This is a genomic window from Tannerella forsythia (assembly GCF_001006485.1).
Taxonomy (GTDB): Bacteria; Bacteroidota; Bacteroidia; order Bacteroidales; family Tannerellaceae; genus Tannerella; species Tannerella forsythia.
In genome coordinates this window covers 173015-214847 of record NZ_JUET01000076.1, presented here as the reverse complement: position 1 = coordinate 214847, position 41833 = coordinate 173015, and the positions used below count along the sequence as shown (strand labels likewise).

The window sequence follows — 41833 nt, the reverse complement described above, 5'->3', positions numbered from 1 at the left end:
GGAACAAACAACTCCTACTTGGTCGCGATATGCCTTAAACTTTTGCTTGCAGCTTTCTTCGTCTGGAAAGTGAGATAAAAAATCGATCAGTGTCATTGCCTTATTTTTTTTGCAAAGATAATTATTTCTGGGCAAATATACGGATATTCATTAAAACTTTTTATCGTAATATCATGTTTTAATCACTAACTGTGCCAATGAAATTGAAGATTTTTATATTACGACACGAAATAAATAACATAAAAAACAAAGAAAAATGAAACGAATGGTTTTGATTTTGAGTGTATTTATAGGCATAATGGCATGTCAGCAAGAAGATGGTTCTAAAATCAGCGACAAGTATCAGGAGCTGTTTAAGCTCTCTAAGGAAACAGAAGATGAGATTACATCATCTGACGAGTGCAAATCGTTGAAGAAGAGTTTATCCGGATTTGCTCAGTATAAGGAGTATTATGCAGCACATGGCAAAGCATATCAAAAAGGTTACTCTTCGACGGTTGATAAAGAAGCGGATCGAATGGCTTGTGTTGAATACCTGATGGGGCAAACGGCGTTTTTATCGGGATTACACTCCAGTCAGCGGAAAGAGCTTCTATATTTGTCGCTGGATAAGCAGAAAATCAAATTTGAGGACAAGGATAGCGCTCCATTTATAACGAGGCAGACGGGACTGCAACTGATTATTCGATTATTATCCATAGAAAAAGAAGATGCCATATTAAAAGCCCTATCCGACTATTGCGGCACACACGAATTCCGGTACGGGATCTATAACGACGAAGCGTTCAATGATTTTTTAATCAGCCAAATCTCAAAGAATTGCAAGAAATAGGCCCGTTTATTGACTGAATGTTGCCAAGGCATACGATATACATCATAAATTTTATATCCGATGAAAACTTTTGCTTTTAAGTTGTTTGTTACAATGTGGGTTTGCTTGCTTCCGTTTATTTCCGGATGCAAAAAAGACAATGAATCTTCCCTCGATAAGTTAAATGTTTCAGTATGTGGAGCTAAAAAACCGCAGTGGTTAGAAAAGGAAATCGCTTCCATTATACTCCGATCTTCAATATACAGGCCGACTCGTATTCTCGTCTATAGAGGTCCGGAAAAGGAAATCATAGCTATCGAAGATTCGACGAATTCGAGTATGGAACAGCAGCTTCGTTTTTTTGACTGTGCCGGAAACAAGGTGGCATTTAAAAGTGCCGAATATAATTCGTGCGTAAAAAAATGGAAGCGTCGCGAGTTTTCGTTATTATGGACGAATTAGGTTGGGTACCTTTTTGGACGCACCCGAATACCGTTTGGAACGTATCGAAATATTCTTCCGAACCCGTTAGAACCTGTTACCGAACGGACTATTTCTTTGCTTTATACTTCATGACAACGAGCACGGGATTCGCTTCTTCGTCCAATTGTGCGACAATGTCCTTGAGTGGGCCTTTCAGCTCATCTTTTTCATACGCTTCAACAAGCTGATCGGCTGTCAGTATATTGAATGCCGCGATTGTGCCGTTTACCGGGTTTGAATTCATATTCACTTCATGCTTGTCGTAATCGGCATTGAATACGGTCGCGCGGTATAGGGCTTTTTCTTCCGTATCATACATCAAATCGGTTCTTGGAAATCCATTTCCGGTCGTGAAATCAAATTCTTTCTTAATCGTTTGCAGAAAATAATAACGGTTGGTCATCGTGCCCATCGTAAGGAGTATCTGAGGATCTTCGGAGGCGGTTTTTACTAAAAACGGACGGATGGTGTTTCCTTCCGACAAATAAACCGTATCGGTCGATGTTTCGATAAGCAGAAACTTGTCGTGCCAAGGCACTATCGATTGGATGGTATTTATAGCAATGCCTTCTTTTTGTATAATAGGCGCTTTGACAATTTCGAAAGGAATCGGAATCTTCCGTGTCACGCTCCCGTCCTGCTTCGAGATAATGGCGTGAGAGGACCGGCCTTCCGAAGGCATTCCTTCCTTATAGTATATGGACATGTCATAGCTAATCAGATGTTCCCTGTCATAATTGAAGAGAACCGAATACGAAGTGCTGTCCGCGTGGTTGAAACTCCGTTTGAAACGACCTTCCAAGTCATACACGAATATTTTCCTCATGGGCATACAATTGACAAACATTTCGTCATTGGCTTCGTCCAGTACGATTCGGTAGATGGATGTATATTCTTCGGCTCCTTGTCCTTTTCTGTTTATTTTTCTGATGCCTTTCCCCGTTTGTCGGTCAAAGAGAAAAATATCGCCGTCGGGTGTTCGGTTTTTGGCTAAAATGTACCGGTCACCGATGTCCAGCACATAGCCTTGGGTGATGAATTCATCGCTCGTTTCGAGCGGAATATATTCCACCTCCAGAATATCCTGAAGCATCAGTTTTTTCTCCGGATAATCGGCATGCACATCGACTGTGATGATCCCGGTTTCTTTTTCTTGATGGCTGTTTCCACATCCGGCACATAAAGCCATTAGAAAGACGGATCCAATGATTTTTTTTCCTTTCATGATATTTCTTGTTTTGATCGTTGTGTGCGCAAAGATAACAAATTTTTGCGGAGTCGGAAGTCTTTGTGAATGCATAAATTCAGATTTTCTCAAGATATTTTGCCCACCTCCCAAAGATGAAGTATAAGGTGGAAATTGAATGAATTACCGGGCATAAGAAGTATTGAGGGGGGAGCGAATTATAGATATGTAAGGAAATGAATTCAGAGAGGAATTTTGGTCGCTTTGCAAGGAACGTTTTTGTCATTTAACAAACACTTGAGAAGAAGTAATAATCACTTAGGCCTAAATGATAGGTTTTAATTAAAAAATCATGTACCTTTGTAGCCAGAACATATATTATTAGTAAGCAATGGGCTTTTTTGAGTTTTTCAGCAAGGAGAAGAAAGAGACATTAGATAAAGGATTATCCAAAACGAAGGAAAGTGTCTTTTCGAAAATCACCAAGGCTATCGTCGGGAAGAGTAAAGTAGATGACTCGGTGTTGGATGAGTTGGAAGAAGTATTGATTACGTCGGACGTAGGAGTCAGCACCACCCTGAAAATCATCGAACGTATCGAGAAACGTGCTGCAAAAGACAAATATATATCTACAAGCGAATTAACGACGATTTTACGCGAGGAAATCGCTACTTTGCTCACGGAGAATAAAACGGAAGATATGGAAGATTTTTTTGTTCCCGAAGGCAAGAAACCTTATGTCATCATGGTGGTTGGTGTCAATGGAGTCGGAAAGACTACGACGATCGGCAAGTTGGCATATCAGTTTAAAAAGCGGGGAAAGAAGGTCTATCTGGGTGCGGCCGACACGTTTCGGGCGGCCGCTGTGGAACAGTTGGTGATCTGGAGTGAGCGCGTAGGCGTGCCAATCGTCAAGCAGAAGATGGGATCCGATCCGGCTTCGGTTGCTTTCGATACGCTTAACTCGGCACAGGCAAACGATGCCGACGTGGTGATCATCGATACGGCCGGCCGTTTGCATAATAAAATCAACCTGATGAACGAGTTGACGAAGATTAAGAACGTCATGAAGAAAGTCGTGCCCGATGCTCCGGACGAAGTACTGCTGGTGCTCGACGGTTCGACGGGACAGAACGCTTTCGAGCAGGCCAAACAGTTTACGGCTGCGACCGAAGTCAATGCGTTGGCCGTCACGAAACTGGATGGAACGGCCAAGGGAGGTGTCGTGATCAGTATTTCCGATCATTTCCAGATTCCCGTCAAATACATCGGTTTAGGCGAAGGCATGGAAGATTTGCAAATATTTAACCGGAAAGCATTTGTAGATTCACTGTTCGGAGAACATGAGAAAAAACAAGGTTGACATCATCACATTGGGTTGTTCGAAGAATCTGGTTGATTCCGAGCGGTTGATGCGTCAGTTTCAGCTGAACGGATATACCGTTACGCACGACGCGGAAAAGGTGAATGGTGAATTTGTCGTTGTCAACACGTGCGCTTTTATCGGCGATGCACAGGAAGAATCCATTAACCTTATCTTGGCCTTAGGCGAAGAAAAAGACAGAGGCCGCATCGGCAAACTTTTTGTGATGGGTTGTCTTTCGGAACGTTTTCTGAAAGAGCTGAAAACAGAACTTCCTTTTGTCGACCGTTTTTACGGAAAGTTCAACTGGAAAGAGCTATTGAACGACATCGGAAAGGCGTATCATCCGGAATCATCGACCGATCGTGTCGTGACCACACCCGGGCATTATGCTTACCTGAAAATTGCCGAAGGGTGTAACCGTACATGCTCTTACTGTTCTATTCCGATTATTACCGGGAAATACCGGTCACGTCCGATGGACGAAATCATCGACGAAGCACGGTTGTTGACACGCAAAGGAGTCAAAGAAATTCAGCTTATTGCGCAAGACTTAACATATTACGGGCTTGATATCTATCATAAAACTGTTCTTCCCGAATTGGTCGAACGCTTGTCGGATATTTCCGGTATCCAATGGATACGGCTTCACTATGGCTATCCGTCACAATTTCCGCATGACTTACTGCGGGTTATACGCGAGCGTGAAAATGTTTGCAAATACCTTGATATAGCTTTGCAACACATCAGTGATCCGATGTTGAAACGGATGCGTCGCCGAATAACCAAGCAGGAAACTTACGAATTAATCGGTCGTATCCGTGAAGAGGTGCCCGGCATTCATCTGCGAACGACTCTCATGGTCGGTTACCCCGGCGAAACGGATGATGACTATGCCGAATTGATGCAGTTTGCCCAAGACGTTCGCTTCGAGCGAATGGGCGCTTTTGCATACAGTCATGAAGTCGGAACGTATTCGTATAAAAATCATCAGGATGATGTAGGAGAAGAAGTGAAACAACAACGTTTGGATACGTTGATGCGGTTGCAGCAGAAAATATCGACCGAAGTGCAGAAAGAGAAAGTGGGAAAGGTCTTTAAAGTCATGCTCGACCGGGAAGAAGACTTTTACATCGGCCGTACGGAGTATGACTCGCCCGAAGTGGACCCCGAAGTACTTGTCAGTAAAGAACAAAAACTGCAACCGGGAAAATTTTATGCTGCGCGGATAGAATCGTCGGAAGCGTTTGAGTTGTATGGGAAGATTGTTGGATAAGATTAGAAATGTTAATTTTTTTATTAAATAATACAGAAACGGTCAATATATAGATGTCTAAAAAATAATAACGGTTGCGTATGAAAAATATAGAATTGATCAGTGAATTATCGAGCCGGCTTCATTGGGAACAGGAAGAGACAGAACGAATGCTGGATGCTTTCTGTGAGGTAATAGGCGATAAACTTGCAAGTAGCGATATCGTCAGTTTGCATGGATTGGGACAGTTCGAAGCAAAGAAAAAAGACGAACGCTTTTTAGCCAATCCAATCAACAACAAACGTTATCTGATCCCTCCTAAACTCGTACCTGTTTTTAAACCGGTTGCAACATTAAAGGCGTATTTAAAAACATTGGACAGCCATGGATGAGAAATTATCGATCTACGATATCGCCGAAATCTTGACGGCGAAGACCGGCAGAGAAAAGGCAGACATTGAGACATTTATTGAAACGTTGATAGCAGTAATCAACGACGTAATTACCCATAACGGGGTCGTAAGAATAAAAGGGATCGGCAGTTTTAAAGTGATTCCGGTAAAAGAACGGGAGAGCGTACATGTCAATACCGGAGAGCGAATTGTCATTCCCGCGCATCACAAGCTGTCTTTCCTTCCCGATAAGATACTCAAAGAAAAGATTAATCGACCGTTTGCTTTTTTCGAAGCCATCGAAGCCAATGAAACGGAGAACAGTGAAACGGCTTCATCCGGTCTTTCTAATGATGACGAAGAAGATGAAAACGATGAACCCATAACCGCAGAAGAACCGGTTCAGAAGCCTGTCAGAGAAGTTACGAAAGCAACAGAAGATATAGCTCCGAAACCCGAAGAAAATCCGGCCCCGCTTTCAGTACTTCCTTCTGAAGATGAGATCAAAGAAGGATATAAGATGACGGATAAAGAAATCGAGAAAGAGCCCGACGATGGACCGTCGGAAGAACGTGCAATCGGGAGTCATCGCGCATCTGCCGCAAATCGGGAAACATTACAAAAAAGTACAATAATACCCATAAAACAAGAAATCATGAGTGAAAATAATGAGCGTAAAGAACAGCATGTGAACGAAACACCGAAATCTCATCCGGTCGCCAAGCCCGTTGTGAAGAAAAAGAAAAAAGAAACGTCGAATACCTCGCTGTATGTTATTCTGGCGTTGTTATTGTTGCTGTTAGGGGTGGGAATATTCTATTATTTCTACTATGATCGTTTATCGTACGAGGAGTTTAACAGCACAACACAGCATACACAGACGACGGATGATTCGTTTCTTTTGCCCGGCGACTCCGCCGCGGTGCAAGAGTCAGAAAAAAGCGAAAACGTCGATACGTCCGGGGTGACTGCTTCCGGAACGAACGAAAGCACCGCAACATCGCCGGTCGCTTCAACTTCGTCTACGCGGAAAGAGCAAACAGCTTCTACAGCATCGACATCATCCAAGAAAACAACTCCTCAACAGACGAAGCCAGCAACAGACACTTCCACCTCGTCGGATCATAACGTTATGGCACGTGTGAAAGTAGCATCGGGTGAGCGGTTAACGTTGCTTGCGCAAAAATATTACGGGAATAAAGTCTTCTGGGTCTATATCTATGATTTCAATAAGGCCAAAATTCCTGACCCCGATCGCGTACCTGCAGGAATGGAAATTCTGATTCCGGCCAAAGAAGTATATGCGATTAATGCCCAAAGCAGTGCCTCCATTGCGCAGGCAAAAGAATTACAGTCGAAGATCATGGCGAACAAGACAAAATAATCTTTTTAAAAATAAACAAATTAGAGCGTGACAGCCCGTTGTGTGATTAGTATTATTTAACGGCAAAACTTTAATATACCAACCTGAATTTTCTATTTTTGTGCGTTCAAAAATGAACATACAGAGATCAGAATTATATAATATATTTAATCTATGGATCAAACAGTAGATATTCGAGAATTGAACGAACGGATTGAAAATAACAGTTCGTTCGTAAACATGATTACTATGGGAATGAATCAGGTCATCGTCGGCCAAAAGCATTTGATCGAATCGTTGCTGATCGGACTCCTTTCCGATGGACACATCTTGCTGGAAGGTGTTCCGGGACTTGCTAAAACACTGGCAATTAAAACACTTTCTTCACTAATCGACGCCAAATACAGTCGTATTCAGTTTACACCGGATTTGTTGCCGGCCGACGTGATCGGGACGATGATATACAGCCAGAAAAGTGAAGAATTTCTCGTCAAGCAAGGACCTGTATTCGCCAACTTCGTATTGGCAGACGAAATCAACCGTGCTCCCGCCAAGGTGCAGAGTGCGTTGCTCGAAGCCATGCAGGAGCGTCAGGTGACTATCGGCGAATCGACCTATACACTTCCGGAACCGTTTCTCGTAATGGCTACGCAAAATCCGATCGAACAGGAAGGTACGTATCCGCTTCCCGAAGCACAAGTCGATCGTTTCATGCTGAAAGTGGTGATCAACTATCCGAAGAAAGAGGAAGAAAAAATGGTGATCCGTCAGAATATCTCGGGTAAAAAGCCGGATATTAAACCGGTGCTCGATACCCGACAGATTATTGAGGCGCGTAACATCGTGCGTGAGGTGTATCTGGACGAAAAGATTGAACGTTATATTGTCGATATTGTTTTCGCAACCCGCTTCCCTGCCGAATATAATCTGGCTAATCTTAAATCAATGATTGCTTTTGCGGCTTCACCCCGTGCTTCGATCAATCTGGCGCTGGCCGCGCGCGCGTATGCCTTTATCAAACGTCGCGGCTATGTGATTCCCGAAGATGTACGCGCCGTATGTCATGATGTGATGCGTCACCGCATCGGTCTCAGCTATGAGGCGGAGGCTAACAACCTCACATCGGAAGAGATTATCAGTGAAATTCTGAATAAAGTCGAAGTGCCCTGATGGTATTTTACCGGGCTTGATGGATATAAATGGAGACAAGCGAACTTTTAAAGAAAGTCAGGCAGATAGAAATTAAGACACGCGGACTGTCGCGTAACATCTTCGCAGGTCAGTATCATTCGGCATTCAAAGGTCGGGGTATGGCTTTCAGTGAAGTACGCGAATATCAGTTCGGTGATGATATTCGTGACATCGACTGGAACGTCACGGCGCGTTATATTCGTCCGTATGTGAAGGTTTTCGAGGAAGAACGCGAATTGACCGTGATGCTATTGATCGATGTGTCCGGCAGCAAGGACTTCGGAACAGTGAGTCGGATGAAGAAAGAGGTTATCACGGAAATTGCTGCTACACTGGCTTTTTCGGCGATTCAAAACAACGATAAAATCGGAGTTATTTTCTTTTCGGATCAGATCGAAAAGTTTATACCGCCTCAAAAAGGGAAGCGGCATATCCTTTATATTATCCGCGAATTGATCGACTTTCAGCCGGATCATAAACAGACGGATCTCGGTCAAGCGCTCAAATACCTCACGAATGCCATCAAGAAGCGGTGTACTGCTTTCTTGATTTCCGATTTCATCGATAAGGGCAACTATCAGGATGCCTTGACAATTGCCAATCGCAAACATGATGTCGTAGCCATTCAGGTGTACGATCATCGTGAGACGGAACTTCCGAATGTCGGACTCATGAAGATCAAGGATGCGGAAACCGGCAAGGAACGGTGGATAGACAGCTCGTCAAAACAGGTGAGAGCACTGTATAAAACATGGTGGGAAGAGCGACAAAGTGATATGAACAAGGTATTTAACAAATGTCGGGTCGATGCCGTATCGATTCGAACGGAAGATGATTATGTCAAAGCTTTAATCGCTCTCTTTGACAAACGAAACTAATCCAGCATGAAACTGAGAAAAAATAAATTCCGGTTATTATTGTTTGCTTTCACCATAGCATCGAGCATCGGGATACAGGCACAACAGACCTTGATTAGTGTCAAACTTGATACGGCCGATATCCTGATAGGAGAGCAAACAACATTGAACCTGACAATTACAACCGATAAAGACAGGCAAGTCATTTGTCCGATTCCGACAGATGTCTTAATGCCCGGAGTGGAAGTTTTATCCACATCGCCGGCAGATTCGACTGTTTTGGATAATCGATTGGTGATTAAGCAAAATATCCTGATTACATCGTTCGATTCGGCATTATATCTGTTACCGCCGTTGATTGTGATTGATCAGGGGGACACGATTTCATCGAATCAGGTTGCGTTAAAAGTATCGACGATACCGGTCGATACGGATAATCCCGAAGAGTTTTACGACATCAAAAACGTATGGAAGCCTCCGTTTGTCTTAGCCGATTATTATCCGTGGATATTCGGTATTCTGTTCGGACTTTTTGCGATTTGTGTTATCGGTTATTTTGTTCAGCGATACAGAAACAGGAAAACGCTGATCCCGTTAAAAAAAGAAGAACCGAAACTCCCGCCGTACGAACAGGCCATTCGGGAATTGAATGAGATTAAAGGACAGAAATTGTGGCAACAAGGACTGAATAAAGAATATCATACTCTCGTGACGGATACCCTGCGTCGTTATATTTCGAGACGTTACCGGGTCAATGCGATGGAAAAAACGTCGGAAGAAATCCTGCATATTATTGAACAGGAGAATGATGCTCATTCTGTTTATGAGACATTGAAACAAATCCTTCATTTGGCTGATTTTGTAAAGTTTGCCAAGTTACATCCGTTGCCGGACGAGAACGACCTAAGTATGATGAATGCATATCTGTTCGTCAATCAGACGAAACCGACCGAAGTACCGAAACCGGAAGAAGAAGAAAAAACATCCGGAGATCGGTCGTCGGACAATGACAGGATAACGTCATCCTTAAAAACGATAGAAGTAACCTCTAACGAAGAAAAGCAATGATATTCGCAAATCCGTCATACATCTATTTATTACTACTGCTGATTCCTTTAATCGGCTGGTATTTTTGGAAGATGCGTAAGAATCAAGCAAGTGTGGAGATGTCTTCTTCACAGGCTTTTGATGCGCCCAAGGCGGTGACAGCCAAAGTATATTTGAGACATGTACCGTTCGTATTACGCATGATAGCCATTGCCCTTGTCATCGTCATCCTGGCGCGTCCGCAGTCGACCAACAGTTGGCAGAATTCGTCGACCGAAGGAATTGATATCATGATGGCCATCGATATTTCGAGCAGTATGCTGGCGCAAGATTTGCGACCGAATCGTCTGGAAGCAGCTAAGAATGTGGCAGCTGCTTTTATCAATGGACGACCGAACGATAACATTGGGCTCGTTGTTTTTTCGGCCGAGAGCTTTACGCAGTGTCCGCTCACTACCGATCATGCTATTTTGTTGAATCTCTTTAAAAATATTCAGAGCGGAATGATCGAGGACGGGACCGCCATTGGCTTGGGCCTGGCTAATGCTGTCAGCCGTATCAAAGATAGTCAGGCCAAATCGAAGGTGATCATTCTGCTAACCGACGGGTCCAATAATCGCGGTGAGATTGCCCCGGTAACGGCTTCCGAGATCGCCAAAACATTTGGCATCCGGGTGTATACCATTGGTGTAGGTACAAAAGGAGAAGCGCCGTACCCGTTCCGCCTGCCGGGAGGAATGATTCAGACACAGATGATCCCGGTGGATATCGATGAACCTACCTTAAAGCAAATTGCAACAACGACCGGCGGACAATATTTCAGAGCTACCGATAATGCCAGTCTGAAGGAGATTTATTCCGAGATCGATCAAATGGAGAAAACCAAAATCAGTGTACGGGAATACAGTAAAAAACAGGAAGAGTATAAAAATATTGCCTTGCTCTTATTGGCTTTGCTGCTCTTGGAACTTCTCCTGAAGCATACATTATTGAAAAAGATACCATAAGGAAGAAAGTTGATTATGTTTCGTTTTGCTCATCCTATTTATCTGTATTTGTTGGCAATACTTCCGGTATTGGCCTTATTCTATCTCTATGTGGTTGTTGCCGGAAAGAAGGCCATCAAGCGCTTCGGCGATCCCATACTCGTTTCACAACTGACCCCGGAAGTCTCGCGCAAACGGGAGAGACTCAAATTCTGGCTGTTATTCACGTCTATAGCCGTGACGGTTTTTATGATTGCCGGCCCACAGTTCGGCTCTAAGCTGGAAACCGTCAAAAGACAAGGTGTGGAAATCATGATATGTCTGGATGTTTCCAATTCGATGATGGCCGAAGATATTCAACCGAACCGGTTGGAAAAAGCCAAACAAATGCTTTCGAGGATGACTGACAGTTTTACCGACGACAAGGTCGGCCTGATTGTCTTCGCCGGCGATGCATTTACGCAGTTACCGATTACCTCAGACTATATCTCGGCCAAGATGTTTATGTCGTCCATTAACCCTTCGATGATTTCTACGCAAGGGACGGCCATCGGCGCCGCAATAAATCTGGCGATGCGTTCGTTCACACCGAACGAAAATTCCGGGAAAACGATCCTATTGATTACGGATGGTGAAAATCATGAAGATGACCCGGTAAAAGCGGCCGCCGCTGCAGCCGAGAAAGGAGTGAACGTGAATATTGTAGGTATCGGGCTTCCCAAAGGTGCACCGATACCTCTTGACAATGGGAATGATTATATGCGAGACGGCAATGGAAATATTGTCATCACGCAATTGAACGAGCAGATGTGTCAGGAAATTGCTGCGGCCGGCAAAGGAATCTATGTTCGTGCAGACAATACCAACTCGGCTCTCCGCGCGTTACAGTCTGAAATTAATAAGATGGATAAAGCTGAGCTGGAAAGTAAAGTGTATTCGGAATATGATGAACAGTTCCAGACATTGGCATGGATTGTTTTGATCTTGTTGATTCTCGAGTATCTGATTCTGGAACGAAAAAATCGGATATTCCGAAAAATAAAATTATTTTCTTAATAAAACAGAAATGAAAGCAATATATCTGATATTCATAAGTGCGATCACCGCTTTCTGCTGTACGAACGGCATGTTTGCACAGAAGGCGGAGCGATCGCATATCCGAAAAGGGAACAAATTGTATAAAGAAGAGAAATATACCGAATCGGAGATTGCTTACCGACAGAGCATTGAAGTGAATCCGCGCTCTGTTGAAGGCTCATACAATCTGGGGAATGCCTTATACAAACAGGAAAAATATCCGGAAGCAGCCGAACAATACCAACAGATCGCCGGTCAGCGAGAGCGTCTGCTGACTGAAAATCCGGCCAATGCCCAACGATTAGCGGAAGTTTTTCACAACCTCGGGAATATTCAGATGAAGAACAAGGATTATGCCAAAAGTATCGAGGCTTATAAACAGTCATTGAGGATGAATCCGAAAGACGAAGAGACACGGTATAACTTAGCTTTGGCTCAAAAGCTATTGAATGATCAGCAGCAACAAAATCAAGACCAGCAGAATCAGAATCAGAATCAGGATCAGCAACAGCAGCAGCAAGAGCAGAAGGAGCAAGAACAAGAGCAGAATCAGGATCAGAATGAGCAGAAAGAAAATAAGACACAAGAACAGAAGCAGGAGAATGAACAAATGAGCAGAGACAATGCACAACAGATTCTCGATGCTTTCCTGCAGGACGAAAAAGATACACAGGAGAAAGTTAAAAAGGCTCAGGCCAAACATCAAGAACGTCGTAAAACAGATAAACAATGGTAAAAATAAGAGCTATGAGAAAATTCATTTTTATCGTTACCGGGCTGTTGTTTTTAGCAGGGACAGGCCTGAAAGCAGACGGAGTGACATTCAAAGCCTCTGCTCCCGACGCCGTGGTGATGGGACAACAATTCCAACTGACGTACACCGTCAATGAGGAAGGTGCCGGCGGACTTCGGACACCGGATTTGGCCGATTTCGAAGTATTGATGGGACCTACTTCGTCTGTCAGCAGAAGCATGCAATATATCAATGGGAAATCAAGCAGCTCCTATTCTCAAACATTTACGTATGTGTTAATGCCTAAAAAAGAAGGTACCTTTAACTTGAGTCCGGCAACGATAAAGATCAAAAATTCGAATTATAGTTCCAACTCATTAGTTATTAAAGTATTGCCTCCGGATAAGGCAGATGAAGCGGCATCTTCAGGCTCGGGGGGCGGTCAAGTGTCTTCCGGTTCTTCCAATATCGGAGGTGATGAGTTATTCGTCCGGATGAATGTCTCGAAGCGTAGCGTCTATGAACAGGAAGGATTTTTAGTGACATTCAAACTCTATTCCCTGTATGATGCGGCATTGAACGACGTAAAATTCCCTGAATTTGAAGGGTTTCTTTCCCAGGATATCGAATTGAACCCGCAATGGACACTCGAAAATTATAATGGGCGTAATTACCGGACAGTCGTTATCAAACAGACTGTCCTTTATCCGCAACGTTCGGGTAAAATTACGATTGAAGGAGGGAAATATGACGCCGTCGTACGTATCCGTTCGAAACAACGCGTGCGCAGTATTTTTGATGACTTCTTCGATACTTACCAAGATGTGAAGAGAGTACTTACGACGCCCCCCGTAACGATTGATGTCAAGCCTCTTCCAAGCGGTAAACCGGCTTCTTTCCGGGGAGCGGTAGGTTCATACACGATGAAAGCAAGCATCAATTCCGATCACATTAAAACGAACGAAGCCGTTACGATCAACATCGTGCTTTCAGGAAATGGCAATATCAAATTAGCTAAAAATCCCGAAATCTCTTTCCCGAATGACTTTGAAGTGTATGATCCGAAAGTAGACAATAATATCAAAACTACTTCTTCGGGTACAAGCGGAACAAAATCGATTGAATACATGGCAATCCCGCGCTATGCAGGCGATTTTGAGATTCCGGCCGTCCAGTTTTCGTATTTTGATCCCAAAGACGGATCGTATAAGACCCTCTCTTCTCAACCGTTCAAACTGCACGTCGAGAAAGGAATCGGAGGAGAGAATAGCTCAAGCCCTGTCATTTCAAATTTCGGTACGCAAGAGCGCGTCAAATATTTGGGGCAAGACATTCGATATATCAAAGTTTCAAAGCCTCACTTTGTCTCAAATAAAGAATTTTTCTTCGGTTCGTTCATGTACATAATGGCGTATGTACTGATTGCCGTTTTATTTATCGTCTTCTTTGCCATCTATCGCAAGCAAGTGAAAGAAAATGCAAACATTGCGCTTGTACGTACGAAAAAAGCGAACAAAATAGCGGTTCGAAGATTGAAAAAAGCGGAGAGATTACTGAAAGAGAGAAAAAAGGAAGAATTTTACGATGAAGTTCTTCGCGCCGTGTGGGGATATTTAAGCGACAAGTTGAATATTCCGCAAGCGAATCTAACCAAAGAGAATGTAGAGGCGGAATTAATGGTGTTTGGAGGAGATAAAGAGGTAAGCGATCGTTTTATCGATATCCTGAATACGTGTGAGTTTGCTCGTTATGCCCCCAGTCAGGCTCCGGAAGCGATGGAGCAGCTCTTTAAACAAACGTTCGACGCCATTGGGAAAATGGAAAACATAACTAAAAAGTCATGATGATGAAAGTAATATATAGAATACTGTGTTGGGGATGGATTCACTTAATGTGCGGCATATCGTTGACGGCGCAGGAGTCTGCGTTTAAAGAAGCCGAAGTAGCATATAAACAGGAGAACTACGCCAGAGCCATTGAATTATATGAAGCATTGCTGAAGAACAGCGGCGACTCGTATGAGATTTACTATAATCTGGGAAATGCCTATTACAAAAAGAATAAGATTGCACCGGCAATCTTGAATTACGAACGTGCTTTATTGCTGAATCCCGGCGATGGAGATATTCGCTTTAATTTAGCAATGTCCAGACTCCGAACAACAGATAAAATAGAACCGGTCGGGGAGTTCTTTTGGGTCAAGTGGTTCCGGACAGTCCGGAATGTATTGAATGTCGACGTATGGGCGAGTGTGGGAATTGTATGTTTCGTCTTGTTTATCGGTTGTTTGACGTTATTCCTCTTTTCCAAATGGATGCGCTTAAAGAAAATCGGATTTTATACCGGAATTTTTTTATTGGTCCTTGTTGTCTTTGCCAATGTCTTTGCATGGAGTCAGAAGAAAGCGTTAATAACACGCGATGTTGCGATTATTTTTGCACCTACGATTACGATTAAGAGTTCTCCGGATGTCAGCGGCACCGATTTGTTTGTTTTGCATGAAGGAACCAAAGTGCAGATTAAAAGTACACTGGGAGAATGGTATGAGATTCGTTTAGAAGACGGAAAAGAAGGATGGATTCCTCAAAAAGAGCTTGAAAGAATATAAATTCTTATGTTAGAAACGATCTTGGAATATGAACGAACTCTTTTCTTGTGGCTCAATGGGGGGCATACGCTTTATTGGGACCATTTCTTTTGGATATATTCCGGAAAGATGGTATGGATACCATTAGCACTTTTTGTTTTATGGGTGATCTGTTATAAAAGGCCATGGAAGGAATCTCTTCTCATCTTACTCTTTATTGCATTGACCCTTACGCTGTGCGATCAATTTGCATCAAGCGTATGTAAACCGTTATTTACGCGTTTACGCCCTACGCGCCATCCGGATTTTATGCATCACGTCCAAACGGTTATCAGCCCATTGACGGGTAGTCCGTACCTTGGCGGACGCTACGGATTTATTTCCAGCCATGCAGCCAATGCCTTCGGATTTGCTACGTTTACGATACTTCTTTTCCGTTACCGCTGGTACACCTATAACATTATCCTATGGGCCATCCTGATGTCGTATACCCGCATTTATTTAGGTGTTCATTTTATTTCCGACATTATTCCGGGAATCCTGTCCGGATGCTTCTTTGGGTGGTTGAGCTTTGAAATTTACAGGGTTATCCGTTCTCGAACCATCAAAGGAGTAGGGGAGTCCTCTCTTCTTTCCTATAAAGTAACTCATGTCCGCGCTATTCTTTACGCTATGTGGGTTACGATTGCTTTTATTCTGGTATATAGCGAATTAGGAGTTCCTGCATGGAAATAAGCGGATAAACATGTTATAAAACATAACCGTCTTGTTTAAAAAAAATCCGAAAAATTTGGGGTACTCAATTTTAGTGGCTACATTAGTGCGCGAATTATCAAATAATATTATTAACCCATAAAAACAGACATGAACCATGACGAAAACAATCACTTTTAACGAACTTCGAGATATCAAAGATCGTTTGCCTGACGGTACGATTCATCGTATTGCTGCAGAATTGGGCCTATCGGTAGAAACGGTCCGGAATTACTTCGGAGGAGAAAATTACAAGGAGGGTAAAAGTTGCGGAGTACATATCGAATCAGGCCCTAACGGAGGCATTGTGGTTTTAAGCGACACGACCATTCTGGATCGGGCGTTAGACATTTTGGGAGCAAATCCTTTATCGGAAGTGTGATTATGGAAAAGCAATTGGTTACCTTGGCTATTCACACGTATGAAAAGGCTCAGATTCTGAAAACACTGCTTGAGTCGGAAGGAATAGCAACCTATATTCATAATGTGAATCAGATTCAGCCGGTCATCTCAGCCGGTGTGCGTATACGCATCAAAGAAAGCGACTTGCCGCGAGCCTTACGGTTGATTGAAGATACTCAATGGCTGAACGAAGATGAAGCAGAAGAGGTACTCGGGAGGGAAAACCTGAAAAAGGTTTTAATCCCTGTCGATTTCTCGGATTATTCGATTAAGGCTTGTGAAATAGGGATAAATCATGCACATCAGATTGGGGCAGAAGTCATGTTGTTACATGCCTATTTCAGTACGTATATCCCTTCTGCACTACCGTTTGCGACCCGTGAACCGGTGGCGGCCGGAATTCCCAATAATGAAAATATCCACTTGGTTTATAAACAAGTACAAAAGGATATTGAAAATATTTGTACGTTGATAAATCGAAAGATGGAATGTGGAGAATGGCCACGCGTCAAATATAACTATATCTTGAGAGAAGGTTTGCCGGAAGAGGAAATTATGGCTTATGCCAAAGAATATCATCCGACCTTGATCGTCATGGGTACACGCGGGAAAAATCAGAAAAATGCAGACCTGATCGGAAGTGTCACAGGCGAAGTCATTGAACAAACAAAAATGCCGCTTTTGGCGATCCCCGAACATGTTCCTTTCAATAATCTGAGTGTCATCCAACGAATTGCTTTCGCAATTTCTTTTAATCAGCGTGATATATTGGCGTTCGATAAGTTTGTCGATTTCTTCAAAGAACATCCGGAAAAAATTCAAATTCAACTATTTAATATTTCGACCAGTCGCAATGAGTGGAATGATATTCGTTTATCGGGACTGAATGAATATTTGAAGAAACAATATCCGGATTTGAAAATAGCACATACCGTATTGAATGACGGAGATTTATTGGACGCTATTGAGACTTTTGTCGAAGAAAAACAGATCGATATGATCGCATTCAGCACATATCGCCGCAGTATGATCACCCGGATATTTAATCCGAGCCTTGCGCGTAAAATGCTTTTCCATAGTAATACACCGCTTTTGGTGATTCCGATTTAACCATAATTACTATTATGTAAAATAGAATGTATCTTTTGATACGAATCATGCATGCAAAAAAAGAGCTGTCCCCGATTTGAGTTCAGCTCTTTTTTATTTTTAAGAATACATTATTTATTCATTTCGGCTTCTATCTCATCGAACTTCTCATTCATATTCAGATTATAATAGATACCTCTCAATCCGATGAGGAATTCTTTTTCGTCGGGTTTAAGTTCACGTGCCTTTTCAAAGAACGGCAACGCTTTTCTGAAGAGTTCTTCAGCCTTTGCTTTCTCTTGTTTGTATTGAGTGGCGTCCGATATCGAATTCGCTTTATCTAAAGTGCTTACTCCTTGGTTGTAATAAATACGTCCCATGCTGAAGTTATTGGCTGCACTGTTGGGATCCAGTTCAACCGCTTTTTTGTATGCTTCTTCGGCCTGAGCATAATCTTTCAAACCGGTTTCGTAGACGCTTCCTTTTGCATAATACAATTGGGCGCTGTTCGCATTTTTCGAAATAGCGGTACTCAATAATTGCAGAGCCTGATCATTTCTTCCGGTATAGATGTACAGATTAATCAGACTATTCAGGAAATAGCTTGAATCGGGAAACAAGGTCATCCCTTCTTCCAATGTTTTTTCGATGTTTACTGTATCTTTTGCCTGCTCGTACTCGTAGCACAACGACTGATATACATCGTATCGTCGGTAATCCGTATCTTTCGCCCGATTCAAATTCTTAATAGCGAGCTCTACATCATCCAGTTGCATCGCGGCAATAGCCGAATAGAACTGTACGATCATATAGTTCGAGTCTCTCTGGGCTACCTTTTCATCTTTCATAAAAGCCAGGTTGGCAATTTCAATGTACTGATCAAAGAAATCGCACGATTTTTTATAATCTTTCTGATCAAAGTAATAAGCCCCACCGTTCAGATAATAAATATGATTGGCATTAAGCGTCCCTTTGATATGTTTGGCATATTTCGGTTTTACCTTTCCTTTTTCATTCGGGAGTTGGTCCAACTCATAGGCTTTTTTAAAGAATGGTAGAATATTTGCCAGAGCTTCATACATCACCGGTTCATTCGGCTGTTGACCTAATATCTGCTTGGTACTCTCCGAACTGAATTGAGCATCTTCGATTTGTCCGGCCACATACCATGTTTTTGCATCATCCTTTGTTTCCGGATTTTCCAAGGCTCCTTTAATTAAGGTACGCGCTTCGTTAAAGTCCGGCTTCGAATCTTTCGCGATACGCTCAGCCTCCGTTACCGCTTTTTTTTGCGCAAATACAGTGATTGCCATCAGGCAGAAACCGATTGTCATTACTACTTGTTTCATGTCATTTAAAATTTTGATGTTAATACTTTATTCTTTTTCCTCTTCAATTATGTTGTTGTTCTCTTCTATGACCTCCGTACTGTTTTCCGGTTTAATTTCGTTCGTACCGTCTTCTGTTTCTCCGTTGCCCATCTTGTTTTCTTCCGATTCCGATACGACTTTGCATACGGATGCGATCTCATCGTTGCGTTTTTCGAGATTAATCAGTCGAACTCCTTGTGTTGCACGGCCGATAATATTCAAATCAGCAACTTTCATACGGATCGTAATACCGGATTTATTGATGATCATCAAGTCGTTTTCTTCCGTTACGTTCTTAATGCCCACCAATTTACCAGTTTTTTCGGTCACATGGATCGTTTTGACTCCTTTCCCTCCCCGGTTGGTAATCCGGTAGTCGTCGATCTTCGAGCGTTTCCCGTAGCCTTGCTCCGAAACAACGAGAATGGTTTCTTTTTCCGTATCTTTGATACAAACCATACCGATTGCTTCGTCGTTTTCGTCATCTAAGGTCATTCCGCGTACGCCGGCAGCCGTACGTCCCATCACGCGCACTTTGCTTTCATGGAAACGGATGGCCCGACCATTCCGATTGGCAATCAACACGTCGTTGTTTCCATTGGTCAGTCGTACCTGGATGACTCCGTCTCCTTCATGCAGCGTGATCGCGTTGACACCATTTTGGCGCGGACGTGAATAAGCTGCCAGGAGCGTCTTTTTTATCACTCCTTTCTTTGTACAGAAAAGCAAATAATGTGAATTTATGAATTCCGTATCGGTTGTTAAGTTCTTGATCCGGATAAATGCGTTTACACTATCGTCCGAATCGATATTTAAGAAGTTCTGGATCGCTCTTCCTTTCGCATTTTTAGCGCCCTCGGGTATCTCAAATACTTTTTTCCAAAAGCACCGTCCTTTAGCCGTAAAAAACAAAATCGTGGCATGCATCGACGCCGGATAAATATATTCGACGAAGTCTTCTTCGCGTGTTTCGGAGCCTTTCGCCCCTACTCCCCCTCGTGCTTGTGCACGGAACTCGCTCAACGGAGTACGTTTAATATATCCCATATGCGAGATGGTAATAATCATCTCATCATCGGCATAAAAATCTTCCGGGTTCAATTCTTCGGAAGCGTAAACGATGTCGGTCTTACGCTCATCTCCATATTTATCCATAATTTCCTGAAATTCGTCCCGAATGACTCCCATCAACATATCTTCATTTTCCAGAATTTCTTTCAATCGTACGATTAATTTCTCGATTTCTTCATATTCCGCGCGCAGCTTTTCCTGTTCAAGTCCTGTTAATTGACGTAACCGCATCTCAACGATCGCCCGGGCTTGTATTTCAGTCAATTCGAAACGTGCCATCAAATGGCTGATCGCTTCCTGAGGATTGCCTGATTTCTTTATAATGGCGATCACTTCGTCGATGTTGTCTGAAGCAATAATCAATCCTTCCAGAATATGAGCGCGTTCTTCGGCTTTTTTCAGATCGTATTTCGTGCGACGTATCACAACATCTCGCCGATGATCGACAAAATTTCCGATCAATTCTTTCAGATTCATCAGTTTCGGTCGCCCATTCACCAATGCGATATTGTTGACGCTGAATGACGACTGCAAAGTCGTCATTTTATACAGCTTATTAAGTACGACATTCGCATTCGCCTCGCGTTTCACATCGACCACGATACGCATGCCACTACGGTCTGATTCGTCATTCACATTGGAGATGCCGTCCATACGTTTTTCGTTTACGAGATCGGCAATCGCTTTGATCAGTTCGGCTTTATTTACAAGGTAGGGAATCTCACTGATGATGATTTTGTCATGCGCCGGTGCACTTTCTATTTCGGCTTTTCCACGCAGTATGATACGTCCGCGTCCCGTCTCAAAGGCATCTTTGACGCCGGCATACCCGTAGATAGTTGCCCCTGTCGGAAAATCAGGTGCTTTTACGTAAGCCATCAGTCCGGGCACATCGATTTCTCCGCGAGCATCGATATAAGCTTGACAAGCCTGAAGCACCTCCTTCATATTGTGCGGAGGCATATTGGTTGCCATTCCTACCGCAATACCCGAGGCTCCGTTGATCAAGAGGTTCGGTATACGTGTGGGAAGCACGATGGGTTCCCGTAAGGTGTCATCAAAATTCAGTTGGAAATCAACCGTATCCTTATCAATGTCGCGTAACATCTCTTCGGCCAGTTTGCTCATACGCGCTTCCGTATAACGCATCGCCGCCGGATTGTCTCCGTCTACAGAACCAAAATTCCCCTGTCCGTCTACTAAGGTATAACGCATCGACCAGTTTTGTGCCAAACGAACCAGTGCGAAATAAACCGAGGAGTCCCCATGCGGATGATACTTACCCAATACTTCTCCGACAATTCTCGCCGATTTTTTGTACGGTTTATCGGAGGTATTCCCCAATTCACTCATACCAAATAAGATGCGTCGATGGACGGGTTTGAATCCATCTCTTACATCCGGAAGCGCACGTGAAACAATGACCGACATCGAATAATCAATGTAGGCCGATTTCATCTCATTATTAATGTCAATCTTAATAATTCTATCTTTTTCAGTCATTTATTATGTTGTTAAGAATTCTTCAACTGTATATTTGAAAAAAACACGCTAATTTACGGGTTTTTCAACAATGGACAAATGTTTTGCTGTGAAAAAATGCAAGAATATGTTCAATATTCTTCAGTACCCCTTAAAAGTGGGCACTGCCTTATTGAAGAATGTGATAATCGGATGATATTCTGTATGATATTGTGGCATGCAGACAAAAAGCATTTTTTTTAATAATCTTAATAAGATTCTTTCGTTATTCAATCAATTATCTTTTAAATTTGCATCGCAAATAGTTTAATCATGCAATAGAGATGAAGGTATATATCGTGAAACCCCTTTTGGTTTGGACAGTAACCGTCAGCCTTTTATCGGCATGCGGTTCGGATGCTAAAAAGGTAAAAGAAAATGATATTCGTTTTGATACGATCGCTGTAAAAGAGAGCTATCATATGAAAAAGATAGAGACGAATCCCGGCTGTTCATTGCAAATAAACTTCCTGTTTCCGGCCGAATATCAAAATCCGCATGTTCTGAAAGCCGTACAACAGCAGTTTATTAAAACTTTTTTAGGCGATGATTATATGCAGTTTTCGCCAAGAGAGGCCGTGAGTCAATATGCTGCGAATTATCTGAATGATTTTAAGAAGCGGGAAACAGACTTTGAATCGGATGTTGAAGAGCATGGTTCGGAGCCCAACGATGAATGGTATTCAAGCTATGAGATTCTCGGCGACAGTATTTACTATAATCAAAATGATTTGTTAAGTATGGTGGTGTCGAAGGAATACGATACGGGAGGGGCGCATGACGCACACTATTATACGAACCGTGTTTTTGACCTGAAGACAGGTGAACGAATAACGGAAGCGGAAATTTTCGTCGAAGATTATCAGGATGATCTTGCTAAAATTATTGTAGACGCCATTGCACTCTGCAATAATGTAGATAAAGCATCAGACCTTGAGAATATCGGTTTTTTCAATATCAATGAGATTTATCCGAACAAGAATTTTTATGTGGATGATATAGGTATTACGTACACGTTTAATGAATATGAGATTGCAGCGTATGTAGTAGGTGCCACCTCCGTCCGGATTCCATACGAAAAGATACGCCATTTGCTGCGTAAAGAGAGTCCGATCGCCCGGATCGCTTTTTGAGCCATGGAGGTTATCGATCGTTATTATCCCAATTTGAGCGAGTTGCAACGCGAGCAATACGCGGCATTGCATGATCTTTATGCAGAATGGAATGCGAAGATCAACGTCATATCCCGGAAAGATATGGACAACTTGTATATTCACCATGTGCTGCATTCGCTAAGCATTGAAAAATTAGTTCGTTTCAAGCCCGGAACGACAGTCATGGATGTCGGTACGGGAGGAGGATTTCCGGGCATCCCGCTGGCCATTCTTTTTCCGGATGTCTCGTTTCATTTGATCGACGGTATCGGAAAGAAAATTAAAGTGGTGCAGGCGGTGGCAGAGGCTCTCGGGCTGAAAAATGTCACGACATGTCATGAACGGGTGGAAAGTGAAAAGGAGCATTTTGACTTTATGGTAAGCCGTGCGGTAATGTCCCTGCAGGAATTAGCCAAGCTGGTTCGTAAAAACGTACGAGACAGGCAGCAGAATGCGCTTCCCAACGGTTTGATATGCCTGAAAGGCGGAGAGCTTCAACACGAGACAGCTCCCTTTCGCAAGCAGGCCGTGTGCTTAAACTTGAATACCTATTACAAAGAACCTTTTTTTGAGACAAAAAAAATAGTATATATCCCATTATGATTAAAATCAAGTGTTTTGAATTCAATCTGTTTTCCGAAAACACGTATGTGCTTTACGACGAAACGAAAGAAGCGGTGATTATCGATTGCGGCTGCATGTCGGCCGATGAAGAGAAACGCTTGTCGGAATTTATTGCGGGTCATGAGCTGGCACCGAAGCTTCTGCTTTGTACACACCTGCATCTTGACCATATCTTAGGCAACGCCTTTGTCCATAGAACGTATGGACTTTTGCCCAAAGCACATCGGCTGGAGGTCGAACAGATTCCTCCTCTCGACGTTCAGATGAAACAGATGGGGCTTCATGCTTCCGTCGATGCCGTTCCGGTAACAAGTTTTCTGAACGAAAACGAACCGATCCGCTTCGGTCATTCGGAGCTTGCCGTATTATTCGTTCCGGGACATTCGCCCGGCAGTCTGGTCTTTTACAGCCCTGCGGATGGCTTCGTCCTCTCCGGAGATACGCTGTTTGCAGGAAGTATCGGACGAACAGACTTGTGGGGAGGAAGTTACGGGAGGCTTGTTTCAGCGATCCGAAACAAAATCCTATCCTTGCCTGACGAAACGCTGGTCTGTCCGGGGCATGGCCCGTCTACGACCGTCATCGAAGAGAAATTACATAATCCTTATTTATAAATTGTATAAAGTAACACATGGAGACCAATAAATTTGCAAATCGCCACATAGGCGTTACAACCGATGAAGACAAAGCCGCGATGCTTAAAGCTGTCGGTGTGAAATCGACAGACGAATTGATTGACCGGATCATTCCTTCGAATATTCGTCTGAGAAAACCGCTTCACTTGCCTGCACCGATGACGGAGCGGGAATTTGCGGAACACATTGCCGAGCTTGCCTCTAAGAATAAAATCTTTACATCCTATATCGGCATGGGCTGGTATGATACGGTATGCCCTGCTCCCATTTTGCGGAATGTGTTTGAGAATCCGAACTGGTACACTTCGTACACGCCTTATCAGGCCGAAGTTTCCCAGGGCCGGTTAGAAGCTTTGTTCAACTTTCAGACCGTGATCTGCGAGTTGACCGGAATGCCGCTGACCAACTGTTCCCTGTTAGACGAAGCGACAGCGGCTGCTGAAGCTGCGACGATGCTCTTCCACACGCGTAGCCGTGAGCAAGTGAAAAATAAAGCAAATCAATTGTTTGTCGATGAAAACGTGTATGAGTCGACCCTGGCCGTTATACGGACACGGATGTCTCCGCAAGGCATCGAGGTGGTGACGGGTAATTACCGTGAAGTAGCCTTATCCGGTAAGATGTTCGGGGCGATCCTCCAATATCCTGACGGCAACGGCACTGTCAACGACTATCAGGATTTCGTGGCCGCGGCGCATGACGAGGGCATACGTGTTGCCGTAGCGGCCGATCTGATGAGCCTCGTTCTGCTGACACCTCCCGGCGAATGGGGAGCAGACATCGTGTTCGGAACATCGCAACGTTTCGGAATTCCGATGTTTTACGGTGGACCTTCGGCGGCGTATTTTGCTACGAAAGACGAGTACAAGCGAATGATTCCGGGACGTATCATCGGGCTTTCGGTCGATGCGTATGGACATCCGGCTTACCGTCTGGCGCTTCAGACACGCGAGCAACATATCAAGCGCGAGAAAGCGACATCAAATATCTGTACCGCGCAGGCACTTCTGGCTACGATGGCAGGTTTTTACGCGGTGTATCACGGTGCCGAAGGGCTAACGGACATCGCTTCACGGATTCACCGTTACGCCGGTTTCCTGGCCGACGAACTTGAGAGACTCGGCTATAAACAATTGAATGCAAATTTCTTCGATACATTAAAGATCGAACTACCCTCCCATGTGCCGGTAAATACGCTGCGTGAAATCGCATTGGAGTGCAACATCAACCTCCGGTATTTCGAAGAGGGGTATGTAGGAATCAGTATTGATGAAACAACACGCCCCGAACATATCCACATTCTGTTGCAAATCTTTTCCGGAGTTGCGGGACTGCCTAATCCGTCGGCAACGGATATCCCTGCAAAGCTCTATTTCGATCTTACATTCCTGCGTACGTCGTCCTTCCTGCAACAGGATACGTTTAAAAAATACCGTACCGAAACGGAATTGATGCGATATATCAAACGTTTGGAACGCAGAGATATTTCGCTGGCTCATTCGATGATTCCGCTGGGATCGTGCACGATGAAACTGAACGCAGCCTCCGAATTACTTCCGTTGCTCAATCCTGCTTTTCAGAATATCCATCCTTATGCACCGGTCGATCAGGTGAATGGTTATATGGAACTGATTGAAAATCTGTCGTCCTACCTGATTGAGATTACCGGGTTGAAGGGGGTAACCCTGCAACCCAATTCGGGGGCAGCCGGTGAATATACGGGATTGCGGATCATTCGCGCTTATCTTGAAAGTATCGGACAGGGACACCGTCGGGTGGTGCTGCTGCCCGCTTCGGCACACGGCACAAATCCGGCCAGTGCCATTCAGTGCGGGTTTACAACGGTTACCGTACGCTGCGATGAAAAAGGCAACATCGATTTGACCGACTTCCGAACGAAAGCCGAAGAGCAGAAAGACGTTCTTGCCGCAAGCATGATTACTTATCCGTCTACGCACGGTATCTTCGAGGCAGACATCAAAGAGATGTGCGACATCGTTCACGCGTGCGGAGGACAAGTGTATATGGATGGCGCCAATATGAATGCGCAGGTCGGATTGACCGGCCCGGGAGTGGTCGGCGCCGACATATGCCATCTGAACTTGCATAAAACATTTGCGTCGCCTCATGGCGGTGGCGGACCCGGTGTGGGTCCGGTATGCGTAGCTGAGCATTTGCTCCCTTTCCTCCCCTCCCACCCCGTGACGTTCGGTAACAGCCGAAACACTGTTGCATCAGCACCTTACGGAAGTGCCGGCATCTTGCCGATCACGTATGCTTATATTCGTCTGATGGGGGCTGACGGACTTACAGAGGCCACGCGAATCGCGATGCTAAATGCCAACTATTTGGCCGAAAGATTGAAAGAAGCTTACGGTATTGTGTACACGGGAGCTGATGGGCGCGTCGGTCATGAGCTGATACTCGAATGTCGTGTGCTTAAAGAACGTACCGGAATCGAAGAGAACGATATTGCCAAACGGTTGATGGATTTCGGATACCATGCCCCTACCCTTTCTTTTCCGGTGCACGGAACTCTGATGGTAGAGCCGACCGAAAGCGAAAGCAAGGAGGAGTTAGACCGTTTTGTCGAAGTAATGGAATGTATTCGCCGAGAAATAGATGAAGTGGAAAACGGTATTGCATCGAAGGACGATAATGTACTCAAAAATGCTCCGCATCCCGAATACGAAGTCACTGCCGACGAATGGCACCATTCTTATTCACGTTCCAAGGCAGCTTTCCCGCTGGAATGGCTGCATGACAACAAGTTCTGGATTAATGTGGCACGTGTTAACAATGCGTATGGCGACCGCAACTTAGTCCCGACCCTTTGCAGTTGTCCATAGTCACAACATGGGATAGTAATCTAAATTTAGAGAGGAGAAGCCAATACGGCATTCCCTCTCTTCGTTAAAAGCCCGTATTTCTCTTTCGCCCTGCTCGCTGCTCCGTCGGCTCATCGCCCGAGGCCCATGGACGAACGCCGAAATGAATGGTCCATGGTTATTTTCTAAATACATGATTCGGCGTGTACCACGCATAACAATTAACCATTGACAATTAACAATTAATTTGTCATTCAGAGCGAAGCGAAGAATCTCTTTCCTTTCCTCGCGGGATTCCTCACTATGTTCGGAATGACAAAGGGTGGCGTTCGGATTCCGTGTACCCGGCATAACAATTAACCATTAATTTGTCATTCAGAGCGAAGCGAAGAATCTCCTTCTTTTTCCTCGCGAGATTCCTCACTACGTTCGGAATGACAAAGGGGGGGGCGGACACGGAGCCCGCCCCTTTCCTTCGCAGCTTGTGGTTATCGAATCACAACCTTTGTTGTCTGCTGTCCTATGCGCACGGCATAGAAACCCGCGGGCAGATGTTCGACGGGAGTCGTACCCGTGGATGCCTTGAACTTCTTCAGCAGGAGGCCGGAGAAATTGAACACTTCGACATCGATCAGTTGCTCGGTCGAGACGTACAGTATGCCGTCGGCCGCCCATACGCGAGAGTTCGAGTCATCGACAATCAGTTCGTTAGCATTGCCTTCGCCGCCTTTCTTGACGGTGATGTAGCAGTTGGCTTTCTGGCCACCGCTCAGCGTGACGGTGATCACGGCATCTCCTTCGGCTACGGCTTTCACCTTACCGTCCTTGTTGACCTCGGCCACGCCCGGGCGGTTCGTGCTCCAGCTCTTGGTCATGGGCGAATCCCACGGTTCGGTCGTGGCCGTAAGTTCGAGCGATTCCCCCAAGCCGAGCCTAAAGGCACTGGGCGTAATCTTGACGGACGTGCCTTTGACACGGACGGTGCAGAAGTCTGTCCATCCGCCATCATCGGCCGTAGCCGTGATCAGGGCGGTGCCGCCGGGCAGGTGAGCCGTCACGACGCCGTCGCTGCTGACGCTGGCCACTGTCGGATCGCTCGACGACCAGGTGAAGCCTTTACTCGCGGCATCGGCCGGCAGAACGCGTGCGGTAAGCGTAGCCGTTCCGCCTTCGTAGAGCGATATATCCGTCTGATCGACTACGATGCCCGTTGCTGCAATGACGAGGATCGGGGTCTTGACTGTGAGCGTGCTTTGGCCGTACTTACCGCTGCCGTCGTTGGTCGTAGCGGTGATGGTCGTTGTGCCGGCCTTCAGGGCATTGATGAATCCGCCGCCTTTGCTTACGGTCGCCACCGTCGGGTCGCTGCTTGTCCAGGTCAAGGCTTTTTCGTCGGCGTCGTCGGGCTCCACAATGCCACTGTAGTAGAAGATGTCGCCTTCAACCATCGTATGCACTGCCGGCATGACGGAGACGTCGGTGACGAGTTTCCGGACTTTTTTCGCCTTGACGCGCACTTCGATGGTTTCCGATTTCGTGCCGTCAGCCTTGTCGTTGGCCGTAGCGGTGATTTCGGCTTTACCCGGTGCGAGGGCTGTGACTTCGCCCGTTACGGCATCAACCGAAGCGATGGCCGGCAGGTTGGACGACCAGGTGACGGTCTTATCTTTGGCATCGGCGGGCAAAACGGTGGCTGTGAGCGTGGCTTTGTTTTCCGTTTCGAGGTCGAGCGACGTGGGTGCGATACTTACGGAAGCCGGATGTACCGTTTTGTCGGATGCTTTCGTCTTGGTTTTGAGCTTCCACGTGTAGTCGGCCGAGTTAGCGGCTTCGTCATAGACGGTGACGCAGATGTTGTATTCGGTATCGGGCTGCAGTCCGGTGACGGTGTGCGAAAGCGCGTTCTTGCCGAGAGTATTCCCCGGCCAATACGATGCGTCAGACCGCGAGAAGAAAAATGTGTAACGCAGGTCGTTCGTTGCGGTCACCTTGTCGGCTGCGGCCGGCCACGAGACGTTCAGCGACGTCTCGGTCGCAGTGACGGAGAGCTCCTGACCGTTGGGGAAGTAAGGCGGCTCAGTGTCGGGCACGACTTTCTTCTTGGTCTTGATGATCGTATCGAGGGACTTACTCCAGTTGCCCACCTCATCGATGGCATATACCTGGAATTTATACTTTGTGTCCTGCGCAAGTAGGTCAAAAGTGTGTGAATCGACGTCGATACCAATAGAATAATTGTACTTCCAGTTTTTGTATATTGTATATCGAATCTTGTTTTGCGGCGTTCGGTCGTCCGTAGCTTTCGGCCACGAGATTTTGACGGTCGTTTCGGTCACTTCGTCCACCTTCACTCGAGCACCTTCGGGGAATGTGGGCGGGGTTTTATCAACAAGTTTGTCGGTTCGGGCTTCCGCCTTGTCAGTATAGACCAATGTTATGTCCATACTTTTATGGAAGACCAAGACCCAAAACTCATACTCCGTATCGGCCATAAGCCCGGTCACGGTGTGTTCCGTCTCTCCGTAGAGCAATGTGCTGTGTTTCCATGTCTCCTCACCTTTCAGTCGATAGACTATGGAGTACTTGATCTCCGAATGCGGTCGGGTGCCGTAGGTGGCGGCGTGCCATTGCAGTGAGACGGAATGGTCCGTTTTGCCGGTGACGGTGAGGGTTTTGTCCTTGAGCACCAGCTCTGGAGTAGTCTCTTTAGTTTGGACTGTTTTTTTACCGTAGTAGCTCGCGTTGCCGGCTCCATCGCAGACTTTCACATCTACATCGTACTTGGTCTTCGGTGTGAGGTCTTCGATGGTGTATGACGTCATGTCTTTAGGCATCTTGTCCTCACTGTGGCTATACTTCCATGACTTATCCGATGTTCTTTTCCACCGGACTCGATAGCGCAGATTGCCCGGTAACGTTTTGTTGTCGGAGGCTCTTTTCCAGCTCAGGGCGATGGTCTTGTCGGTGGGAGTGGCGGTCAGATCACCTTTCGCAGTAGGCGGAGTATCGTCTTCGTCACTCATCCACGATTTGGGTGCGATGATCACCTCTTTGGCTAAGTTGCCCACGCCGTCCGTTACGGTCTTCTTGCTGTAGTTGAACTGACCACTGGCGGGCTTATGGATTTTGGAATTGGCGTTTATCCGCAGGTTATCCACATTGGTGAAGGCGCCTATATCACTATGTGTATTAGCGGATGTTATCTTCAGGAAAGCCCCCTCGTGCACCGAGACGGTCGAAGGGGAAGGCTGACGATGGGTGCCGATGCCGGCATTGTTCTTTACGTTGATGCAAAGTTCCTTGCAATGTACGTCCAAATGGGCTCCGGCACGCATTTCCACTGTGGCACAGTAGTAACCGTCTTCACAGTTGACGGTCAGCGTGCCCGGCCCTTTAATGTCGAGTGTGCCCTTTCCCATCCCCTCACCATACGTGATGAGAGCGGTTTTGCAATTGACCGTATTCGTTCCTATCACCTCGATCTTGAGCTGGCTCTTATTTATCTCATCATTGGGCCTGATAGCGATCCCATCGAGGCCGCTCAATTTGCAGGAGAGGGTGAGGTTCTCCATGGTGAGCGTGTGGGTCGAATGATCGTATGACAGCTTACCCGAGGCTTCGAAAAACTTAATGCTATACTTATATGCGTAGTCGTTAACGGCTTTGACGAGATCGTGGCAGTTTTTATCTGTGATATCTACCCCAAACAGCTTGCCGTACTTTTCGGCTCGCAACGTATTCGTTGCACCTATCCACCCTATCAGGGTGAGAAGCGTTAATAATATTAATCGTTTCATATTGTTTTGATTTTAAATGGTTATTAATTCGTTAAAGATGGTCTGTCGCCCGATTATTTGACGAAAATCATCGCTTCGGCTTTGAGGTTTCCGGCGGTGACGGTCAATACGGCCTGACCCGGTCGGAGGGCGTCGATATAGCAGTTGCCATTTTCGGTGCGTAAGATTTTCGTTACCGAAGTGCCTTCGGTGACTTTCCAGCTGAGTGCAGGCAGCGTGGCATTCTCAGGCGTGGTTTTGACGTGGAACTTGCCTCGGTCGCCGGCATAGAGTTCGATGCTTGCGGGCACGATGTCGATGGTCTTGAATTCTCCGGCCTCCGTGACGGTAACGGTGCACGAGGCTGATACTTTGCCGACGGTGAAGTGGAGGGTCGTCGTGCCTGCGGCCACCGCTTCGACGGTAGCGGACAATCCGTTGGGTGTAACGTTGGCCGTACGCTCGTCGTCGATGCTCCACTTCAGCGAGCCCTGATTGTAATTGTCGGGCCGTACGGTAGCGTCGACGGAGGCCTGTTCACCGACTTTGAGGGTCAGTCGTGCGGGACTCAGCGTGGCGCTTTCAGGCCACACCTCGGTCTGCGCCTTGGTGACGGTGATGACGCAGCTGGCGTTAGCATTGCCGATGGTGAAGTGGAGCGTGGTGGTGCCTACGGCGAGGCCTTTGACGGTGGCCGTGAGTCCGCTGCCGGTGACGGAGGCGATGTTCTGGTTTTCCACGCTCCATTGCGGTGTGCCCTGATTGTAGTTGGCAGGCAGCACGGCGGCCTCTATGGAGGCCTCTTCGCCCTCCCTGAGGGTAATCCGGGCGGGGCTCAGCGTGGCGCTTTGGGGCCACACCTCGGTCTGCGCCTCGGTGACAGTGACGGCGCACTCGGCGGTGACAACATAAGAACCGGATATAAGTCTGAGGACTTGTATCTTTGTTGTTCCGGGGGCTACGGCCGTGACGGTGAACGATGCCGTCCCGACGCCATCGGGCGGATTAACAGTCGCAATACTCCTATTCAGACTCTTGATTCCGTAACCGATGGTTACCGTATCGGGCGTTACAGTGAGGGTGGCTGTCTCGCCGACCTTAAGGTTCATCGTTGTGGGAGAGATGCCAATTCCTGCATAAGCTCCTCTTACGAAGGTCATTGCAAAGATCGCAATGAACATTGTTGAATAAAATACTCTTTTTGCCATGATAATTTGAATTAAAATGTGAATATAATATATTTTAATTAATTGTTATTCAGTTTTCAGTCCCCTGTATTCCCCCTTCGCTTCGCTTTTCCCCCCTTTGAAGGGGGGGAAGGGGGGATGTTCCTCTGCGTTCGGTCTTTTGTCATTCAGAGCGTAAGCGAAGAATCTCCTTTCTCTCACTTTTGGCTTGACTCAAAAGTAACCCAAAGGTCAAGGCTTCGTGCGCTTCACACGCCTTCGCGATGCTTGCAGGTCGGAAAATCAGGTAACTCGCTTCGCTTCGGACAGCCTGATTTTCTTTCGCCCTGCTCGCTGCTCCGTCGGCTCACCGCCCGAGGCTCATCGACGAACGTCCCTGCGTTCGCCTGTTTCCCCAACGCTTCGTTCCATATTGGGCTGAATGAACGCGCCCTTTCAGGGCTTTGTCAGTTGTCAGTTCAGCAGCTCAACAAAGCTCTTAACCGCAAGGTTCGCAAAGGGGGGCGGACGTCGGGCCCGCCCCTTTCCTTCACAGCCTGTGGTTATCGAATCACAACCTTTGTTGTCTGTTGTCCTACGCGCACGACATACAAGCCCGTGGGCAGATGTTCGACGGGAGTCGTACCCGTGGATGCCTTGAACTTTTTCAGCAGGAGGCCGGAGAAACTGAACACTTCGACATCGATCGGTTGTTCGGTCGAGAGATACAGTATGCCGTCGGCCGCCCATACGCGAGAGTTCGAGTCATCGACAATCAGTTCGTTAGCATTGCCTTCGCCGCCTTTCTTGACGGTGATGTTGCAGGTTGCTTTCTGGCCGCCACTCAGGGTGACGGTGATCGTTGCATCGCCCACGGCTTTGGCTTTCACCACGCCGTCCTTGTCCACCTCGGCCACGCTCAGGTTATTCGAGCTGAAGCTCTTCGTCATGGGCGAATCCCACGGCTGCGTCGTTGCTTGGAGCTCGAGGCTCTCGCCCGGCTCTAACGTGAAGACGTTCGGAGTCAGCTGCACGGAGGTGCCCTCGACCTTGATGACGCAGTAGTCCGTCCAGCCGCCATCGTCGGCCGTAGCCCGAATCAGTGCAGTGCCGCCGGGCAGGTGAGCCGTCACGACGCCATCGCTGTTGACGCTCGCCACCCGCGGATCGCTCGACGACCAGCGGAAGCCTTTATCCGCAGCCGTTACCGGCAGCACGCGTGCCGTGAGCATGGTCGTAGCCTTCTCCTTCAGTATGCACTTCTTCTGATCCACGACGATGCCCGTGGCCTTGCGCTCGGCAGCCTCAGCCTTGGGCCTTACCGTGATGCGAGCTTGCCCGTACGCGCCGCTGCCATCGTCGGCCGTGGCGGTGATCGTCGTCGTGCCTGCTTTCAGGGCCTTCACGTGTCCGCCGGCGGCGATGGTGGCTACCGTCGGGTCGCTGCTTGTCCAGGTCAGCTCCTTATCGTCCGCTTCGGCGGGCTGCACGTCTTCGGTGTAGTCCATCTCTTCGCCTTCATACAGCGTCAAGTCGGCCGGCATGATGCGCACTTCGGTGACGAGCCGCTGCGTCATCGCTCCCTCATAGACGTTCACTCCGATCGTCTTCTTCTTCGTGCCGCCGGCCTTGTCGTTGGCCGTGGCCGTAATCTCAGCTTTACCGACGGCGAGGGCTGTGACTTCGCCCGTTGTAGGGTTTACCAAAGCGATGTCCGGAAGGTTGGACGACCACGTGACACTCTTGTCGGCTACATTTTCAGGTAGCACGGTGGCCGTGAGGCGTGCCGAAGCGCTTACTTGCAGGTCGAGCACACCGGGCGCGATGTCTACAGATGCGGGGTGTGGGATGACGACGGACGGCTTCGTCTTGGCTTTAAGCACCCAGGGATAGTCGGTGTGCTTGCCTGTCTTGTCATAGACGGTGACGCAGACGTCATACTCGGTGCCGGGCGTCAGTCCGGTCAGGGTGTGCGTCAGCTTGTTCGTGCCTAAAGGCTTTGCCGGCCAAACCGCTTCGGCCGACTTCTTGACGAAGACCTCATAGAACAGCTCGGGCACGGGGGTGACATCGTCAACGGCGGCTGACCACGAGAGCTTCAGCGCGTTCTCCGCGGGCGTGACGGAGACTTGCTTTAAGCCACTGCCTGACCGCAAGGTGGGCTGCTTGAAGGTCGCGCCAAACGCTCCAGACTCGGAGACGGAAGGCGGATAGAGGTCGGGGGGAGCAGGCGTCTTGGTCGTGACGGTTACAAAGAGTGGCTTGCTCCTATTGCCTCTTTCATCGAGAGCGTAAACCCAATACTTATGCGTCGATCCCGGTTCGAGGTCTGTAAACGTATAGGTGCGCCCTTCCGGATTGGCATATCCCCGCTTATTGACCATGATCGTGTATCTCATCTTCTCATTCTTCGTTTCATTGTCCTTACCCTGCGGCCAGGAGAGGGTGATGGACGTTTCAGTCACTTCGTCCACCGTCACTTGGGCGCCTTCATCAAATGTGGGTCGAATCTCATCACGCTTTTTCTCGGTACGGAACTCCGCATAATTGGTCTGATCCGTTGACCGGCCTTCCTCATTGACGACTGTGGCAAACATCCGATAATATGTATCAGGAACCAGTCCCGTCACGGTGTATTCCGTCTTACCGACGACTTCTCCTAAGAATATCCACCTCAGCTCCCACACGTTCTTTTCGAAGACCTTATACCGGAGCTCCGACTTCGGTTTCCAGCCGGCTTGGGCGGGCTTCCATTCCAGTGTGACCGCGCGATCCCTCTTACTAACGACGCTGATGCGCTTGTCTTTAAACTTCGGCTGTTCGAAGTATGTCACCGATGGAGTCTTAACGACAGCGTGACGGTAGAAAGCTTCAGCACCGTTCGCGTTGACGACTCTTACCCTCATGAGATATTCGGTGTTTTCCATAAGTCCGCCGATGATATACTTCGTCATCCCTGCTTTTTCTTCACTACGGTATCCCATGCTCCAGTAGCTCTCCGACGCTTTCATCCACTGCACCTGATACTTCAGGGGCTTCACCGTCGTTCCATCGGTAGCGGGCTCCCATTGCAGCTTGATGCCGTAGGGGCTGATGGCTTTGGGATAACCCGCTACGTATTTACCTGCCGTGGGGGCAGAGAAGGTGCTGACGGTTTTATAGGGGTAAAATTTTCTGTTCCCTGTTTTGTCTGATACAATGACTAACACTTCATACTTCGCATCCGGATCGACGTTCGTAATCATATAGGATGTGATGTTTTCGTAGATATTGCTTTCATACCATGTATTACCCGGTTTTTTCCTCCATGTAACCAAGTACCTCAAGTCTTTTTGTTGGGTCGCGTTGTCTTCGCCGGGCCACCATTTCACTTCGATCACTCCATTGCCTATGTACTTGGGATAGTCTTCTTTGTATTTCCCTGCCGTGGGATGATCTTTATCGGGGATGGGATCGGGCATCATGATCTCAGTTGAATAGAATTTGCCGCTCTTGCTGCCCACTATTTTACAGCGGAAGGGTATTGGAAAGCCTTTCGTAGCCCCGACCTTGGTCTTAAACCCAAACTCCGGCGTGCGTGTACCGCTATACACGGCGTTGTCTTCAAGGTGATACCATGTATTGTCCTGCGGAAAGCCCGACTGCCAGTGGTAGGTGAACGTCTCACCCGGCTGGGCATTGAGGATGTCTAATTTCACTTTCCATACCTCACCGGCATAGACCGACGAGCCGATATGTACGATGTAGGCTCTGGCTTTCCCGCCACTCTCCGAAGGGATAACATCGGGCATCATGATTTCATTCGAATAGAATTTGCCGCTCTTGCTACCCACTATTTTACAGCGGAACGGTAATGCCCAGCCTTTCGTAGCTCCTACTTTGGTCTTAAACCCAAACTCCGAGGTGTGTGTACCGCTATACACGGCGTTGTCTTCAAGGTGATGCCATTTGTTGTCACTCGAGAAGCCCGACTGCCAGTGGTAGGTGAACGTCTCACCCGGCTGGGCATCGAGGATGTCAATTTTCACTTTCCACACCTCACCGGCATGGACTGATGGATCAACGTGTACGAAATAGGCTTGGGGTTTTGGTCTCTTGGCTTTCTTGGCCCACGCGTCGGTTGTGAAGCCCATCAGCCCTGTCAGGGTGAGGGCGATACATAGTATATATCGTTTCATCTCTATCTGATTTTAATGGTTAGGAATTGATTGAAATGTATCCGTAGCCCAGTTACTTGACGCTAATCAGTGCTTCGGCTTTGAGGTCGCCCGCGGTGACGGTCAGTGTGACCCCACCGGGTTTAAGGGCATCGATCCAGCAGCTGCCACCCTCGGCACGTAAGATCTTCACCACCGAGGGGCCATCCGTGACGCTCCATTGGAGTGTGGGCAGCGGGACGCCTTCGGGCTCTGCCTGTAGGCGGAACTGGCAGCGGTCGCCAGCGTTGAGCACAATGCTTCCCGGCATGATTTCGATGTCTCCCAAGTCGTCCGGCTCGAGTGGTTCTGGCTTAGGGTCGGGCTTCGGCTCCTCGGCCTTGGACACGGTAACGGTGCACGAGGCTGATACTTTGCCGACGGTGAAGTGGAGGGTCGTTGTGCCTGCGGCTACCGCTTCGACGGTAGCGGACAATCCGTTGGGTGTAACGTTGGCCGTACGCTCGTCGTCGATGCTCCACTTCAGCGAGCCCTGATTGTAATTGTCGGGCCGCACGGTAGCGTCGACGGAGGCCTGTTCACCGACTTTGAGGGTCAGTCGTGCGGGACTCAGCGTGGCGCTTTCAGGCCATACCTCGGTCTGCGCCTTGGTGACGGTGATGACGCAGCTGGCGTTAGCATTGCCGATGGTGAAGTGGAGCGTGGTGGTGCCTACGGCGAGGCCTTTGACGGTGGCCGTGAGTCCGCTGCCGGTGACGGAGGCGATGTTCTGGTTTTCCACGCTCCATTGCGGTGTGCCTTGATTGTAGTTGGCAGGCAGCACGGCGGCCTCTATGGAGGCCTCTTCACCCTCCCTGAGGGTAATCCGGGCGGGGCTCAGCGTGACGCTTTGGGGCCACACCTCGGTCTGCGCCTCGGTGACAGTGACGGCGCACTCGGCGGTGACAACATAAGAACCGGATATAAGTCTGAGGATTTGTATCTTTGTTGTTCCGGGGGCTACGGCCGTGACGGTGAACGATGCCGTCCCGACGCCATCGGGCGGATTAACAGTCGCAATACTCCTATTCAGACTCTTGATTCCGTAACCGGTGGTTAGCGTATCAGGCTTTATGGTGAGGGTGGCTGTCTCGCCGACCTTAAGGTTCATCGTTGTGGGAGAGATGCCAATTCCTGCATAGGCTCCTCTCACGAAGATCATTGCAAAGATCGCAATGAACATTGTTGAATAAAATGCTTTTTTTCCCATGATAATTTGAATTAAAATGTGAATATAATATATTTAATTAATTGTTATTCAGCGTTCGGTTCTCATCAGTCAGCCATCAGCTCTGCATTCTCCCTTTTAAAGGGGGGCAGGGGGGATATTCATATTGGCGTTATGACAGGCGAACACAGAGGTCCGCCCCTACATTGACTACTCTTCTCGTAATTCGTAATTCTCCTTCCCTTTCATTCAGAGTGTCAGCGATGAATATTCTTTATATCCCTCCGGCAAGTGTGCCGGAGGGGGGGGCAGTCCACACAAGGCGAGACTGTCTTTACTTGATCAGCACCTTCGCGATCTGCTCACCGATGCGTACCAGATATACACCCGGAGCTAACGGCAGAACATGGTCGCCGGCAGGGGCATCCATCGTGCGGACGAGTGCGCCGCTTACATCATATAGATGTACCATCTGCGGTGCGAGCAGCGTGAGGTGCAGTGCGCCATCGACTGCGTAGACGCGCAGGCCGTCGATCGTTTCGTTGCCGACGGTGGAGATGACTTCCACCTGACAGGAGGCTGTCTTGCCGCTGCCGTCCATCGCTTGGGCCGTGATCTCAGCCTTGCCTTTCTTATGGATGCGTACCGTGACGGCGCTGCCTTCGACCGTGCCCGACTTCAGCATCGAGGACAGCGAGACGGCCTCTACGGTGGCCACGCTTTCGTTGCTGCTCGACCATTGCAACGCCGGGTTGGTGGCGTTGGCGGGCAGCACGGTGGCCTCTAACCGGAACGACTCGCGGTCGCCGTCGATCGTGACCTTCGGCTGATCCAGCATCACGGAGCTGACTTGTACGGTGGGTTTGGGTTCCTTCTCCAGGGGCTTGACCTCCTTCACGCTATAGAATGTAACATTGTCGGCTTCGTCCCACACTTTTACCGATATATCATACGTCATATCGGAATAGGGGAGGTCGGTGATGGTATACTCCGTTTCGTCGGTTAAGATCGGACTAGACTTCACCAGCTTCTTAAATAAACCGCACCTCACCTGATACCGCAGCTTCTCTTGCTTCGTGACGTTGTCTGTGGCCTTGTTCCATTTCACTACGATCTCGGTCGGTGAGATGGCTTTGGGATAGCCGTCCACGTAACCGCCCGGCTTGGGCTTCTCGGTGTCGGCGGCAGGCGGGGTCTTGACTATAGGATCGCCGTATCCGTCACTGTTATTGGCTTCGTCCCACACCGTTATCTGTATTCTATACTCCGTTTCGGGTTCGATGCCAGTGATAGTATATTCCGTTTGGTTGGTTAATTCCGGACTGGTTTTTACCTCCTTCCCATCAGAATGCCTGATACATTTCACCCGATACCGCAGCTTCTCCTGCGCAGTGACGTTGTCCTTGGCGGGGGTCCATTTCACTTCGATCGCGGTCGGTGAAATGGCTTTGGGATAGCCTAATACGAAATGGCCCGGCTTGGGCGTCTCGGTGTCGGCGGCAGGGGTCTCTCCCTTCTGCGTCACCTTGAGCGTCACATTGCCCGCAGTGGTCTTGAAGGTGATGGTGGCGCTGCGTTCGGGGCCGGTGTTCGCTAAGGCGAGGACCAAAAGTCTTAGGCGATCCTTATAGCCGGTGACGCCCCCGCTGTATGTTAGCCAACGCGGCGCATCGAGACCTTTGAATTTGAACGGCTTGTTACATCTGATTATCACAATTTTACCGTTCGCCTTCGCTTCCATGGTTAGCTCCTTGGGGGTGATGGTGAGCTCGCCGGGCAGCTCGGGATCGGCTATAGTGCTCACTTTGCGCACGCCATACGATCCGCCGCCAGTTCCATAGATGGCTTCAGAGATGACCTCTACCTCGTACATCGTGTTATAAGACCCGTTGATAGTGAAATTCAAATCGGTAGTCGTTTTCTCTTTCCACGTGCTGTAGCCGCTCTCTCTCCACCTTACGCGGTAACGGAACTGTAACGACATGGTGCCTTGACTTCCGGTGGTTTTTGTCCATGCCAACTTGATCGTGTTGTTATCGGCCTCCACCCGGGTGTAGTGCCCCAAGGTATAATCGGCCTGTGCGTGTTCTGCGAATCCCATCAGCCCAAGGAGTAGGGCGATGAGAAGAATTGGGTAATGATGTCTTGTTTTCATAATGCTAAATGGTTTAAATTAGTTAGTAAATATTTATTTATTTTATTTATATAATTGTTATTCAGTATTCAGCGGTCAGATTAACCACAAGTTCCACAAGTTTTATTTGCGGTTATTTGCGCCGTTTGCGTTTGGAACACAGTCTTTTGTCATTCAGAGCGTGAGCGGAGAATCTTCTTCTGTTACTTTTGGCTTGACCCAAAAGTAACCAAAAGGTCAAGGCTTCGTGCGCTTCACACGCCTTCGCGACGCTTGCAGGTCGGAAAATCAGGTAACTCGCTTCGCTTCGTTCCACATTGGGCTGAAGTAACGTGTCCTTTCAAGGCTTTTACAGCCGTCAGCGGTTAGTTCAACCAATCCTCTACTTCACAGGGTGCCGCTCCGGGTCGCTGCCGACAACCATGACATACTTCTGTCCGTTGGCGCTCTTCTGGAGATAGCAATGGGTGAGCACCGTCTTGCCGCCCGATTTGGTAATGAGATCGGCCTTGATGGTGTACTTGATGGTTTTGTAAGGCCAAACTTTTTCCTTGACTTCCTGCCAGTTATTACTGTGATAGATCACCTCGACGAACTCGTCGCCTCGGTGCCCGGCCAGTTCGCGTCCGGCGGCATCGCCCTTGGTTTTGAGTTCGCCCGAAACATTCACACCCTTGGGCATCGCCACAGCCGGAACATTACCCGCACGCACGGCGCCCATTATCTTGCCCACCACTCCGTCGGCCGTCCAGCGCGTGTAGAGCATCGTGGCCTTGCGTGCCTTGGGATCGGAGGCTTCCTTCTTGTCCCAGTCCTTGTGCTGGACAAGAATTTGGGTGTAGAGTTCCGTGCCCATCAGATAGTACTTGGCGCGGATCAAAGGGTATTTCTGACATATCTCATCGTTCTTCTCCACATTTTCGAAGCAGTCGATGACGCGGTCGGCAATGAGGTCGAAGTCTACCACATTGAGGGCCATGTTGAACATGATACGTTCGCGCTTGAAGCGTAGTTTTTCGTATTCCATTGCCGGCAGCACGATGCCGAGGTTGGCATCGAGTATGCCCTTGTCGTCATTGCAGGTCTCGGGTTTGATTTCCACGCCCGACTTCATGATCGGACTGAGGATTACCAGCAACTCGGCGAGTTTCTGCACAGCAATGTCGCTATTGGGGTCGGCGAAGAAGGCTGCCGCGAAAGGATAACGGAAGATATCGTCGTGGTAGATGCCCATCTTCTCGCCTGCCGGAGTAACGAATTCGGCTCCGTTCTTATCGTCGTGGATGAAAGGCGGGAAGTAAACGTAGTCGCCCGGTCTCTGGCTAAGCACCGCCTCTATCATTTTGTTGAGTACATTGTGCCCGATGAGGAGATTATCACCCAGCCCATACATTTTCGGATACTTGTAGTAGGGCTGTAGGGGGAAGTACTTCGGGTCGAGATGCTCGTAGGCTGCGTGTATCTGTGCAAAGGAACGAGTGGAGCGCTTCCACACGTCGTTGTTCGATGCGTCGGGATCGTTTTCGATGGCCTCTTTCGAAGGCTCGTAGTCTTTCTTGTAGAGTGAGATAAGCGTACTGCCGTCTTTATCGGAGACGCTTGAGTTGTTGTTCGAGGATTCGGACACGGGAAGTCCCGTCTTTTCCTCAGTCTTCTCCATCACCTTTTTTTCCGCCTTGTTCATCGCCTTGTCGGTCGTACGATCGACGGAGGTCTCGGCTTTGTTCTTCACTTTACGCTCGACGTTTCTCTTGGCATTTTTGAGAACGTTACCAAATTGCGCCTCGGCGGGTATACTGATTGCAAATACCAGCGCCACGGCTACTGACAATGTGATGATTCTGTTTTGTTTCATCCTTGTTGAATTTAAATCATTATTTTTGATCATAGTTTAAAATATATTAAAACAATTATTAAGTAAGTGCCCTTGTCGTAATTCCATTAAGGCGAAAGGCGTTATTATTGGGTCGTTTTTATTTATTCCGTTATTTTCTCTTTATAGCTGATGCTGAAGATATGCTCCTTGCTATCGCCAGCATTATTTTCCGACATTGTTCTTATCTTTCCATTGACGAGCAGAACCTCCACTTCCTTTGTTACCGGATTGACGTTGAGCTTCATCGTACCATTCGAGAATCGGGATGTATCACTTACTTCCTCTTGTCCACAGCAGAGCCGATAGCCGGAAATGTAGCCATTCGCTGTGGGGCGCCGGTTGTGAATCCCATCAGCCCTGCGATTAGAGCGAGGAGAAGGATTGGGTAATCATGTCTTGTTTTCATTTTCATAATGATAAATGTTTTAAATTAAAATTAGTCAGTAAATAATTTATTTAATTGTTATTCAGCGTTCAGTTGTCCGTGTTCAGCGGTCTGTTGCAGCAATCAGCTCTACACCTCAGCAATCATTCTATCAGGCAGAAGGTAAACAGGCTCACAATGCGTTTCCAAAGAGTGCGACAAGGCGACGTTTTCTCGGACGGCTGATGTTCCGTCTTTTCAGGTGGAGGATTCTCGGGATGAGGGTTGCCCTCCTGTTTCACCACTCCGCGGCGGTCAAGTTCATCATTGACAATCGTGCGTATCGTGTCGAACAGTTGAAAGCGGTCTTCAGAA

The 41833-nt window shown here is 47.4% G+C and carries 33 protein-coding genes and 1 pseudogene (1 of these 34 only partly in view); 20 read left to right on the top strand and 14 right to left on the bottom strand.

Translation table 11 applies throughout. The features are described from left to right. Nucleotides 1-96 (bottom strand): annotated as a pseudogene (locus Tanf_RS14790) (IS1595 family transposase); the annotation flags it as partial. Between the two features lie 160 nt (nt 97-256). On the opposite strand from Tanf_RS14790, the gene Tanf_RS07365 reads away from it, so the two are divergent. Beyond that, the gene (locus Tanf_RS07365; protein WP_046825407.1) at nt 257-832 is read left to right on the top strand and encodes a hypothetical protein; all 576 of its coding nucleotides are present in this window, start codon (nt 257-259) and stop codon (nt 830-832) included. Between the two features lie 529 nt (nt 833-1361). Here the strand turns inward: Tanf_RS07365 and Tanf_RS07355 are convergent. Beyond that, nucleotides 1362-2519, bottom strand: a complete 1158-nt coding sequence (locus Tanf_RS07355) for a DUF4934 domain-containing protein (RefSeq protein ID WP_046825406.1) — start codon at nt 2517-2519, stop codon at nt 1362-1364. A gap of 352 nt (nt 2520-2871) precedes the next feature. Here Tanf_RS07355 and ftsY point away from each other — a divergent pair, with 352 nt between their 5' ends. The 15 genes from ftsY to Tanf_RS07280 all read left to right on the top strand — a co-directional run bounded on the left by ftsY (nt 2872) and on the right by Tanf_RS07280 (nt 17596). Next, a complete protein-coding gene (ftsY, locus tag Tanf_RS07350) occupies nt 2872-3843 on the top strand; it encodes a signal recognition particle-docking protein FtsY (protein WP_046825405.1) in 972 nt (323 codons plus the stop codon). Beyond that, the gene (gene rimO / locus Tanf_RS07345; protein ID WP_046825404.1) at nt 3824-5119 is read left to right on the top strand and encodes a 30S ribosomal protein S12 methylthiotransferase RimO; all 1296 of its coding nucleotides are present in this window, start codon (nt 3824-3826) and stop codon (nt 5117-5119) included. The genes ftsY and rimO overlap by 20 nt, the downstream gene beginning before the upstream one ends. Before the next feature lie 80 nt (nt 5120-5199). Further along, the gene (locus tag Tanf_RS07340; protein ID WP_014226001.1) at nt 5200-5490 is read left to right on the top strand and encodes an HU family DNA-binding protein; all 291 of its coding nucleotides are present in this window, start codon (nt 5200-5202) and stop codon (nt 5488-5490) included. Further along, the gene (locus Tanf_RS07335) at nt 5483-6874 is read left to right on the top strand and encodes an HU family DNA-binding protein (protein WP_046825403.1); all 1392 of its coding nucleotides are present in this window, start codon (nt 5483-5485) and stop codon (nt 6872-6874) included. Before Tanf_RS07340 ends, Tanf_RS07335 begins: the two co-directional genes overlap by 8 nt. Nucleotides 6875-7027: 153 nt before the next feature. Beyond that, nucleotides 7028-8023 carry an AAA family ATPase gene (locus Tanf_RS07330; RefSeq protein ID WP_014225999.1) on the top strand — a complete coding sequence of 332 codons (996 nt, stop codon included), beginning with the start codon at nt 7028-7030 and terminating at the stop codon, nt 8021-8023. Between the two features lie 29 nt (nt 8024-8052). Further along, on the top strand, nt 8053-8922 hold the full coding sequence (locus Tanf_RS07325; RefSeq protein ID WP_046825402.1) for a DUF58 domain-containing protein: 870 nt from the start codon (nt 8053-8055) through the stop codon (nt 8920-8922). Between the two features lie 6 nt (nt 8923-8928). Next, nucleotides 8929-9969, top strand: coding sequence for a hypothetical protein (locus Tanf_RS07320; RefSeq protein ID WP_046825401.1), 1041 nt, complete (start codon nt 8929-8931; stop codon nt 9967-9969). Beyond that, entirely contained in the window at nt 9966-10955 is a 990-nt protein-coding gene (locus Tanf_RS07315; RefSeq protein WP_046825400.1) for a vWA domain-containing protein, read from the top strand. Before Tanf_RS07320 ends, Tanf_RS07315 begins: the two co-directional genes overlap by 4 nt. A 15-nt stretch (nt 10956-10970) precedes the next feature. Next, nucleotides 10971-11990, top strand: a complete 1020-nt coding sequence (locus tag Tanf_RS07310) for a vWA domain-containing protein (RefSeq protein WP_046825399.1) — start codon at nt 10971-10973, stop codon at nt 11988-11990. Between the two features lie 10 nt (nt 11991-12000). Further along, on the top strand, nt 12001-12747 hold the full coding sequence (locus Tanf_RS07305; protein WP_046825398.1) for a tetratricopeptide repeat protein: 747 nt from the start codon (nt 12001-12003) through the stop codon (nt 12745-12747). Between the two features lie 11 nt (nt 12748-12758). Continuing rightward, nucleotides 12759-14588, top strand: a complete 1830-nt coding sequence (locus Tanf_RS07300) for a BatD family protein (RefSeq protein WP_046825397.1) — start codon at nt 12759-12761, stop codon at nt 14586-14588. Next, a complete protein-coding gene (locus Tanf_RS07295) occupies nt 14588-15352 on the top strand; it encodes a tetratricopeptide repeat protein (protein WP_087879741.1) in 765 nt (254 codons plus the stop codon). The genes Tanf_RS07300 and Tanf_RS07295 overlap by 1 nt, the downstream gene beginning before the upstream one ends. 6 nt (nt 15353-15358) lie before the next feature. Beyond that, nucleotides 15359-16066, top strand: coding sequence for a phosphatase PAP2 family protein (locus Tanf_RS07290; RefSeq protein WP_046825395.1), 708 nt, complete (start codon nt 15359-15361; stop codon nt 16064-16066). A gap of 136 nt (nt 16067-16202) precedes the next feature. Further along, nucleotides 16203-16466, top strand: a complete 264-nt coding sequence (locus Tanf_RS07285; RefSeq protein WP_014225990.1) for a hypothetical protein — start codon at nt 16203-16205, stop codon at nt 16464-16466. A gap of 2 nt (nt 16467-16468) precedes the next feature. Continuing rightward, nucleotides 16469-17596 carry a universal stress protein gene (locus Tanf_RS07280; protein WP_046825394.1) on the top strand — a complete coding sequence of 376 codons (1128 nt, stop codon included), beginning with the start codon at nt 16469-16471 and terminating at the stop codon, nt 17594-17596. Nucleotides 17597-17706: 110 nt separating this feature from the next. Here the strand turns inward: Tanf_RS07280 and Tanf_RS07275 are convergent, their stop codons facing one another. Both Tanf_RS07275 and gyrA read right to left on the bottom strand, forming a co-directional pair. Further along, on the bottom strand, nt 17707-18924 hold the full coding sequence (locus Tanf_RS07275) for a tetratricopeptide repeat protein (RefSeq protein WP_041590917.1): 1218 nt from the start codon (nt 18922-18924) through the stop codon (nt 17707-17709). Nucleotides 18925-18951: 27 nt separating this feature from the next. Beyond that, the gene (gene gyrA / locus Tanf_RS07270; protein ID WP_046825393.1) at nt 18952-21519 is read right to left on the bottom strand and encodes a DNA gyrase subunit A; all 2568 of its coding nucleotides are present in this window, start codon (nt 21517-21519) and stop codon (nt 18952-18954) included. 302 nt (nt 21520-21821) lie between these two features. Between gyrA and Tanf_RS07265 the strand changes: the two genes are divergently transcribed. From Tanf_RS07265 to gcvP, 4 genes are read left to right on the top strand one after another with little or no spacing between them, the layout of a single operon-like run. After that, nucleotides 21822-22670: an RsiV family protein gene (locus Tanf_RS07265; RefSeq protein ID WP_014225985.1), complete on the top strand. Its 849-nt coding sequence runs from the start codon at nt 21822-21824 to the stop codon at nt 22668-22670. A 3-nt stretch (nt 22671-22673) separates the two neighbouring features. Next, nucleotides 22674-23294 (top strand): 16S rRNA (guanine(527)-N(7))-methyltransferase RsmG, encoded by a 621-nt coding sequence (rsmG, locus tag Tanf_RS07260; protein ID WP_014225984.1) that lies wholly within the window; start codon nt 22674-22676, stop codon nt 23292-23294. Next, a complete protein-coding gene (locus Tanf_RS07255; protein ID WP_014225983.1) occupies nt 23291-23929 on the top strand; it encodes an MBL fold metallo-hydrolase in 639 nt (212 codons plus the stop codon). Before rsmG ends, Tanf_RS07255 begins: the two co-directional genes overlap by 4 nt. Before the next feature lie 17 nt (nt 23930-23946). Further along, nucleotides 23947-26799 (top strand): aminomethyl-transferring glycine dehydrogenase, encoded by a 2853-nt coding sequence (gene gcvP / locus Tanf_RS07250; RefSeq protein WP_046825392.1) that lies wholly within the window; start codon nt 23947-23949, stop codon nt 26797-26799. Between the two features lie 467 nt (nt 26800-27266). Here gcvP and Tanf_RS07240 read toward each other — a convergent pair whose 3' ends face one another. The 10 genes from Tanf_RS07240 to Tanf_RS07210 form a co-directional block, all read right to left on the bottom strand. Continuing rightward, nucleotides 27267-30575 carry an Ig-like domain-containing protein gene (locus Tanf_RS07240; protein WP_080948584.1) on the bottom strand — a complete coding sequence of 1103 codons (3309 nt, stop codon included), beginning with the start codon at nt 30573-30575 and terminating at the stop codon, nt 27267-27269. A 53-nt stretch (nt 30576-30628) separates the two neighbouring features. Then, complete coding sequence (locus Tanf_RS07235) at nt 30629-31762, bottom strand: Ig-like domain-containing protein (RefSeq protein ID WP_080948583.1); 1134 nt, start codon at nt 31760-31762, stop codon at nt 30629-30631. 227 nt (nt 31763-31989) lie between these two features. Then, nucleotides 31990-32139 carry a hypothetical protein gene (locus tag Tanf_RS15095; protein WP_161794949.1) on the bottom strand — a complete coding sequence of 50 codons (150 nt, stop codon included), beginning with the start codon at nt 32137-32139 and terminating at the stop codon, nt 31990-31992. A gap of 144 nt (nt 32140-32283) precedes the next feature. Continuing rightward, entirely contained in the window at nt 32284-35898 is a 3615-nt protein-coding gene (locus tag Tanf_RS07230; RefSeq protein ID WP_046825388.1) for an Ig-like domain-containing protein, read from the bottom strand. Nucleotides 35899-35950: 52 nt separating this feature from the next. Further along, nucleotides 35951-37126, bottom strand: coding sequence for an Ig-like domain-containing protein (locus Tanf_RS07225; protein WP_046825387.1), 1176 nt, complete (start codon nt 37124-37126; stop codon nt 35951-35953). A 292-nt stretch (nt 37127-37418) separates the two neighbouring features. Continuing rightward, nucleotides 37419-38825: a fibronectin type III domain-containing protein gene (locus Tanf_RS15525; protein WP_306766690.1), complete on the bottom strand. Its 1407-nt coding sequence runs from the start codon at nt 38823-38825 to the stop codon at nt 37419-37421. 775 nt (nt 38826-39600) lie between these two features. Further along, on the bottom strand, nt 39601-41073 hold the full coding sequence (locus Tanf_RS07215; protein WP_046472695.1) for a hypothetical protein: 1473 nt from the start codon (nt 41071-41073) through the stop codon (nt 39601-39603). A 122-nt stretch (nt 41074-41195) separates the two neighbouring features. Further along, nucleotides 41196-41339: a hypothetical protein gene (locus tag Tanf_RS15090; protein WP_161794948.1), complete on the bottom strand. Its 144-nt coding sequence runs from the start codon at nt 41337-41339 to the stop codon at nt 41196-41198. A gap of 29 nt (nt 41340-41368) precedes the next feature. Further along, complete coding sequence (locus tag Tanf_RS15085) at nt 41369-41506, bottom strand: hypothetical protein (RefSeq protein ID WP_161794947.1); 138 nt, start codon at nt 41504-41506, stop codon at nt 41369-41371. 116 nt (nt 41507-41622) lie between these two features. Next, nucleotides 41623-41833, bottom strand: the 3' portion of a protein-coding gene (locus tag Tanf_RS07210) for a hypothetical protein (protein WP_014225972.1). The gene runs 56 nt beyond the window's last position; only the last 211 of its 267 coding nucleotides appear in the window; the start codon falls outside the window, past its right edge; it ends in the stop codon at nt 41623-41625.

Excerpts from the sequence above, each read along its gene's own strand:
- Tanf_RS15085 (WP_161794947.1), bottom strand. The coding sequence starts at position 41,506 with ATGAAAATGAAAACAAGACATGATTACCCAATCCTTCTCCTCGCTCTA.
- Tanf_RS07235 (WP_080948583.1), bottom strand. The coding sequence starts at position 31,762 with ATGGCAAAAAGAGTATTTTATTCAACAATGTTCATTGCGATCTTTGCA.
- Tanf_RS07320 (WP_046825401.1), top strand. The coding sequence starts at position 8,929 with ATGAAACTGAGAAAAAATAAATTCCGGTTATTATTGTTTGCTTTCACC.
- Tanf_RS07355 (WP_046825406.1), bottom strand. The coding sequence starts at position 2,519 with ATGAAAGGAAAAAAAATCATTGGATCCGTCTTTCTAATGGCTTTATGT.
- Tanf_RS07265 (WP_014225985.1), top strand. The coding sequence starts at position 21,822 with ATGAAGGTATATATCGTGAAACCCCTTTTGGTTTGGACAGTAACCGTC.
- Tanf_RS07290 (WP_046825395.1), top strand. The coding sequence starts at position 15,359 with ATGTTAGAAACGATCTTGGAATATGAACGAACTCTTTTCTTGTGGCTC.
- Tanf_RS15525 (WP_306766690.1), bottom strand. The coding sequence starts at position 38,825 with ATGGAAGCGAAGGCGAACGGTAAAATTGTGATAATCAGATGTAACAAG.
- Tanf_RS07295 (WP_087879741.1), top strand. The coding sequence starts at position 14,588 with ATGATGAAAGTAATATATAGAATACTGTGTTGGGGATGGATTCACTTA.
- Tanf_RS07315 (WP_046825400.1), top strand. The coding sequence starts at position 9,966 with ATGATATTCGCAAATCCGTCATACATCTATTTATTACTACTGCTGATT.
- ftsY (WP_046825405.1), top strand. The coding sequence starts at position 2,872 with ATGGGCTTTTTTGAGTTTTTCAGCAAGGAGAAGAAAGAGACATTAGAT.
- Tanf_RS07310 (WP_046825399.1), top strand. The coding sequence starts at position 10,971 with ATGTTTCGTTTTGCTCATCCTATTTATCTGTATTTGTTGGCAATACTT.
- Tanf_RS07300 (WP_046825397.1), top strand. The coding sequence starts at position 12,759 with ATGAGAAAATTCATTTTTATCGTTACCGGGCTGTTGTTTTTAGCAGGG.
- Tanf_RS07365 (WP_046825407.1), top strand. The coding sequence starts at position 257 with ATGAAACGAATGGTTTTGATTTTGAGTGTATTTATAGGCATAATGGCA.
- Tanf_RS07330 (WP_014225999.1), top strand. The coding sequence starts at position 7,028 with ATGGATCAAACAGTAGATATTCGAGAATTGAACGAACGGATTGAAAAT.
- Tanf_RS07240 (WP_080948584.1), bottom strand. The coding sequence starts at position 30,575 with ATGAAACGATTAATATTATTAACGCTTCTCACCCTGATAGGGTGGATA.
- Tanf_RS07280 (WP_046825394.1), top strand. The coding sequence starts at position 16,469 with ATGGAAAAGCAATTGGTTACCTTGGCTATTCACACGTATGAAAAGGCT.
- Tanf_RS07225 (WP_046825387.1), bottom strand. The coding sequence starts at position 37,126 with ATGGGAAAAAAAGCATTTTATTCAACAATGTTCATTGCGATCTTTGCA.
- Tanf_RS07275 (WP_041590917.1), bottom strand. The coding sequence starts at position 18,924 with ATGAAACAAGTAGTAATGACAATCGGTTTCTGCCTGATGGCAATCACT.
- Tanf_RS07325 (WP_046825402.1), top strand. The coding sequence starts at position 8,053 with ATGGAGACAAGCGAACTTTTAAAGAAAGTCAGGCAGATAGAAATTAAG.
- Tanf_RS07285 (WP_014225990.1), top strand. The coding sequence starts at position 16,203 with ATGACGAAAACAATCACTTTTAACGAACTTCGAGATATCAAAGATCGT.
- Tanf_RS07335 (WP_046825403.1), top strand. The coding sequence starts at position 5,483 with ATGGATGAGAAATTATCGATCTACGATATCGCCGAAATCTTGACGGCG.
- Tanf_RS07215 (WP_046472695.1), bottom strand. The coding sequence starts at position 41,073 with ATGAAACAAAACAGAATCATCACATTGTCAGTAGCCGTGGCGCTGGTA.
- gcvP (WP_046825392.1), top strand. The coding sequence starts at position 23,947 with ATGGAGACCAATAAATTTGCAAATCGCCACATAGGCGTTACAACCGAT.
- gyrA (WP_046825393.1), bottom strand. The coding sequence starts at position 21,519 with ATGACTGAAAAAGATAGAATTATTAAGATTGACATTAATAATGAGATG.
- Tanf_RS07340 (WP_014226001.1), top strand. The coding sequence starts at position 5,200 with ATGAAAAATATAGAATTGATCAGTGAATTATCGAGCCGGCTTCATTGG.
- Tanf_RS07305 (WP_046825398.1), top strand. The coding sequence starts at position 12,001 with ATGAAAGCAATATATCTGATATTCATAAGTGCGATCACCGCTTTCTGC.
- Tanf_RS15090 (WP_161794948.1), bottom strand. The coding sequence starts at position 41,339 with ATGAAGCTCAACGTCAATCCGGTAACAAAGGAAGTGGAGGTTCTGCTC.
- rsmG (WP_014225984.1), top strand. The coding sequence starts at position 22,674 with ATGGAGGTTATCGATCGTTATTATCCCAATTTGAGCGAGTTGCAACGC.
- Tanf_RS07230 (WP_046825388.1), bottom strand. The coding sequence starts at position 35,898 with ATGAAACGATATATACTATGTATCGCCCTCACCCTGACAGGGCTGATG.
- Tanf_RS07255 (WP_014225983.1), top strand. The coding sequence starts at position 23,291 with ATGATTAAAATCAAGTGTTTTGAATTCAATCTGTTTTCCGAAAACACG.
- rimO (WP_046825404.1), top strand. The coding sequence starts at position 3,824 with ATGAGAAAAAACAAGGTTGACATCATCACATTGGGTTGTTCGAAGAAT.